This is a genomic window from Rhizobium sp. PEPV16 (assembly GCF_008919455.1).
GTDB lineage: Bacteria > Pseudomonadota > Alphaproteobacteria > Rhizobiales > Rhizobiaceae > Rhizobium > Rhizobium leguminosarum_Q.
Window position 1 is genome coordinate 1 of record NZ_VSZV01000336.1, and the last position, 56,679, is coordinate 56,679.

General features: G+C 62.2%; 53 protein-coding genes and 3 pseudogenes (1 of these 56 only partly in view). 37 read left to right on the forward strand and 19 right to left on the reverse strand.

Annotated elements, in window-relative coordinates; all coding sequences use genetic code 11:
• The 4 genes from FY112_RS24575 to FY112_RS24590 all read left to right on the forward strand — a co-directional run.
• Positions 1–195 (forward strand): LysR substrate-binding domain-containing protein (locus tag FY112_RS24575; protein ID WP_246700735.1); only part of this gene is annotated, 195 nt, incomplete at its 5' end.
• Positions 196–892: 697 nt separating this feature from the next.
• The gene (locus FY112_RS24580) at positions 893–4,435 is read left to right on the forward strand and encodes a DUF5801 repeats-in-toxin domain-containing protein (protein WP_151519474.1); all 3,543 of its coding nucleotides are present in this window, start codon (positions 893–895) and stop codon (positions 4,433–4,435) included.
• A gap of 81 nt (positions 4,436–4,516) precedes the next feature.
• Positions 4,517–6,241, forward strand: a complete 1,725-nt coding sequence (locus FY112_RS24585; RefSeq protein WP_131643996.1) for a type I secretion system permease/ATPase — start codon at positions 4,517–4,519, stop codon at positions 6,239–6,241.
• A 20-nt stretch (positions 6,242–6,261) separates the two neighbouring features.
• Positions 6,262–7,596: an HlyD family type I secretion periplasmic adaptor subunit gene (locus FY112_RS24590; RefSeq protein WP_017962959.1), complete on the forward strand. Its 1,335-nt coding sequence runs from the start codon at positions 6,262–6,264 to the stop codon at positions 7,594–7,596.
• Between the two features lie 114 nt (positions 7,597–7,710).
• On the opposite strand, the gene FY112_RS24595 is transcribed toward FY112_RS24590, so the two are convergent.
• Positions 7,711–9,294: a peptide chain release factor 3 gene (locus FY112_RS24595; RefSeq protein ID WP_017990055.1), complete on the reverse strand. Its 1,584-nt coding sequence runs from the start codon at positions 9,292–9,294 to the stop codon at positions 7,711–7,713.
• A 91-nt stretch (positions 9,295–9,385) separates the two neighbouring features.
• Here FY112_RS24595 and dut point away from each other — a divergent pair, with 91 nt between their 5' ends.
• A complete protein-coding gene (gene dut / locus FY112_RS24600; RefSeq protein ID WP_151519475.1) occupies positions 9,386–9,856 on the forward strand; it encodes a dUTP diphosphatase in 471 nt (156 codons plus the stop codon).
• On the forward strand, positions 9,856–10,755 hold the full coding sequence (locus FY112_RS24605; protein WP_151519476.1) for a GNAT family N-acetyltransferase: 900 nt from the start codon (positions 9,856–9,858) through the stop codon (positions 10,753–10,755). The genes dut and FY112_RS24605 overlap by 1 nt, the downstream gene beginning before the upstream one ends.
• 6 nt (positions 10,756–10,761) lie before the next feature.
• Here FY112_RS24605 and FY112_RS24610 read toward each other — a convergent pair whose 3' ends face one another.
• A complete protein-coding gene (locus FY112_RS24610) occupies positions 10,762–11,226 on the reverse strand; it encodes an Lrp/AsnC family transcriptional regulator (protein ID WP_151519477.1) in 465 nt (154 codons plus the stop codon).
• Between the two features lie 99 nt (positions 11,227–11,325).
• On the opposite strand from FY112_RS24610, the gene FY112_RS24615 reads away from it, so the two are divergent.
• Positions 11,326–12,240: a DMT family transporter gene (locus FY112_RS24615; RefSeq protein WP_181018277.1), complete on the forward strand. Its 915-nt coding sequence runs from the start codon at positions 11,326–11,328 to the stop codon at positions 12,238–12,240.
• An 80-nt stretch (positions 12,241–12,320) separates the two neighbouring features.
• Here the strand turns inward: FY112_RS24615 and FY112_RS24620 are convergent, their stop codons facing one another.
• Complete coding sequence (locus tag FY112_RS24620) at positions 12,321–12,839, reverse strand: DNA starvation/stationary phase protection protein (RefSeq protein WP_094086875.1); 519 nt, start codon at positions 12,837–12,839, stop codon at positions 12,321–12,323.
• A gap of 274 nt (positions 12,840–13,113) precedes the next feature.
• Here FY112_RS24620 and FY112_RS24625 point away from each other — a divergent pair, with 274 nt between their 5' ends.
• The 3 genes from FY112_RS24625 (at position 13,114) to FY112_RS24635 (ending at position 16,210) form a co-directional block, all read left to right on the forward strand.
• A complete protein-coding gene (locus FY112_RS24625; RefSeq protein ID WP_151519479.1) occupies positions 13,114–13,731 on the forward strand; it encodes a LysE family translocator in 618 nt (205 codons plus the stop codon).
• A 144-nt stretch (positions 13,732–13,875) separates the two neighbouring features.
• Positions 13,876–14,838, forward strand: a complete 963-nt coding sequence (gene cysK / locus FY112_RS24630; protein WP_011650142.1) for a cysteine synthase A — start codon at positions 13,876–13,878, stop codon at positions 14,836–14,838.
• A gap of 304 nt (positions 14,839–15,142) precedes the next feature.
• Entirely contained in the window at positions 15,143–16,210 is a 1,068-nt protein-coding gene (locus FY112_RS24635) for a DUF4037 domain-containing protein (protein WP_151519480.1), read from the forward strand.
• Between the two features lie 181 nt (positions 16,211–16,391).
• Here FY112_RS24635 and FY112_RS24640 read toward each other — a convergent pair whose 3' ends face one another.
• The 5 genes from FY112_RS24640 to rsmI form a co-directional block, all read right to left on the reverse strand.
• Entirely contained in the window at positions 16,392–17,909 is a 1,518-nt protein-coding gene (locus FY112_RS24640) for a YifB family Mg chelatase-like AAA ATPase (RefSeq protein ID WP_151519481.1), read from the reverse strand.
• A gap of 174 nt (positions 17,910–18,083) precedes the next feature.
• On the reverse strand, positions 18,084–19,031 hold the full coding sequence (gshB, locus tag FY112_RS24645; protein WP_151519482.1) for a glutathione synthase: 948 nt from the start codon (positions 19,029–19,031) through the stop codon (positions 18,084–18,086).
• Positions 19,032–19,116: 85 nt separating this feature from the next.
• Positions 19,117–19,620, reverse strand: coding sequence for a cupin domain-containing protein (locus tag FY112_RS24650; RefSeq protein ID WP_151519483.1), 504 nt, complete (start codon positions 19,618–19,620; stop codon positions 19,117–19,119).
• A 116-nt stretch (positions 19,621–19,736) separates the two neighbouring features.
• Entirely contained in the window at positions 19,737–20,105 is a 369-nt protein-coding gene (locus FY112_RS24655) for a YraN family protein (RefSeq protein ID WP_151519484.1), read from the reverse strand.
• Positions 20,095–21,012: a 16S rRNA (cytidine(1402)-2'-O)-methyltransferase gene (rsmI, locus tag FY112_RS24660; protein ID WP_151519485.1), complete on the reverse strand. Its 918-nt coding sequence runs from the start codon at positions 21,010–21,012 to the stop codon at positions 20,095–20,097. Before rsmI ends, FY112_RS24655 begins: the two co-directional genes overlap by 11 nt.
• A 259-nt stretch (positions 21,013–21,271) precedes the next feature.
• Here rsmI and dnaN point away from each other — a divergent pair, with 259 nt between their 5' ends.
• The 8 genes from dnaN to FY112_RS36920 all read left to right on the forward strand — a co-directional run bounded on the left by dnaN (position 21,272) and on the right by FY112_RS36920 (position 27,185).
• Entirely contained in the window at positions 21,272–22,390 is a 1,119-nt protein-coding gene (gene dnaN / locus FY112_RS24665) for a DNA polymerase III subunit beta (protein ID WP_003544738.1), read from the forward strand.
• Positions 22,391–22,444: 54 nt separating this feature from the next.
• Positions 22,445–23,356 (forward strand): DUF72 domain-containing protein, encoded by a 912-nt coding sequence (locus tag FY112_RS24670; RefSeq protein WP_151519486.1) that lies wholly within the window; start codon positions 22,445–22,447, stop codon positions 23,354–23,356.
• Between the two features lie 95 nt (positions 23,357–23,451).
• Positions 23,452–24,051 carry a phospholipid N-methyltransferase PmtA gene (pmtA, locus tag FY112_RS24675; RefSeq protein WP_151519487.1) on the forward strand — a complete coding sequence of 200 codons (600 nt, stop codon included), beginning with the start codon at positions 23,452–23,454 and terminating at the stop codon, positions 24,049–24,051.
• A 1-nt stretch (position 24,052) separates the two neighbouring features.
• Positions 24,053–24,634: a histidine phosphatase family protein gene (locus FY112_RS24680; protein WP_151519488.1), complete on the forward strand. Its 582-nt coding sequence runs from the start codon at positions 24,053–24,055 to the stop codon at positions 24,632–24,634.
• Between the two features lie 6 nt (positions 24,635–24,640).
• Positions 24,641–25,348 (forward strand): orotidine-5'-phosphate decarboxylase, encoded by a 708-nt coding sequence (gene pyrF / locus FY112_RS24685; protein ID WP_151519489.1) that lies wholly within the window; start codon positions 24,641–24,643, stop codon positions 25,346–25,348.
• A 17-nt stretch (positions 25,349–25,365) separates the two neighbouring features.
• A complete protein-coding gene (locus tag FY112_RS24690) occupies positions 25,366–25,653 on the forward strand; it encodes a DUF1330 domain-containing protein (protein ID WP_017962917.1) in 288 nt (95 codons plus the stop codon).
• 113 nt (positions 25,654–25,766) lie between these two features.
• Positions 25,767–26,747, forward strand: coding sequence for a complex I NDUFA9 subunit family protein (locus tag FY112_RS24695; protein WP_151519490.1), 981 nt, complete (start codon positions 25,767–25,769; stop codon positions 26,745–26,747).
• 285 nt (positions 26,748–27,032) lie between these two features.
• Positions 27,033–27,185 (forward strand): hypothetical protein, encoded by a 153-nt coding sequence (locus FY112_RS36920; protein ID WP_003544729.1) that lies wholly within the window; start codon positions 27,033–27,035, stop codon positions 27,183–27,185.
• Positions 27,186–27,532: 347 nt separating this feature from the next.
• Here the strand turns inward: FY112_RS36920 and FY112_RS24700 are convergent, their stop codons facing one another.
• Positions 27,533–28,330, reverse strand: coding sequence for an undecaprenyl-diphosphate phosphatase (locus FY112_RS24700; RefSeq protein WP_131621190.1), 798 nt, complete (start codon positions 28,328–28,330; stop codon positions 27,533–27,535).
• A gap of 230 nt (positions 28,331–28,560) precedes the next feature.
• Here FY112_RS24700 and FY112_RS24705 point away from each other — a divergent pair, with 230 nt between their 5' ends.
• From FY112_RS24705 to FY112_RS24745, 9 genes are all read left to right on the forward strand, one after another.
• The gene (locus FY112_RS24705; RefSeq protein ID WP_020052564.1) at positions 28,561–29,253 is read left to right on the forward strand and encodes a glutathione S-transferase family protein; all 693 of its coding nucleotides are present in this window, start codon (positions 28,561–28,563) and stop codon (positions 29,251–29,253) included.
• A 12-nt stretch (positions 29,254–29,265) separates the two neighbouring features.
• Positions 29,266–30,417, forward strand: a complete 1,152-nt coding sequence (gene queG / locus FY112_RS24710) for a tRNA epoxyqueuosine(34) reductase QueG (RefSeq protein ID WP_151519491.1) — start codon at positions 29,266–29,268, stop codon at positions 30,415–30,417.
• Entirely contained in the window at positions 30,417–31,283 is an 867-nt protein-coding gene (locus tag FY112_RS24715; protein WP_151519492.1) for an SDR family oxidoreductase, read from the forward strand. Before queG ends, FY112_RS24715 begins: the two co-directional genes overlap by 1 nt.
• Before the next feature lie 413 nt (positions 31,284–31,696).
• A complete protein-coding gene (locus FY112_RS24720) occupies positions 31,697–32,059 on the forward strand; it encodes a septal ring lytic transglycosylase RlpA family protein (RefSeq protein ID WP_151519493.1) in 363 nt (120 codons plus the stop codon).
• A gap of 144 nt (positions 32,060–32,203) precedes the next feature.
• Positions 32,204–33,493: an RsmB/NOP family class I SAM-dependent RNA methyltransferase gene (locus FY112_RS24725; RefSeq protein ID WP_017962910.1), complete on the forward strand. Its 1,290-nt coding sequence runs from the start codon at positions 32,204–32,206 to the stop codon at positions 33,491–33,493.
• A 181-nt stretch (positions 33,494–33,674) separates the two neighbouring features.
• Complete coding sequence (locus FY112_RS24730; protein WP_131627791.1) at positions 33,675–34,952, forward strand: imelysin family protein; 1,278 nt, start codon at positions 33,675–33,677, stop codon at positions 34,950–34,952.
• Positions 34,953–34,999: 47 nt separating this feature from the next.
• Positions 35,000–36,538: a di-heme oxidoredictase family protein gene (locus FY112_RS24735; protein WP_151519494.1), complete on the forward strand. Its 1,539-nt coding sequence runs from the start codon at positions 35,000–35,002 to the stop codon at positions 36,536–36,538.
• A complete protein-coding gene (locus FY112_RS24740) occupies positions 36,538–37,638 on the forward strand; it encodes an imelysin family protein (protein ID WP_151519495.1) in 1,101 nt (366 codons plus the stop codon). Before FY112_RS24735 ends, FY112_RS24740 begins: the two co-directional genes overlap by 1 nt.
• A 4-nt stretch (positions 37,639–37,642) precedes the next feature.
• Positions 37,643–38,722 carry a DUF1513 domain-containing protein gene (locus FY112_RS24745; RefSeq protein ID WP_151519496.1) on the forward strand — a complete coding sequence of 360 codons (1,080 nt, stop codon included), beginning with the start codon at positions 37,643–37,645 and terminating at the stop codon, positions 38,720–38,722.
• 18 nt (positions 38,723–38,740) lie between these two features.
• Here the strand turns inward: FY112_RS24745 and FY112_RS24750 are convergent, their stop codons facing one another.
• On the reverse strand, positions 38,741–39,817 hold the full coding sequence (locus FY112_RS24750) for a DUF2252 family protein (RefSeq protein WP_151519497.1): 1,077 nt from the start codon (positions 39,815–39,817) through the stop codon (positions 38,741–38,743).
• Between the two features lie 266 nt (positions 39,818–40,083).
• Between FY112_RS24750 and FY112_RS24755 the strand changes: the two genes are divergently transcribed.
• The 3 genes from FY112_RS24755 (at position 40,084) to guaA (ending at position 42,845) form a co-directional block, all read left to right on the forward strand.
• Positions 40,084–40,533, forward strand: a complete 450-nt coding sequence (locus FY112_RS24755; RefSeq protein WP_003544704.1) for a PaaI family thioesterase — start codon at positions 40,084–40,086, stop codon at positions 40,531–40,533.
• Positions 40,530–41,168, forward strand: coding sequence for a 5'-methylthioadenosine/S-adenosylhomocysteine nucleosidase (locus FY112_RS24760; RefSeq protein WP_003544703.1), 639 nt, complete (start codon positions 40,530–40,532; stop codon positions 41,166–41,168). The genes FY112_RS24755 and FY112_RS24760 overlap by 4 nt, the downstream gene beginning before the upstream one ends.
• Before the next feature lie 114 nt (positions 41,169–41,282).
• The gene (guaA, locus tag FY112_RS24765; RefSeq protein ID WP_017962899.1) at positions 41,283–42,845 is read left to right on the forward strand and encodes a glutamine-hydrolyzing GMP synthase; all 1,563 of its coding nucleotides are present in this window, start codon (positions 41,283–41,285) and stop codon (positions 42,843–42,845) included.
• 339 nt (positions 42,846–43,184) lie between these two features.
• Here the strand turns inward: guaA and FY112_RS24775 are convergent, their stop codons facing one another.
• Entirely contained in the window at positions 43,185–43,784 is a 600-nt protein-coding gene (locus FY112_RS24775; RefSeq protein WP_151519498.1) for an NADPH-dependent F420 reductase, read from the reverse strand.
• A 117-nt stretch (positions 43,785–43,901) separates the two neighbouring features.
• Positions 43,902–44,636 (reverse strand): SDR family oxidoreductase, encoded by a 735-nt coding sequence (locus FY112_RS24780; protein WP_131621164.1) that lies wholly within the window; start codon positions 44,634–44,636, stop codon positions 43,902–43,904.
• Positions 44,637–44,863: 227 nt separating this feature from the next.
• Between FY112_RS24780 and FY112_RS24785 the strand changes: the two genes are divergently transcribed.
• Positions 44,864–45,760 (forward strand): LysR family transcriptional regulator, encoded by an 897-nt coding sequence (locus FY112_RS24785; protein ID WP_017962896.1) that lies wholly within the window; start codon positions 44,864–44,866, stop codon positions 45,758–45,760.
• Positions 45,761–45,952: 192 nt separating this feature from the next.
• Here the strand turns inward: FY112_RS24785 and FY112_RS24790 are convergent, their stop codons facing one another.
• Positions 45,953–46,846, reverse strand: coding sequence for a LysR family transcriptional regulator (locus FY112_RS24790; RefSeq protein WP_072639938.1), 894 nt, complete (start codon positions 46,844–46,846; stop codon positions 45,953–45,955).
• Between the two features lie 153 nt (positions 46,847–46,999).
• Here FY112_RS24790 and FY112_RS24795 point away from each other — a divergent pair, with 153 nt between their 5' ends.
• Positions 47,000–47,647, forward strand: a complete 648-nt coding sequence (locus FY112_RS24795) for a hydrolase (protein ID WP_151519499.1) — start codon at positions 47,000–47,002, stop codon at positions 47,645–47,647.
• A gap of 313 nt (positions 47,648–47,960) precedes the next feature.
• Here the strand turns inward: FY112_RS24795 and FY112_RS24800 are convergent, their stop codons facing one another.
• Positions 47,961–48,491, reverse strand: coding sequence for a dihydrofolate reductase family protein (locus FY112_RS24800; protein WP_151519500.1), 531 nt, complete (start codon positions 48,489–48,491; stop codon positions 47,961–47,963).
• Positions 48,492–48,677: 186 nt separating this feature from the next.
• A pseudogene (locus FY112_RS24805) lies at positions 48,678–49,556 on the reverse strand (AraC family transcriptional regulator).
• Positions 49,557–49,842: 286 nt separating this feature from the next.
• Between FY112_RS24805 and FY112_RS24810 the strand changes: the two are divergent.
• Positions 49,843–50,332, forward strand: a pseudogene (locus tag FY112_RS24810) (GNAT family protein).
• 104 nt (positions 50,333–50,436) lie between these two features.
• Here FY112_RS24810 and FY112_RS24815 read toward each other — a convergent pair.
• The 3 genes and pseudogenes from FY112_RS24815 to FY112_RS24825 all read right to left on the reverse strand — a co-directional run bounded on the left by FY112_RS24815 (position 50,437) and on the right by FY112_RS24825 (position 52,985).
• Positions 50,437–50,982, reverse strand: coding sequence for a YbhB/YbcL family Raf kinase inhibitor-like protein (locus FY112_RS24815; protein ID WP_094086900.1), 546 nt, complete (start codon positions 50,980–50,982; stop codon positions 50,437–50,439).
• Positions 50,983–51,020: 38 nt separating this feature from the next.
• Positions 51,021–51,876 (reverse strand): annotated as a pseudogene (locus FY112_RS24820) (helix-turn-helix transcriptional regulator).
• Positions 51,877–52,040: 164 nt separating this feature from the next.
• On the reverse strand, positions 52,041–52,985 hold the full coding sequence (locus FY112_RS24825) for a LysR family transcriptional regulator (protein WP_151519501.1): 945 nt from the start codon (positions 52,983–52,985) through the stop codon (positions 52,041–52,043).
• Between the two features lie 78 nt (positions 52,986–53,063).
• Between FY112_RS24825 and FY112_RS24830 the strand changes: the two genes are divergently transcribed.
• The gene (locus tag FY112_RS24830) at positions 53,064–53,588 is read left to right on the forward strand and encodes a hypothetical protein (RefSeq protein WP_094086902.1); all 525 of its coding nucleotides are present in this window, start codon (positions 53,064–53,066) and stop codon (positions 53,586–53,588) included.
• A gap of 46 nt (positions 53,589–53,634) precedes the next feature.
• On the opposite strand, the gene FY112_RS24835 is transcribed toward FY112_RS24830, so the two are convergent.
• On the reverse strand, positions 53,635–54,531 hold the full coding sequence (locus FY112_RS24835) for a LysR family transcriptional regulator (protein ID WP_151519502.1): 897 nt from the start codon (positions 54,529–54,531) through the stop codon (positions 53,635–53,637).
• 104 nt (positions 54,532–54,635) lie between these two features.
• Between FY112_RS24835 and FY112_RS24840 the strand changes: the two genes are divergently transcribed.
• The 3 genes in view from FY112_RS24840 to FY112_RS24850 are tightly spaced (at most 58 nt apart) and all read left to right on the forward strand, a layout consistent with a single transcriptional unit that may run on beyond the window.
• Entirely contained in the window at positions 54,636–55,010 is a 375-nt protein-coding gene (locus FY112_RS24840) for an Atu4866 domain-containing protein (protein ID WP_151519512.1), read from the forward strand.
• 58 nt (positions 55,011–55,068) lie between these two features.
• Complete coding sequence (locus FY112_RS24845; protein ID WP_181018278.1) at positions 55,069–55,920, forward strand: oxidoreductase; 852 nt, start codon at positions 55,069–55,071, stop codon at positions 55,918–55,920.
• A 56-nt stretch (positions 55,921–55,976) separates the two neighbouring features.
• Positions 55,977–56,679 carry the 5' portion of an SDR family oxidoreductase gene (locus tag FY112_RS24850; RefSeq protein ID WP_151519504.1) on the forward strand. It continues 32 nt past the right edge of the window, so only the first 703 of its 735 coding nucleotides appear in the window; it begins with the start codon at positions 55,977–55,979; the stop codon falls past the right edge of the window.

The window sequence follows — 56,679 nt, forward strand, 5'->3', positions numbered from 1 at the left end:
ATGTCGGGGTTCGGCATTACCTGCCTGCCGACATCCGTCTGCCGCAAGGCGCTGGCCGACGGGTGGCTGGTGCGGGTGCTGCCGGAATGGACGGCGGGCAGCATCGAGACGACCATCCTGATGCCGCACCGGCGCGGCCAGCTGCCGGCGGTGCGCGCCGTCGTCGACTTCCTGGCGGAGCGGCTTGCCGGATAACGCTCCGCCCATAGCGCAGCAGACGGAGAAACGCGACATTTCGAAGGAGACAGGCCGTATTCGGCTATCAACCGCTCCTTCAGCACGTCAAGCTGCAGGGGCCGAGGATCGCCGGCGAGGCGTCTTCCGGCGAGACTGCAAGTCGCGCTCGCTCGTGCTTCCGGCCCGGCTTTAGCCTGTTCTCATCACAACCACCGCCTCAATTTTTTCGACGATCCGAGTCTCCTGCCAGTACTCAGTAAAATGCGAAATGCGATGTATTCGTCCACGAGCAGACAGAAAGCCCGCAATGCAGTTCAATACAGCTTAACATTGTAGCTCGAAGTGACTAAGTGCATAATAGACGAATTTGTAGTATGCATAATATTGATGAATAGTTCGCGCGAGGGGCGCGAGGGGTTAACATCGCCTTCAACAGCCATATCGGAACTTTAACAACTCTTTCTTGCAGATCTCTAAAAAAGAGCTTTGGAGTTGTTTTTATGTAGCCCCAGATACGGACTTTAGTCTTAAAGCGTTTGGTTCTTTAGGCTTAATACCCCTCCAACCGAGATGGACTACCGCTCTCTATCGACGACACGATGGTCGTCGATCGAGAGCCGCAAATTCAGTGCCCAAAGGGGTAGGCCCATGCGGATGCACTTCAGCATCTGAGGCCTGTATCCCGCATAAACGCCCGAACCGAAGGAGAAATTCCATGGCACTCGACATCACCACCCAGGACATCATCATCGACGAGACCACCGGTCTGACCGACGACGATATCAACCCTGCCACACCGCCGCACAACGCCAATACCACGCTGCAATATTTGTTAGGTCTTGACGTTACCGGCGGGCTGACCTCACCGGAGGTCGCCTACCAGAGCAATTTCGTCGTGGCCTCGGCGAGCGCCGGGGAAACCATCACCTCGGTCGTTCTCACCCAGAACGCCTCCGGGACCCCGTTCTCCACCACGGTCGGCGTCAACAGCGGCGTTCGCACCGTTGACGGCAATTATGTCTGGCTGTTCCAGGACCCGACACGTCCAAATGTGGTGATCGGCGTCATCGGCACCTCTAACCCGCTCACCGAGCCCGTTGAAACCGGGCCGCTCGCCTTCTCGCTAGCGCTGATCGGCAGTGGCGCCGCTGCGGACCTGTACACGGTCCAGTACGTGCCGTTGTTCCATACGGATGCGACCAATGCGGACGACCGCATCGATCTGACGAACAAGGTGTTCGCCTCGGTCAGCGGAACCTCGGTGGTCAATTTCAGCCAGCTTGGCGACGCCCCGTCCGGACATAACAACTGGTATATTCTCGACGCCGACGCAGCCAGCCCCCAGAAGATCCTCGTCACGGCTCACGACAATGGCGTGCAGGCGGAAGTCAACGTCAGCACCCAAGGCCTGGGTGTCGCATCGCAAGACGTACGCTTCGGCCGTGAGCTCCAGATCGACCTGATCACCGGCGGCACCCAGAGCGCCGGCAAGGATTTCACCAACACGCCAACCGCGCCCGACTACGGCACCCACCTCGAGAACGTCTCCACCGCCGGCTTCTCGATCTCGCAGTCGACGCCGACCAGCACCGTCGCCGACATCGAGATCCACGCCTATAATAATGACGACAATGTTGAAGGCGCTGACTTCCCCACTGACGACAACGATGCCGAGATCAACATCACCGGCGTGACCTTCAAGCTGAACGGTGTGACAAAAACAGCCGCTGAGCTCGGCATCACGGTCAATCTGGCCGGCACCGGACTGATCCTCGAGAATGTCGGCGAGGGCGTGACGATCGACTTCACGACCGCAGGCGGAACTGGCGGAACATTCGATCGCTTCACCATCAGGAATATCGACACCGAAAAAGACTTTTTCGATGTCAAAGAGGTGCACTATGGCGGCGAGGTAAGCAACGCTTACAATGAAGAGGTTGGCTCCTTCATCAACTTCGACGACGACGGGCCGACGATCGCGGTAACTGGCAGCCCGCCGCAACTGACGGTCGACGAAACCAACCTGACCACCAATGCCAGCGGCGACTTCGCGACCTTCTTCACCGCGAATGCGGGGGCCGACGGCGGCGCCATCACCTATGCGCTCGGCATCAGCCAGGTCACCAATGTCAGCGGCCTCACCGACACCGCAACCGGCCAGTCCGTTCTGCTCTTCGTCGAAGGCGGTAATGTCGTTGGCCGCGCCGGAGCCGGGGGCCCGGTCGTCTTCACCGTCAGCGTCACCGCTGCCGGCCTCGTCAGCCTCGACCAGGCGCGGGCCGTGGTCCATGCCGATGTCAGCGACCCGGACGACAGCATCACTCTGGCCGCCGCCGACCTCGTCACCCTGACCGCGACCATCACCGACGGCGACGGCGATCACGCCGCAGCCACCCACAATATCGGCCAGAACCTCAACTTCGAGGATGACGCGCCGATAATCGGGATAAAAGGCGGCCCGCTTCCACTGATCGTCGACGAGACCGACCTGACGACCAATGTCAGCGCCCTCGGGGCCGCCTTCGTCGCCTTCCCCGGGGCCGATGGCGTTGGCAACGGAATCACCTATGCACTCGGCATCAACCCGAACAACAATGTCAGCGGTCTTACCGATACCGAAACCGGCCAGTCCGTCCTGCTCTTCCTGGAAGGCGGCAGCGTGGTCGGCCGCGCCGGAGCTGGCGGTCCGGTCGTCTTCACCGTCAGCGTCAGCGCTGCCGGCGTCATCACCCTGGACCAGGCAAGGGCGGTCGTCCATGCCGATGCCAACGACCCGGACGACATCACCACCCTGGCGGCCGCCGACATCACCCTGACCGCAACCATCACCGATGGCGACGGCGATCAGGCAACCTCCACCCGCTCTATCGGCCAGAGCCTCTACTTCCAGGATGACGGGCCGACGATCACGGTGCCGTTTGACGGCAACCCGGCCCTCACAGGCATCCAGCACGAAACCCTGGCCAACGTGCTCAACGCCTCGGCCAGCGGCGCCTTCGGCTACAATATTGGCGCGGATGTCCACCCGGCGGCTTTCTACACCGGTGGCGGTTCTGACTTTGTCGACCAAGATGGCGTGACGCCCGGTGTCCAGATCGGACTGACCGGCACGATCACCGGTGGCGGCGGCGGCAATCTCGTCACCTCGAATGTGACGTTGGCGTCAGAGAGCCTCACCTCCGCGACGTTCAACTTCACCTTCACCTATGACAAGGATCCGGCAGCCGGCGTCCAGGCGGGCACGGCGGGCGGCACCCTCGTCTTCGACAAGGCCGCCGACAGCTATACCGTCAACCTGACCGACCCGCTCGAAGGCTTCAGCTTCGACGTGCTCCACACCAACGAGCTCTTGTCCAAGGAGCCCACGGGCAATACCGGCCACCCGCAGATCGTGGTGGAACGGTTGCAGGCGGATGACGCGAACACGCCTCACGATGAAGACTTCTACGTGCAATTCACGGGCAACGCGATCAACAGAGCCAACCCGTTCCGCTTGACGAACAATGGCGAGGGGTCATCCGCCGACTCCACCTTCACCATCGGTGGTCACGAGATGGTCGGCAACAACAATGAAACCTGGGTGTCTGCAACGCAGAGCACCAACGGTGTCGCCGGCGATACGATCCAGAAAGACGAACTGCTGACCCTGCGGTTCTTCAACAGCAATGTCGGCATCGCCAACGAGGCCACGACCCCGACGGCGACCGCCGGCACGATGGCCATCAAGTTCGACGGCATCGGCAACAGCGAGGACCTGATGCTGATCCTCAACTTGATCGACAAGAACGGCGCCGACAATATCGCCGGCACCGCGGACGACAACGCGACGATCACCCGGGCCATGTACGTGTCGAATGCCGACATCTACAAGGCAGGTCAGGTGCCGGCCCCATACAACGGCGAGTTCACGCTCGACAACAATGACGGCCTCGTGATCGTCGAGCAGAACGACTACAACGCCGCCGGCGAAGACTACGTACTGCAGGGGGCGCAGATCATGCAGTCCGGCAACGGAATCACCGGCAACAATACGGCGATCGACCTGGTGAAGGCGACCGGCGCCAATGGCGGCAGCAATGCGACCGGCGGTCTGGTAAACTTCGACGCCACCGATAATGACGTGCTGAAGATCACCGACATCGGTTTCACCTCGACCGTGACCGAGACGCCGAACGCCAACCTCGACTTCGCCTTCCAGGTGGAGGACGCCGATGGCGATCAGACAGCGATGCAGCACATCCTTGTTGACGTCGCCTGACACGTGACCAAACGGGGGCAGCCGAGGCTGCCCCCGGACTTCTTTGCACGCTGTGTAACCTCGTACACCCGAGACATAATGATGAAACCAAAGCAACAGCCCCCTGCCCTGCAGGTGGTGATGAAGGAGGCCAGACGCGCCATTGGGCCGATGATCTGGTTCAGCGGTGGCATCAACGTGCTGATGCTGACCGGGGCGTTTTACATGCTCCAAGTCTACCACCGCGTATTGTCCAGCCACAGCTTGGAGACGTTGGTGATGCTGTCGCTGATGGCGGCAGCGGCACTCGCGACGATGGCGGCTCTGGAGGTGGTGCGCGGGCGTCTTCTGGCAACCGTCGGATCGTGGATGAACGCGCGGTTGGCACCCGTTCTCCTGACCGCATCGGTCGAATATGCCGCCTCAGCGCCCGGCCAGGCCAACGCCCGTCCGCTGCGAGACCTTGATCAAGTCCGGAACTTCTTCACCAGCCCGAGCATCTTCCCGATCCTCGACGCGCCCTGGGCGCCGCTATTTTTCGGCGCCATATTTTTCATGCACCCTTGGCTGGGTTGGTTGGCGCTGTGCGGCGGGATCGTCCTGTTTGCGCTGGCGTTGCTCAATGAATACCTCACACGCAAGCCGTTGGCCGAGGCCGCAAGCGCACAGTCGCGGGCATACGTCCAGGCTGAGGCGGCGATCCGCAACGCCGAGGTCGTCCAGGCGATGGGCATGTTGAAGCCGTTGCTGGTGGGCTGGAAGGCGCAGCAAGACGAGGCAAATGAGGGACAAGTTCTTGCCGCCAACCGGGGCGGCGTGATCGCTGCCATCGCGCGTTGTCACCGGCTGGCCCTGCAAATGGCCATACTGGGCCTTGGGGCTTATCTCGTCCTTCGCAACGAAGCTTCCCCCGGGATCATGATCTCCGCCTCGATCCTGATGGGCCGCGCATTGTCCCCGGTCGAGCAAGCGATCGGCACATGGAAGGCGACGGTCGGAGCACGCGCCGCCTACCGGCGCCTCGCCGCAGTCGCCGGGCAGCATCCGGAGGCCACACCGGTTCTGCCACTACCACGACCGAAAGGCAGGTTTGAGGCCGAGAACCTTGTGCTTGCCCGACAGGGCGGCGAGCCTATCCTGAAAGGGATCAACTTCCACCTCGAGCCGGGTGAAGCAATGGCGCTGATTGGCCCGAGCGCGGCCGGCAAGACCAGCCTGGCGCGAATACTGGCCGGTGCCTGGCGTCCATCTGGAGGGCGCGCGTTGCTTGATGGCATGGACGTTGCCCAATGGGCGGCGGAAGATCGTGGCCATTATGTCGGTTACCTGCCGCAAGACATCGAGCTCTTCGCCGGTACCGTCTCCGAAAACATCTGCCGCTTCGCAAAGCTCAGCCCAGTGGTCTTCGACAAGGTGGTCAAGGCCGCACAGCTGGCGGGAGTTCACGAACTGATCAAAGGACTGCCGAAAGGTTACCTCACAGAGATCGGCGAATCCGGCGCGGTCCTATCAGGCGGACAGCGCCAACGCATCGGGTTGGCGCGAGCACTCTACGGCGACCCGGCCCTCATTATCCTGGACGAGCCCAATTCCAACCTCGACCGCGAGGGTGAGGAGGCATTGATCGCCGCGCTCAGCACGGTCAAGGCGACAGGCACGACTGTCATCCTGATCGCGCACCGACCGAACATCATGGAGACGGTTGACAAGATATTGATCCTCAACCGGGGCCAACAGGACCTCTTCGGTCCACGCGACTATGTCTTCAATGAGCTCGCCGCGCGCGCCCGCAAGGTTAGCCAGATGCCGACCATAGTGGCGAAATAAGCCAGGAAAAGAAAACAGACATGCAGGATATGAAGGTCGTTCCGCTACCCGTTTCGCCGCCCGCCGCACCGGTCCCCCTGCGTCTCACCGGCGTGACGTTCACCGGCTTCGCGATCATGTTCCTGTTCTTCGGCATGGCGGGGGGCTGGGCGACGCTTGCACCATTGGATAGCGCCGCCGTGGCACCGGGCGTGATCAAGGTTGCCGGCGACCGCAAGCTCATCCAGCACCTCGAGGGCGGCATCATCGCAGAGCTGCACGCCGCCAACGGTGATATCGTCAAGGCGGGCAAGGTCCTCATCCAGCTCGACAACACACCGGCAAAGGCGAGGCTTGACCTGATCCAGAACCGGATAGCAACGCGTGAGTCGCTTGCCGCTCGTCTCAGGGCTGAGCGTGACGGCAAGGCCGAGATCGAGTTTGATCCGGCATTGCTTGCAAACCGCGACAAAGCCGCAAAGGACGCGGTGGCCTCACAGCGTGACGTGTTCGCCGCGAAGCACGACAACCTGAAGGACGAGCGGGAAATTCTCAGCCAGCGCCGTCACCAGACCGAGGAAGAGATAACGGGACTGGAGGGGCTTATCGTCACCGAGGACAAGCAGATCGAAGCACTCGAGGGCGAAACCAAAGACCTTGAAAGCCTGATCAAGCGTGGGCTGGTCACGCGCGAGCGGAACCTGATGCTCAGGCGGCAACAGCGGGAGATCGAGGGGGAGCGCGCCACCAACGTTGCGGCCATCGCTCGCGCCAAAAGCGCCATGGCCGAGATCGACATGCAGATCTTGAACCTCGGCACGGTGCGGCTGAACGAGGCTGTCGAAGAGTTGAGCAAGGTCGAGGCGGAGTTGTTCGACCTCAGACAGGAGGAGCGTTCCGCCAAGGACGTGCTTGCCCGTACCAATGTCGTCGCCCCCGTTGACGGCATCGTCATGGACCTGAAGGTCCACACGGCGGGTGGTGTCGTAAAACCCGGCGAGACACTGATGACCGTCGTGCCGCTCGGACAGCAACTCGTGGTCGAGGCCATGGTCAGGCCGGAGGACGTCGAAACGATCGCCCCCGGACAGCTCGCGCGCGTCAGTTTCCCGGCCTTCGCCCGCTACAGCCTCCCGCCGCTCGACGGCGTCGTGGAGGTCGTGTCGGCTGACCGGATGACGGAGGAGCGCAGCGGTGCACCTTATTTCGCCGCGACCGTGGTGATCGACAAGAGCGAACTCGCCAAGCTGGAGGGCCGCAAGCTGATGCCCGGCATGTCGAGCGAAACGATGATCCGGACGGGTGCTCGCACCGTGCTTTCATATCTGGCTGAGCCGATCGCCCAGAACTTCCGCCGAGCGATGCGGGAAAAATAGCCGCAGGCCCCCAACGGCTTTTTCGCTGCCTGACTGGGCTCGATGACGCGCAAATGTCAATGCCGCAGCGACCGCTTACCAGCGAGCCTCACCACAGCATTCGGGGCTTAAGTATCACGCCGCCTTGGCGGCGTGATATTCCTTGATCGCGACCATCTTGATTGCCGGATGGCGCTCTGACTCGTAACGCAGCGAGAAGCCGTCCTGGGCGAGGAAGACCGGGTCACCATCGAGATCGCGGGCGATATCGCCGCGTTTGACGGTGAGGAATTTTTCCAGATCGGCCGGCTGCTCGGCCGAGATCCAGCGGCAGACGGAGAAACGCGACATTTCGAAGGAGACCGGCAGGCCGTATTCGGCCATCAGCCGCTCCTTCAAGACGTCGAGCTGCAGGGCGCCGACGACGCCGACGATCGCCGGCGAGCCGTCTTCCGGCGAAAACAGCTGGACGACGCCTTCTTCGGCCATCTGCTGCAGGGCTTCCTTCAGCTTCTTCGCCTTCATCGCGTCTTCCAGGCGCACGCGGCGCAGGATTTCCGGCGAGAAGTTCGGTACACCCTGGAAGACCAGCGATTCACCCTCGGTCAGTGTATCGCCGATCCGGAGCGTGCCGTGGTTCGGAATGCCGACGACGTCGCCGGCATAGGCGGTGTCGGCGAGCTGGCGCTGCGAGGCGAAGAAGAATTGCGGCGCCGTCAGGCCGAGCTGTTTGCCGGTGCGGGCAAGCCTTGCCTTCATGCCGCGCTCGAGCTTGCCGGAGCAGATGCGGGCAAAGGCGATGCGGTCGCGGTGGTTGGGGTCCATGTTGGCCTGGATCTTGAAGACGAAGGCCGTCATCTTGTCGTCGGTCGCGTGCACGGTCCTGGTGTCGGCGACCTGGTCACGCGGCGGCGGCGCGAAATCGCCGAGCGCGTTGATGAGATCGCGAACGCCGTAATTGCGCAGCGCCGAGCCGAAAAAGACCGGCGTCATATGGCCTTCGAGGAAGGCTTCGCGGTCGAAGGGACGGCAGGCCTCGATCGCCAGCTCCGTCTCCTCGATGAAGACCTGGCGCTCGTTTTCCGGCAGCCTGCCGGCCACGCTTTGCGGGCCGTTGACCGGCGTACCCTCGATTTCGGTGTCCGAACCGCGCACCGTGTTGGCGGCGATATTATACGAGCCGCAAAAGGTCTTGGAGCGGCCGATCGGCCATGTGATCGGCGCGGTATCCAGCGCCAGCTTCTCTTCCACCTCGTCGAGGATCTCGAAGGGATCGCGGCTTTCGCGGTCCATCTTGTTGATGAAGGTGATGATCGGGATATCGCGCATGCGGCAGACTTCGAAAAGCTTCAGCGTCCGCGGCTCGATGCCCTTGGCGGCATCGATGACCATGACGGCGGCGTCGACCGCCGTCAGCGTGCGATAGGTGTCGTCGGCGAAATCCTCGTGGCCAGGTGTGTCGAGGATGTTGAAGACATTATCGTTATATTCGAAGGTCATCACCGAGGTGACGACGGAGATGCCGCGCTCGCGCTCGATCTTCATCCAGTCGGAGCGCGTCTGCATGCGATCCTTCTTCGCCTTGACTTCGCCGGCAAGCTGAATGGCGCCGCCGAACAGCAGCAGCTTTTCGGTGAGCGTCGTCTTACCCGCGTCCGGGTGGGCGATAATAGCGAATGTGCGGCGGCGGGAGACCGCCTCGGCGAGACTTTCGGCCATGCGTGTGAATCCTGTGGAATTGCCGCGTATCTAGCGATTAAAGCCCGGCAATGCAATTGACCTCGGGCCTTCGGGCGCAAAGTAATGGGCCATGACCATTCATCACGATCTCAGCCCGACGCTGAACCTCATCCGCTTGGCCAATGGCGAAGGCCTCGACCTGCCCAGCTATGAAAGCAAGGGGGCGGCCGGCATGGACCTGCGCGCTGCCGTCGACGAGGCAGCACCGCTGACACTTCTGCCCGGCAAGCGGGCGCTGGTGCCGACCGGCTTCATCTTCGAGATCCCCGAAGGTTTCGAGGGACAGGTGCGGCCGCGTTCCGGCCTGGCCTTCAAAAACGGCATCACCTGCCTGAATTCGCCAGGCACTGTCGACAGCGACTATCGCGGCGAGGTGAAGGTGCTGCTGATCAATCTCGGCGACGAGCCCTTCATCATCTCGCGCGGCATGCGCATCGCCCAGATGGTGATCGCACCGGTGACCCAGGCACGGGTGGCCGAGATCACCGCGGCCAGCGAAACGACACGAGGCGCAGGCGGCTTCGGCTCCACCGGCGTCTGATGGCAGAGCGCCTCGATAGTGCTGGCCTGACCTTCCGGCAGGACTATTTCGGCGACCCTGCCGGCTGGGCGGCGCTGGTCTGTCTGCTTAGGGATATTTTCGGCATCGATATCGGGCCGCTACAGCAGCTTGGCGGACCTGATTCCACCAGCATGCCCTTCGGCTGGTTTGATGCCGAAGGTAAGCTTGCGGCCAATATCTCCGCCTTTGCGCTGCCCTTCGTCCTCAATGGCAGGATCGTCCATGCCGCCGGGTTGCAATCGGGCGCAGTGCGGCCGCCATGGCGCGGCCGCGGCCTCTATCGCGACGTGACCGTGAGAGCGCTCGATTGGTGCGATCGGCAGGGTTTTGAAGCCGTCATCCTCTATACCGACAAGCCGTCGCTTTACGAGCCCTATGGTTTCCACACGATACCGCTGCATCGATACGAGGGAGTGGCACCCGCCCCTTCGGCTTCTGCCGCACCCGCCCGTCCGCTTTTGCCGACAAACGCGGATGATCTTGCCCTACTGCAAGCGCTGCTGAAAAGACGAAGTCCGGTTTCGACCTCGCTGGCGGTCACAGTCAATGCGGCGATGTTTCTGATCAACACCCAGCTCGATCCCGATGTCCGGATCAGCTTCCTCGAAGACAAACAGGCGGTGATCGCCTGGAAGATCGATGAGGCGGGCCGCTTCTGCCTTCTCGATGTCGTGGCGGCTGATATGCCGTCGCTTGCCGTGATCATTAGCGGGCTTAAGATCGCCCCCACCTCCGTCGAGGCGCTTTTCCGTCCCGACAAGCTCGGCTGGGAGGGTGTTCCACAATCGTTGGAAAGCGGCACGAGGCTGATGCTGCGCGGGCTCGGCGACGCCACCCCGGATTTTCCGGCGATGCTGTCGCCGATGGCGGAATTCTAGATCCCCCTATTTCCGCCGTGAAAGCGGCGGCAGCCGGCGCTTGACGGGCGAGGCTTTGATCATGGCGGTGTTGGTCTCCGCCCTTTCGGCAACGCGGTCCAAGATGCCGTCGAGGTCCGCCATCGAGCGGATGACCAGGCGGGCGATAAAACAATCATCACCCGTTACCTTGTCGCATTCGATGATTTCGGGAATTTCCTGGATAATGCGCTCGACGATGTGCAACTGCCCGGGCAGCGGACGCACGCGCACGATCGCCTGCAGGGGATAACCGACGGCGGCAGGATCGAGGTCGATGGTGAAGGCCTTGATGACGCCGCGCTCCTCCAGCCGGCGCAGGCGCTCGGCAGCACTCGGCGAAGAGAGGCCGACCTGCTGTGCCAGCTCCTTCAGCGAGATCCGCGCATTGCCGGCCAGCGCCTCCAGAATGGCCTGATCGATGTCGTCGAGCGATTGCACATCATTAGCCACAGCGATCTATTCTCCTAGCATGATTAGGCAATATCAATCATTCTCCTTTTTATCCTTATATAAAATCGTCCATCGCTGCAATATTGTTATGTCACCGAAATGGAGGCAATCATGGGCAGCGACATCAGACGAGGCACGGCGGAAATGACGGCAGCGATGCTGATCTCGGGGACGATCGGCTGGTTCGTCGTCATGTCGGGCCAGCCTGTCAGCGGCGTGGTCTTCTGGCGCTGCCTGTTCGGCGCGCTCACCTTGCTTGTCATCTGCGGCGCTCTCGGGCTGCTGCGGCCCGGCATCATCACGCTGCGCGCCTTCGGCATCGCGATTTTCGGCGGCATCGCCATCGTCTTGAACTGGCTGCTGCTGTTTGCCTCCTATTCGCATGCGACGATTTCGATCGCGACGACTGTCTATAACACCCAGCCCTTCATGCTGCTGGCGCTCGGCGCGCTCTTTCTCGGCGAGAAGATCACCGCGGCCAAGCTGTTCTGGCTGGCGCTCGCCTTCGCCGGCATGGTGGCGATCGTCCAGGCAAAACCCGGTGCGGGCGGCGATGCGTTCGACGGCTACGGCCTCGGTATCCTGATGGCGCTCGGTGCTGCCTTCTTCTATGCGCTTGCAGCCCTTGCCGCGAAATGGCTGAAGGGCACGCCGCCGCATCTGATCGCGCTCATCCAGGTCGCAACCGGCATGCTGATGCTGGCACCGATGACGGACTTTTCCCATCCGCCGGGGGATGTCAGGGGCTGGGCGATCCTCGTTACCGTCGGTGTCGTCCATACCGGGCTGATGTATGTGCTGCTCTACGGCGCGATCCAGAGGCTGCCGACACATCTCACAGGTGCTCTGTCCTTCATCTATCCGATCGCGGCGATCCTCGTCGATCGGCTGGCCTTCGGCCATGCGCTGCAGCCGATGCAGATATTAGGTGCGGCGATCATCCTGCTTGCCGCCGCCGGCATGAATCTCGGCTGGACGCCGCGGTGGCTGCGGCCGCGGGCGCTCGAGAGCTGAGAACCGGGCGGGCGTGGCAAGCACGCCTGGGCATGGCGAGCACGCCTGGGCATGGCGAGCACGCCCGGGATATGCCGATATTATTTCTGCCCGCGCGTCGTTTCAAACAGGAACCAGGTGCGGCGCTCGGCCTCGTCGATCCAGTTCTCGATCAGGCTGGCGCTCGCGACATCATTATGCTCGTCGCAGAGATCATGCACCTCGCGCAGCAGCGAAACGAGCTGAGCATTGTCCTCGCGCAGTTCCGACAACATGTCCTCGGGCGTGACGAAATCCGCGTCATTGTCCGAAATGCGCTGCTGGCGGGCGATCTGGCCGATGGAGCGCAGCGTCGTGCCGCCGATCTTACGGGCACGCTCGGCAATGTCGTCGGTCATGGCGAATATCTGCTCGGCCTGTTCGTCGAGCAGCAGATGATAATCGCGAAAATGCGGGCCGGACATGTGCCAGTGGAAATTCTTGGTCTTGAGATAGAGCGCAAAGACATCGGCAAGCAGTGCGGTGAGTGCTGCCGAAATGTCGGTGATGGCATTGGTCGGCAGATCCGAAGGCGTCTTCAGGGGCGCAAGTCTGGTCTTCTCGGCCTGTGTGGGGGACATCCGTTTTCTCCTTGGGGTGACGAAGCAATATTGGGGACCTGACAGGGCGGCGATGACATTCTGATGAAGACGAGTGGACGATGGGTGCCCGTCTGAGATCTTCCCCGCAAGAGATACGGGAGGCTCGCGGTTCTTCAAGGTCATGGCAGGCGGCGGCCAGGCATTCTTTCCGGTCTGGCGAAGCATTTTCGCCGCTGATGGATCCATCAACGCTGGCGGATTGATGGTTGCAGGCACCGGATATAAAACAGCGGGGAAAAGAAGGGAGCACGCCATGAGCCTTGCCGCCTTGCTGACCTATGCCGGAGCGCTGTTCATCGCCGCGGCCATTCCGGGACCCGGGATCACCGCGATCGTCGCACGCGCGCTCGGCTCGAATTTCCGCGAGACCTTCTTCATGGGTCTCGGCCTGGTGCTCGGCGACATGATCTATCTGACAGCGGTCATTCTCGGCCTTGCCTTCGTGGCGCAAACCTTCACCGAGGTGTTCATAACAATCAAGATCGCCGGCGTCCTCTATCTCGGCTACATCGCCTGGAAACTCTGGACGGCGGGGCTGTTGCCGCAGGATATCGCGGCGCGGAAATCCGCCAATATCGGCCTATCCTTCCTCTCCGGCCTGCTGGTGACGCTCGGCAATCCGAAGACGATGCTCTTCTATGTCGCCCTGGTGCCGACGCTGATCGATATCGGCAATATCGGCCTGCGCGACTATGCGCTCCTGCTCACCACCACCTTCGTCGTGCTGATCGTCGTGCTCGTGCCCTATATGCTGCTTGCCTCGCGAGCCCGCACGATGCTGAAGCAGCCGCGGGCCTTGCAGGCGCTGAACCGGGTTGCTGCCGGCATCCTCGCCGGCACGGCAGCCTTCATCGCCACGCGGGCGGCCTGAAATAAACATTCGGCAAGAAACGGTTTTCAAAGGTTTTTTTCTTCGAGGGCCGCCTCCCCGGGATGAACACGGGCTGGCCTAGACCGGCCTTTGACCCTATTCTCCTCCTCGATTTCAGAGACAGGATTTCAAAGGGAGGCACCCATGTCGCACAAGCCCGGCCGCGGCCGCATCTATTCCTCGATCACCGAGACCATCGGCGACACGCCGCTCGTGCGCTTCGACAAGCTGGCGCGGGAAAAAGGCGTCGTGGCGAACCTGATCGGCAAGCTCGAATTCTTCAACCCGATCGCCTCGGTCAAGGACCGCATCGGCGTCGCGATGATCGAGGGCCTTGAAGCCCAGGGCAAGATCACTCCCGGCAAGACGGTGCTGATCGAGCCGACCTCCGGCAATACAGGCATCGCGCTCGCCTTTGCCGCCGCCGCCAAGGGTTACCGGCTGATCCTCACCATGCCGGAAACAATGTCGGTCGAGCGCCGCAAGATGCTGGCGCTGCTCGGCGCCGAGCTGGTGCTGACCGAGGGACCGAAGGGCATGAAGGGCGCCATCGCCAAGGCCGAGGAACTGGCCTCATCACTTGACGATGCCGTCATTCCGCAGCAGTTCGAAAATCCTGATAATCCCGAGATCCACCGCAAGACGACGGCCGAGGAAATCTGGAACGATACCGACGGCACGGTGGATATCGTCGTCTCCGGCATCGGCACCGGCGGCACGATCACTGGCGTTGGGCAGGTGCTGAAGAGCCGCAAGCCCGAAATCAAGATCATCGCCGTCGAGCCGGCCGATTCGCCGATCCTCTCCGGCGGCAATCCCGGCCCGCACAAGATCCAGGGCATCGGCGCCGGCTTCGCGCCGAAGATCCTCGATACCGGCATCTATGACGAGGTCGTCACCGTGACCAACGACGAGGCCTTCGAACAGGCACGCCTCGTCGCCAGGCTCGAAGGCGTGCCTGTCGGCATCTCCTCGGGTGCGGCCCTGACCGCCGCAATCAAGGTCGGCATCCGTCCCGAGAACGCCGGCAAGAACATCGTCATCATCATCCCCTCCTTCGCCGAGCGCTATCTCTCGACGGCGCTGTTCGAGGGTCTAGGGAGCTGAGGCTGGCTTTGGCCGGGGCTTCCCCGGTCATTCAAGTTCGCAGAATATCGGGGCGCTTCGGCGCCCACCTCAGACTGCTGATGGAGTCGGCCCAGCTCCTCTTTCGTCATGCTCGGGCGTGTCCCGAGCATCTGCAGCCGGTTGATATGTAGCAGATCCTCGGCACAAGGCCGAGGATGACGCCGAGTAGAGAACGTGGCTGCGGATAAACTGTCGAGGCGCCTTCGACGACGGCCATTTTCGGTTGGCCCTCTGAGGCGGCTTTGTTCCAATCGTGATGGCATCAAGACTACGGTGAGACGTCATGCAGGGGATCCAGTTATCACGAGGTTTCTATACCGATATCGTTCGGCCCTGGCTGAATGAGGTTGCGCCAGAGCTCCGCTATTCCGCAGCACTGATCGGCTATGGCTCGGAGCTACTCGGTTTTGACGATGACGTTTCCAAGGACCACAACTGGGGGCCACGCGTCCACATCTTCCTGGGCCGAGACGACTTCGGCAATTGTGCACGGCGACTGGTCGATGAATTTTCCAAAGTTGCGCCGGCTGACTATCTTGGGGAGCCTATTGGCTGGCGCAGCCGACCACATCCGCCGGCAAATGGCGTCGAGGCGGCAGGAGCGTCTGAACACGGACTGGAGTTTCATACGCTCGAAGCGCTATTGGAAGGCCACTTCGCCGTTCGGTCGGTCGAAAACCTCAACGCTCTTCAATGGCTGGGCTTCGCAGAGCAAAAGCTTCTCGCCTTCACATCAGGCGCCGTTTTTCACGATGACGATAGCCGCTTGAGCCAGACCCGTGATCGCCTGAGGTATTTCCCAGACGATGTGTGGCTCTACAAGATTGCGTGTCAGTGGCGGCGCATCGCTGAGGAGCAGGCATTTGTCGGTCGCGCAGGACAAGTTGGAGACGACCTGGGTTCGCGAGTCATCGCCGCGCGGCTGGTGCGGGACGTAATGAGAATGGGGTTCCTGCTCGAGCGACGTTACGCCCCCTATTCAAAATGGCTCGGCAGTGGCTTTGCCAGGCTTCCCATCGCAGAGCCCCTCTCGCCTCACCTGCAGCGGGCCTTATATTCGAGTGAATGGGCGGAACGAGAGGATGCGCTCGCTTCGGCTTACCAGGAACTCGCGCGCAGGCAAAATGCGATTGGCGTCGCCTCTTTCGAGCCAATCGTGGGTCCATATCATGACCGGCCATTTACGACCATCAACGCTGACGATGCGGTAGAGGCCGCGCATTCAGCGATAACCGATGCGTGGATCAAACAGCTGCCGATTGTCGGCTCTTTGGATCAGATCAGCGACCTCACGCCCCTGCTTGAGGACGCCAAGCTCTCTCAAAGGATGATGAGCCAGTTGGACAGCTGACCGCTCCGTCATTCGGAAAGCGTGTCATTCAGTCCTGCTGAACTCATTGGCGCCAACTTCTCTTTCGTCATGCTCGGGCTTGTCCCGAGCATCTGCAACCGATTGATATCCGGCAGATGTCAGGCACAATGCCGAGTAAAGGACGAGCTTTGCCAACAAACTGTCGAGCGCTTCGCGCCTCTTACGCCGCGGCAGTCAGTCTCTCCCCCGCGATCCTGTAGGAGATAGCTTCGGCGAGATGGATGCGGCCGACGGTCGGCTTGCCGTCGAGATCGGCAAGGGTGCGGGCGACCTTCAGCACGCGGTGGTAACCGCGGGCGGAGAATTTCATCTTTTCGGCGGCGTCGCGCAGCAGCTGCAGGCCGCTGGCATCGGGCTCGGCCAGTTTCTCGATCATCGCGGTCGAGCAGCGGGCATTGGTGCCGATGCCCTTTGCGCCGGTGCTTTCGAAGCGCTCCTGCTGGATTTCGCGGGCGCGGGCGACGCGGCGGGCGACGTCGGCGCTGGTTTCGGCGGCCATCGGCCGGATGAGATCGGCGGCGGAGACGGCCGGCACGTCGATGCGGATGTCGATGCGGTCCATCAGCGGGCCGGAGATGCGGGCTTGGTAATCGCTCATGCAGCGCGGGCCGCGGGCGCAGGTGTGGCCCGGCTCACCCGCCATGCCGCAGCGGCAAGGGTTCATCGCCGCGATCAGCTGGAATTTCGCCGGATAGGAGACGCGGTGATTGGCGCGCGCAATGACGCATTCGCCGCCTTCGAGCGGCTGGCGCAGCGCATCGAGCGCCTGCGGCGTGAATTCGGGAAACTCGTCGAGAAACAGCACGCCGTGATGGGCAAGCGAGGCTTCGCCCGGACGGGCGCGCAGGCCGCCGCCGACAAGGGCTGCCATGGTGGCGGAATGATGCGGGGTACGGAAGGGCCGGCGATCGGAAAGCTTGCCGCCGGAGAGTTGGCCGGCAATCGAATGAACCATCGACACCTCGAGTAGTTCGGCGGCCGAAAGCGGCGGCAGGATCGACGGGAGCCTAGCCGCCAGCATCGACTTGCCGGAGCCGGGAGGACCGACCATCAAAAGGTTATGGCCGCCGGCCGCGGCCACCTCGAGCGCGCGCTTGGCGCTTTCCTGGCCCTTGATCTCGGCAAGATCCGGCAGGTTTGCGGCATTGGCGCGGATCGACGCTTCCGGCCGGGATAGGACCTGCGTGCCACGGAAATGATTGGCAAGGGCGATCAGGCTGCGGGGGGCGAGAATATCGACATCGGCGCCGGCCCAGGCGGCTTCGGCGCCGCTTTCGGCCGGGCAGATCAGCCCCTTGCCGAGTGCATTGGCGCCGATCGCGGCCGGCAGCGCGCCTGATATGGCGGCGATCGTGCCGCCGACGACGACAAAATCCGACAGGGCATCGGCGGGAATGGCGCCGAGGGCGACCATCAGGGCAAGGGCGATCGGCAGGTCGAAATGCGAGCCTTCCTTCGGCAGGTCGGCCGGCGCCAGATTGACCGTCACGCGCTTGGCCGGCAGCGCCAGGCCGGAGGCGTGGAGGGCCGCCTGCACGCGCTCGCGGCTTTCGGCAACCGCCTTGTCGGGCAGACCGACGATCTGCATGCCGACCTTGCCGGGAGCGACCATGACCTGGACCTCGACCGGCACACCTTCGATACCCTGAAATGCCACCGTACTGACACGCGCGACCATATGCCCATCCCTTGTCCCGCAAACTCTACCATACCGCCCGCCGAACCTTGAAGGCTAGCGGTTGCAATCTGGCATGGAAGCCGGAATAAAACAAGAACAATCAAAGAACATAGTCAGGCATCCGCTGTGACCTTGGTTGTGCTCGGTCGCGGGACCAAACGGTCATGGGCAGGCTCAGCCGCGCTTGCGCTCGATCGCGTCCCAAAGCAGGGCTGCGATATCGGCGCCGCCGAACTTCTTGACCTCGCGGATGCCGGTGGGCGAGGTGACGTTGATCTCGGTCATATAATCGCCGATCACATCGATGCCGACGAGCAGAAAGCCGCGTTCCCTCAGCGCCGGGCCGATGCGGGCGCAGATTTCCTGTTCGCGCGGCGTCAGTTCGGTCGCCTCGGCGCGGCCGCCGACATGCATGTTGGAGCGGCTGTCGTGCTCGGCGGGAACCCGGTTGATGGCCCCGGCGAATTCGCCGTCGACCAGGATGATGCGTTTATCGCCCTTGCGCACGTCAGGCAGATATTGCTGGGCGATGAAGGGCTCGCGGAAGAGCTGGCCGAACATTTCCAGCAGCGATGAGAGGTTGCGGTCGTCGCGGGTCGAATGGAAGACGCCGGCGCCGCCATTGCCGTAGAGCGGCTTCAGGATGATATCGCCCATCTCGTCGCGGAAGCGGCGGATCTCGGCGGCATCCTTGGTGATCAGCGTCTTCGGCATCAGGTCGGAGAATTCGGTGACGAAGATTTTTTCCGGCGAATTGCGCACCCAGGCCGGATCGTTGACGACGAGCGTCTTCGGGTGGATGCGCTCGAGCAGATGCGTCGAGGTGATATAGGCCATGTCGAAGGGCGGGTCCTGGCGCAGCAGCACGACATCCATTGTCGCGAGATCGACGCGCTCGGGCGCGCCAAGCTCATAGTGATCGCCCTTGACGTCGCGCAGTACCATCGGCTCGACGCTGGCATAAAGCTTGCCGTCGCGAAAGCTCAGGCGCTCGGGGGTATAATGGAACAGCTTGTAGCCGCGCACTTGGGCTTCCAGGCTCATGGCGAAGGTGGAATCACCTGCGATATTGATGCCGGCGACATGGTCCATCTGGACCGCTACATTGGTGATCTTGGCCATTTCCATCCCTCGCTGAATGCCGGACAGATGTAGGTCGGCCAGATATCAAACGCAACGGTCAATCAAGGGCTTCCGGTCGCAGTTTTCAGGCAGCGATGCCCTGGTTGCCGTTGTTGCGCAGCATGTTGCGGAGGCGGTAGGCGATGGCCAAGGGCTTCGGGAAGGGCTTGCGCAGGAAGGCGACCTTGCGGACGTAATTGTCGACCCGCCAGCTCGCCCAGGTTCCTCCGGCGAAAAAGGCGACGTCGCCGGCGCAGAGCGTTCGTTCGGTGCCGTCCTCGGCAGTGATATGGACCTCGCCTTCGAGGATCATCACCGTCTCGTCCCAGCCGAAATACCAGCGGAATTCGCCCGCCGTGCAATCCCAGATCGCCGTCAGCGAGGCCTCGTCATGGCCGCGCGAATGTTCGGCGGTGCGGGCCTGCGGATTGCCGCTGACGATCCAGTCCGGATTGATCGGCGTGGATTTCAGCGGCAGCAGATCGCTCGCATGCGCGACGAAGGACTTTCCGGCCGGCTTCGCCACGGCATACGGCACCGAGCGCGCGGCCATGGCGACCGCACTTGCAAGCATCAGCTTCCAGGCCATGAAACAACCCCCAATTGTTATCCCTGCCGAGACGGGATAGCAGAGAGTCGTAAGGACCTGGTTCAAGCGGGGACTAAAAGTTTAACGATCCGGAAATCCGATGGGTCGAAAGGGGCTCAGAAAGCGTCAATAAAATGCCGCGGCAGCCGGCCCGGCATGATCGCGACGATATCATAACGCTGGGAAAGGTGGGCCTGATCCCTCTGGCGGGCGAGCCAGAGATCGCTTGCTGCCCGTATGCGCTTCTGCGCGGCGACAGAGACGGCATCGACCGCCGCGGCCTCGCCATGGCGGGCCTTGACCTCGACGAAGACGGCGAGATCGCCCTTGCGGGCGATGATGTCGATCTCGCCAAGCTTGGTGCGGTGGCGCAGCGCCAGGATGCGATAGCCCTTCAGCATCAGGAAGGCGGCCGCGACATATTCCGACATGCGGCCCCGGCGCAGCGCCTTCCTCCTGATGGTGGTGAGATCACTATCGCCCATCGGCGTTCTTGATCTCCAGCAGGCGCTGATAGAGCAGCTTGCGCGGCAGGCCGGTGAGGCGGGCGGCCTCGGTCGCGGCGCCTGCCGTCGGCATTGACTTCGACAGGTCGGCCAGCATGGCTTCGACATCGGCCTCATCCGTCTCGACCGGCTCCGGCGGGCCGATCACGAGGACGATCTCGCCCTTGACGTTTTCCACCTGCTGATAATGCGCTGCGAGGTCGGCAAGCGTGCCGCGGCGGAACTCCTCAAAGGTCTTGGTCAGCTCGCGGCAGACGGAGGCGGGCCGAGCGCCGCCGAGCACATCGGCGGCGGCCAGAAGCGTTGCGCCGATGCGATGCGGCGATTCAAAGAAGATCAGCGTCGCGGGGGCCGCGGCAAGTTCACCGAGACGGTCGCGACGGGCCTTGTCCTTGGCGGGCAGGAAACCGGCGAAAAGAAAGGCATCGTTCGGCAGGCCGGAGCCGACAAGGGCGGCCAGCGGTGCGGAGGCGCCGGGAATGGGGATGACGCGGTAACCTGCCGCTATCGCCTGTTGCGCCAGCCGATAGCCGGGATCGGAGACCAGCGGCGTGCCGGCATCGGAAACCAGCGCCACCGAGCGCCCGGCTTCGAGCGCCTGCAGCAGCCTTGGGCCAGCCTCGTCGGCATTATGCTCATGATAGGCAAAGGGGCGGTTCTGGATGCCGTAGCGGTCGAGCAGCACGCGGGTGACGCGCGTATCCTCGCAGGCAAGCACATCGGCGCCGGCCAGCGTTTCCAGCGCCCGCAGCGTGATGTCGCCGAGATTGCCGATGGGGGTGGCGACGAGATAGAGCGCCGGCTCCAGCGGCCGCGCCGGCACCGTTGCATTGTGCAGGCGGAAGCTTCGCCGGCTGGCGGCGTCCGTTGTGGTTTCCTCATTCATGCCATTTGCTTTCGTCCCGCCGGCTCGTCGCCGGCATCGAACCCTTATGGGCGAGCCGCACCGCTTCGGCAAGGGTTCGGATTTCTGTGAGCATTCCTCTGGAAAACCGCAAATGCAGGGGTGCGGGCGTCCATGCCTCTTGCAAAGCAATGCTGAAGTCTGCCATTTTGCCCGTCCACTCCCCCGGCCTCAAGCCGGGACAGCATTCTTCGGGTGCTCGACGCGCCCGGACAGTCACGGTCGAAAGCGGTAGCATCCCATGCGTATTACTATTGAGCGGTCAAACCTGTTGAAATCGCTGAACCACGTCCACCGCGTGGTCGAACGCCGCAACACGATCCCGATCCTGTCCAACGTATTGCTCAAAGCCGACGGCCAGAAGCTCGATATGAAGGCGACCGACCTCGACCTCGAAATCACCGAGGCGACACCTGCTAGCGTCGAGCAGCCCGGCGCCACCACCGTTCCCGCGCATCTTCTCTACGACATCGTGCGCAAGCTTTCCGACGGCTCGGAAGTGCTGCTTGCCACCAGCCCGGATGGCGGCGCGATGACCGTGCAGTCCGGCCGCTCGAAATTCTCACTGCAGTGCCTGCCGGAATCGGACTTCCCTGATCTCACAGCCGGCACCTTCACGCACTCCTTCAAGCTGAAGGCGGCCGATCTGAAGATGTTGATCGACCGCACCCAGTTCGCGATTTCGACGGAAGAGACGCGTTATTATCTCAACGGCATCTTCTTCCACACGATCGAGAGCAACGGCCAGCTGAAGCTGAGGGCGGTTGCGACCGACGGCCACCGGCTGGCGCGCGCCGATGTCGACGCGCCCTCCGGCTCCGAGGGCATGCCCGGCATCATCATTCCGCGCAAGACGGTCGGCGAGCTGCAGAAGCTGGTCGACAATCCCGAGGTGATGGTGACCGTCGAGGTCTCGGACGCCAAGATCCGCCTGACCATCGGCTCGATCGTCATGACCTCGAAACTGATCGACGGCACCTTCCCGGATTATCAGCGCGTCATCCCCACCGGCAACGACAAGGAAATGCGGGTCGACTGCACGAGTTTCGCACAGGCCGTCGACCGCGTCTCGACCATCTCTTCCGAGCGCGGACGCGCCGTCAAGCTGGCGCTTTCCGAGGGGCAGCTGATGCTGACCGTCAACAATCCCGATTCCGGCAGCGCGACGGAAGAAGTTGCCGTCGGCTACGACACGGATGCGATGGAAATCGGCTTCAACGCCAAATACTTGCTCGACATCACCGCCCAGCTTTCCGGCGAGGAAGCGATCTTCCTGCTTGCCGATGCCGGCTCGCCGACGCTGATCCGCGACACGGCGGGCGACGATGCCCTCTACGTGCTGATGCCGATGCGCGTCTGAGCGGAACGAAGGCCGCCCATTGCCGTTTTTCCTCCTGTCAAAATGGAGGATCCCATGACCAAAAAGACGGGAGCGGTGCGCATCGGCATATCCGGCTGGACCTATGCGCCTTGGCGCGGCCAATTCTACCCAAAGGACCTGCCGCAGAAGCAGGAACTTTCTTATGCCGCCCGGCACTTCCGGTCGATCGAGATCAACGGCACTTTCTACGGTTTGCAGCGGCCCGAAAGCTTCGGCCGCTGGCGCGACGAGACGCCGGATGATTTCGTCTTCGCGGTCAAGGGACCGCGCTTCATCACCCATATGCTGCGGCTGCAGGATATCCAGACGGCGCTCGCCAATTTCCTCGCCTCCGGCCTGCTGCGGCTCGGCCCCAAGCTCGGGCCGATCCTCTGGCAATTCCCGCCGAACATGGTCTTCGACCCATCGCTTTTTGAAAGCTTTTTGTCGCTGCTGCCGCACACCCGCGACGCGGCAATAGCACTGGCGAAACGGCACGACTGGCATATCAAGGGACCGGCCTGGCTTACATGCGACGGGCATCAGCCGATCCGGCATGCGCTGGAGATCCGCCATGAGAGCTTCCGCTCACCCGCCTTCATCGAGATGCTGAGGCGCCACAAGGTCGCTCTCGTCTGCGCCGATACGGTGAAATGGCCGCTGCTGATGGATATCACCGCCGATTTCATCTATTGCCGCCTGCATGGCTCGGAAAAGCTCTATGTCAGCGGCTACGAGGACGAAGCGCTCGACATATGGGCGCAACGTATCCGCGCCTGGGCAAGCGGCGGGGAACCTGAGAATGCGCCGAGAGTGCTGGCGCCTGTACCCGCGCGAACCAAGGGCCGCGACGTCTATCTCTATTTCGACAATACCGACGTGAAGCTGCGCGCCCCTATCGACGCCGATCATTTGAGCGAAAGGCTTGCCGATCTCATGCCCCATCCGGCGTCGCAAGCCGCATGAGCTGTTGATGCCGATGTTCTTGTTGCGAAAAACCTTGTCCCTTAAGCGACAAACGGCATATTAAGGCATTCGATCAACATGCGGATGGGTGGAGAATGCGCTTACGGGTCAAGGTGAAAGAGCGGTTCGGGAAGAGGTTCGACGACGAGATCCGCTTCTTCAGGGGTATGATGCAGGGACCGAAGACGGTGGGCTCGATCGTGCCGACGTCCTCGATCACGGCCAAGCGAATGGCAAGCGTCGTCGACCTCAATTCGGGGCTGCCGGTGCTCGAACTGGGGCCCGGCACGGGCGCCATCACCAAAGCCATCCTCGGCCGCGGGGTCCGCCCGGAAAGTCTTGTCGCTATCGAATATTCGACGGATTTCCACGAACATCTGAAGCGAAGCTATCCCGGCGTGCACTTCATCAACGGCGACGCCTTCGATCTGCAGAAGACGCTTGGCGACTTCAGCGACCAGATGTTCGATTCCGTCGTCTCGGGCATTCCGCTTTTGAACTTCCCGATGGCGATGCGGATCTCGCTGCTCGAAAGCCTGCTTGACCGGATGCCGGCCGGCCGGCCGATGGTGCAGATTTCCTACGGCGCGATCTCGCCGATCGCCGCCAATCCCGACCGCTACCACATCCAGCATTTCGACTTCGTCATGCGCAACATTCCGCCGGCGCAGCTCTGGCTCTATCGGCGCGGCTGAGATGTTCGGGATCTACATCACCCATCCGCAGGTCAGGATCGACGCCAACGTGCCCGTGCCGAAATGGGGGCTTTCCGATGTCGGCGCGGCGCGCGCCCGCAAAGCGGCCGAAAGCGGCTGGGCGAGGCAGTTGCAGCGCATCGTCTCCAGCGACGAGACGAAGGCGATCGAGACGGCCGAAATCCTGGCGAAAGCTTCCGGCGTGACCGTCGAGATCGTGCACGGCATGCACGAGAACGACCGCTCGGCCACCGGCTTCCTGCCGCCGCCGCAATTCGAAGAAGCAGCAAACTGGTTCTTTGCCCATCCGGAGCAGAGCTTCAAGGGTTGGGAGCGCGCCATCGATGCGCAGGCCCGCATCGTCGAGGCTGTGAACGCCGTTCTCGCCACGCATGATGCGACGGCGCCGATCGCCTTTGTCGGCCATGGCGGCGTCGGCACGCTGCTCAAATGCCATTTGGCGGGCAGGCCGATCTCCCGCGACCGAGACCAGCCGGGCGGCGGCGGCAATCTCTATGCTTTCGGTCTTGCGGATCGCCGCTTATCATGCGACTGGACACCCATCGAAGACTGGCAGGGGTGACCTCAGATGGACGCACGCGAGCGGTTGATCGTCGGCCTGGATGTTCCAACGATCGGCGAGGCGGAAAGACTGGTTTCCACGCTCGGCGACGACATTCTCTTCTACAAGATCGGCTATCAGCTGGTCTTTGCCGGCGGCCTGGAATTCGCCCGCGATCTTGCCGCCAGCGGCAAGAAGATCTTCCTCGACATGAAGCTGCTCGACATCGATAATACCGTGGCCTCGGGCGTCGAGAACATCGCCAAGATGGGCATGTCGATGCTGACGCTGCATGCCTATCCGAAGGCGATGAAGGCGGCGGTCGAGGCCGCGGCCGGCTCCGGCCTCTGCCTGCTCGGCGTGACCGTGCTGACCTCGATGGATGCCGACGACCTTGCCGATGCCGGCTACCAACACGACCCGCACAGCCTGGTGCTGCGCCGCGCCGAACAGGCGCGCGCAGCCGGCATGGGCGGTATCGTCTGCTCGGCGGAGGAAGCAGCCGCGGTGCGCGAAATCGTCGGCTCCGACATGGCGATCGTCACCCCCGGCATTCGCCCTGATGGTAGCGACAAGGGCGACCAGAAACGGGTGATGACGCCTTTCGACGCACTGAAGGCGGGAGCGACGCATCTCGTCGTCGGCCGGCCTGTCGTCAAGGCGCCGGATCCTCGAGATGCCGCCCGCGCGATCCTCAGCGAGATGGTGAGCGCACTCTGGCCGGCAAATCGCTAAATTAAAGGGAGAAGACCATGGCCAAAGGATACTGGATCGCCCGCGTCGACGTTCGCGATGCCGAGCGCTACAAGGATTATGTGACGGCGGCGAAGCCGGCCTTCGAAAAATATGGGGCGAATTTCCTGGCGCGCGGCGGCGCTTTCACCGAACTCGAGGGCAAGGCGCGCGCCCGCAACGTGGTGATCGAATTCCCGTCGATGCAACATGCGGTCGACTGCTATAATTCGCCGGAATACCAGATCGCCGCGAAAATCCGCCAGGAAGCGGCCGATGCGGAAATGGTCGTCGTCGAAGGCGTCTGAGCAACTTCGCGTTCGCAAAAAACTGACGGCGTGATGGGCCTTCCCGTCGCGCCGGGATTCGGCTAAGACGAGAGCCAATTCAGCATCCCGCCAAGCCTTTCGAGGAGCCTGCCATGACCCTTGCCAACCTGCCGCCGCTCGTCACCGTGTTCGGAGGGTCCGGCTTCGTGGGCAGGCACGTGGTTCGGGCGCTGGCCAAGCGCGGCTATAACATCCGCGTCGCCGTGCGCCGTCCCGATCTCGCCGGCTTCCTGCAGCCGCTCGGCAATGTCGGCCAGATCTCCTTCGTGCAGGCGAACCTGCGCTATCGCAGCTCGATCGACCGCGCCGTCGACGGTGCGAGCCACGTCGTCAACTGCGTCGGCATTCTGCATGAGACCGGCCGCAACACTTTCGACGCCGTACAGGAATTCGGCGGCCGTGCGATCGCCGAGGCGGCGCGCGGCGCAGGTGCGACACTGACGCATATTTCGGCGATCGGCGCCGACGCGAAGTCCGATTCCGACTATGGCCGCACCAAGGGTCGCGCCGAAACGGCCATCCTCTCGGTCAAGCCCGATGCAGTGATCTTCCGTCCGTCGATCGTCTTCGGACCGGAGGACAGTTTCTTCAACAAGTTTGCCGAGATGGCGCGCATGTCGCCGATCCTGCCGCTCATCGGCGGCGGCAAGACGAAATTCCAGCCTGTCTATGTCGAGGATGTCGCCGAGGCCGTCGCCCGCGCCGTCGACGGCAAGGTCGCCGGCGGCAAGGTCTATGAGCTTGGCGGGCCTGAGGTGCTGAGCTTCCGCGAATGTCTCGAGACGATGCTGAAGGTGACGTGCCGCAAGAACCCGTTGGTATCCCTGCCCTTCGGCGTCGCTTCGATGATCGGCAGCATCGCCTCGCTGATCCCCTTTATCACGCCACCGATCACGCCGGACCAGGTGCGCATGCTGAAGCGCGACAATGTCGTCTCCCCGGAAGCCGAGGCGGAAGGCCGCACGCTGAAGGGCCTCGGCATTGCGCCCACGATGGTGGCATCGGTGCTCGGCTCCTATCTGGTGCACTATCGTCCGCACGGCCAATACACCGGCACCGGCAAGGCCGCCTGACCATCTTTTCCAGACAATGAGACTTGGCCGTCTGCGGATGCCGCGGGCGGCCTTTTGGTGTTGCCGTGTCCTGCAAAGCCCGGCGCAAGTTTGAAGTGTTCTGGTGCTCGGCATATTCAGCAGCGTTGCATAAAAGACGCATCGGAAATTTTGTGGAATTAACGCCAAATTTAGCAGGAACGTTTATTGCTATTTGCCATTCCACTGACTACCAAACCCGCGCGTCTTCCAACGGACTCAACGCCTGCGGTCGCGCGCGGCAATCACTGTGAAAGGCAATTCTCAATGGGCAAGTCAATCGCGCTCCTGTTTGCGTGTGCGGCGCTGGTTATCCTTGCAGGCTCTTTCGTTGCGCCCGGTTCGGTCGCGGCGGTAAAGGGCGATTGCTCGCCGGCCTACGGCGTCGATCCTTGCTCTACGGCTTCGATCATCCATTGACGAAAAGCCCGGCCCTGCGCCGGCATCCTGCTCCCAGCAAGCAGTCATCGGAACGCCTGAAACAGGGCGCTTCGAGATCGCCGCTCAGTCTCGCCTGCTTCAAAACGGCGGCGGGAGCGTATCCCCTCAATGACTAGAGCGGTTCAGCTTTTAACGGAAGCGCAGAACCGCTCTATCCTTTTGTTTTTAAGCAATTCCGGACGGAAAACCGCTTCGCACTTTTCCTGGAATTGCTCTAACTGAAAAAATCGGCGCTTTGCCGGTAATCGGGTGCCTGTTTGTGCGGTCCGACGGGGCATTTGCATTCGCGCCGGGAGTTGCGCGAATGCAAATGTGGGACGAATGCCTCAGGCAATCAAGCCGGTCGCGGCCATGCCGAGCAGCAAAACACCGAGAATGATGCGGTAGATGGCAAACAGCGTAAACCGGTTGCTTCTGATATAGGCCAGCAGCCATTTGACGGCGATGAAGGCGACGACCGTGGAGACGACGAAGGCAATGCCGAGCGCCGTCCAGTCTTCACCTGCCGCTCCGCCATCCCTGAACGTCTTCAGCAATTCATAGCCGCTGGCGGCGTACATTGTGGGAATGCCGACGAGAAAGGCGAATTCGGTCGCCGCAGCACGGTTGCCCGTGCCTGCCAGCATGGCAACGAAGATCGTGGCGCCGGAGCGCGAGGTTCCCGGGAAGACGCCGGCAACGATCTGGGCGATACCGACCAGGATGGCGACAAGCCAGGTGATCTCTTTATGGGGCGGTCTGCGGGCGGCGGCCCACTCGGCAAAGATCATCCAGATACCGCCGATGATGAGCGCCCAGGCAATCGGTGTTGCAGTCTCCGGCAGTTCAAAGCCGAGCCGCTTGACGACCAGTCCGAGAATGGCGGTGATGAGAAAGGCGACGATCAGCTTGGCGGCATAATCGCGATTGACCGGGTCGCGCCAGCCGAGCACCAGATCCACCAGACGACGCCAGTAGATGATAGTGACGGCGAGAATGGCACCCGCCTGGATGACGATGTTGAACATGTCCGACCGGTGGCCGAGCCATTGCTCCGCAATGATGAGATGGCCGGTGCTCGAGATCGGCAGAAACTCGGTGATCCCCTCTATGATACCGAGAATGATAGCACTTATATAATCCATACATTGTCTCCGGTTTAAAGTTCGGCCGGGCCTGAACGCTTGGGTCGATCAGGCCGCCGTTTCAAATCATTCGTTAGACCGTGTTTTGCCATCGTCAGACGGCGTAAAATCCGATTCGCTTGTATTGGCGGGGCCAAGCTCCTATAGCTTCAACCAATGAGTCATGACTAGGGCGCTATAATCGAGTTGCCACACAGTCCTGTAACAGCAATCACAACGCCCGAGTATCGATGCCCACGCTTTATCATCATCCCATGTCATCCGCATCTCGCTTCGTCCGGCTGATCCTGGCGGAATACGGCTATCAGGCGGATCTGATCGAAGAGCAGACATGGGAGAAACGCCGGGATTTCCTGGCGCTCAATCCGGCCGGCACGCTGCCTGTTTATGTCGACGACAGCATGCGCGCGCTCTGCGGCGCGAGCGTCATATCCGAATATCTGGACGAGACGCATGGCGTCTTGAAGCGCGACCGGCGGCTGCTCGCCGAAGACCCTTTCCAGCGCGCGGAAATCCGCCGGCTGACCGAATGGTTCATGCAGAAGATGGAAAACGACGTGACCAAGCCGCTCGCCCGCGAGCGTGTCTATAAGTTGCAGATGAGCGCCGATCAGGGCGGCGGAGCACCGGATTCGAAGGTTTTGCGCACGGCTCGCGCAAATATCCGCCAGCATATGCGCTATCTGACCTGGCTTGCCGGCTCGCGTCAGTGGCTGGCCGGCGAGCGGATGAGCTATGCTGACCTTGCCGCTGCGGCCTCGATCTCGATCCTCGATTATCTCGGCGAGATCGAGTGGGCGGATTCGCCCGTCGTCAAGGACTGGTACCAGCGGCTGAAGTCGCGTCCGTCCTTCCGGCCGATGCTGACCGAGCGCGTGCGCGGCCTGACACCGGTTTCACATTATGCCGATCTTGATTTCTGACGAGGGCTCTTCATGCCCGAACCTGACGACAAAGACCGCCGCCGCCGCGACAATTTGACCGAGTTCGTCCGGGCGGAATCTGCCGCCAAGGGCTTCGATCTCTGCCGCATCACGCGCCCGGATGCGATCCCGCAAGCGAAAGAACGTCTGGGCCAGTTCATCGATGCCGGGCGCCACGGGACGATGGACTGGATGGCGGAGACGCGCGACCGGCGCGGCGATCCGCGCACGCTGTGGAGCGAAGTGCGCTCCGTCGTCGTCTTCGGCCTCAATTACGCGCCGGAAGAAGATCCCCGCGGCATTCTCGACAAGCCGGACAAGGCAGCGATTTCGGTCTATGCCCGCAACCGCGATTATCACGACGTCATCAAGGGCCGACTGAAGGAGATCGCCACGCGCTTTGCGGCGCGGGCGGGCGCCGACGTCAAAGTCTTCGTCGATACAGCGCCTGTCATGGAAAAGCCGCTGGCGGCGGCGGCCGGGCTCGGCTGGCAAGGCAAACACACCAATCTCGTCAGCCGCACGCATGGTTCCTGGCTGTTCCTCGGCACGATGTTCACCACCGCCGATCTCGTGATCGATGAAGCGGAAACCGATCATTGCGGCTCCTGCCGCGCCTGTCTCGACATCTGTCCGACGGCCGCCTTCCCGGCGCCTTACCAGATCGACGCGCGGCGCTGCATCTCCTATCTCACCATCGAGCACAAGGGACCGATCGAGGCCGATTTGCGCGCTCTGATCGGCAACCGCATCTATGGCTGCGACGACTGTCTTGCCGCCTGTCCCTGGAACAAGTTCGCAAGCTCCGCCTCCGAGATGAAGCTCAAGGCGCGGGAAGATCTGAAGGAGCCGTCGATCGCCTTTCTGCTGACACTCGACGATGCCGCCTTCCGTGCCTTTTTCAGCGGCTCGCCGGTGAAGCGGATCGGCCGCGACCGCTTTATCCGCAACGTGCTGATCGCCGCCGGCAATTCCGGCGACAAGGCGTTTATCGGGCAATGTCGCGGGCTTTCGGAGGATCCCTCGCCTGTGGTGCGCGGCATGGCGGTATGGGCGCTTTCGCGGCTGATGGAGGCTGGCGAATTTGCGGCCTTTGCCGCACAACGGGCGGATGAGAGAGATGACGACGTATTGAGCGAATGGCGATTGGCGGGAGTGAGCTGATGCATGTGATGATCTTTGGCTGCGGTTATTCCGGCACGGCAATCGCCAAGGCCTTTACCGGCGACGGCGTGCGGGTTTCCGGCACCACGCGCTCACCTGACAAAGTGGAAGCGCTCCGCGAAAACGGCATCGAAGCGTTCCTTTTCGACGGAGAGAGCATGGAGGACGGGCTCCGCCAGGCGCTGGCAAGCGTCACGCATCTCGTGCAGTCGATCTCACCTGGACAGGCCGACCCGCTGCTGCGGCTGCTCGGTAAAGACGGCGCACGCCTGCTGCCGAAGCTCGAATGGATCGGTTATCTCTCCACCGTCGGCGTCTATGGCGATCACCAGGGCGCCTGGGTGAGCGAGGAAACGCCCTGCCTGCCCGTTTCCGGACGGTCGACCGAGCGGCTCGAGGCGGAAGAGGGCTGGCTGGCAATGGGCCGGGAGCGCGGCGTGCCGGCGGCGGTGCTTCGCCTTTCAGGTATCTATGGGCCGGGACGCAACGCCTTCTGCAATCTGGACAAGGGCACGGCGCGACGGCTGATCAAGAAGGACCAGGTGTTCAACCGCATCCGCGTCGAGGATATTGGTGCTGCGACACGTTTCCTGTCGGAGCACCACCTCGGCGGCATCTATAATGTCACCGATGACCGGCCCGGCCCGCCGCAGGATGTGATCGTCGAGGCCGCCCGCCTGATGGGCGTCGAACCGCCGCCGGAGCAGGCGTTCGAAACCGCCGAACTGACGCCGATGGCGCGCACTTTCTACGGGGAGAATAAAAGGGTTTCGAATGCGAAACTGAAGGCCGCCGGCTTCGCATTCTCCTTCCCGAACTATCCTATGTCGCTTGCGCAATTGTGGCGGGATGGATGCTGGCGGTAGTAGTAGAACCCAGTCCTGTTTGCGACGGATGTGCTCGCCCAAAATGAGTAGGAAATTCCTACTTTCCCGCTTTGGCCGGACAATTTTCGCCGCATCTTATGGTTAACGGCCTTTGAATTTGCCCAAATGTGGCAGTAAATATGGCGAAATCGGAAAAATATTTTCGCGATTTTCGTGAACGCCATGGCGTTAACTATCCCTTCGGAAAATTCGTTCGGATTTTAACTGATTTTATTAGCTTTTTTCTACGTTTGGGCGCGGCGCGCATTCCTGAAATCTCGTCATCACACTCACGAATGTTACCGATTGTAATATTCCGTGAACAGCAGCGGCACTTTTTCGCCACTTTTTCACAGATTTAAGCCCCGCCGCCTGCAAGGGCGTTGAGTTCAATAGTTGAGGGATACTCTGTTTTGAAGAACATACGTCGTTCTATTATCGCCGCTGTAACTATTGCAGCCTGTTCTTCCATGCTTCCGGCGGAAGGTTTTGCTGGCAATGGTTGTGGCGGTGCTTCATGGTACGCACTTCGCTCCAAAACTGCTTCCGGGGAACGTATGAACCCTGCCATCTTGACTGCCGCACATCGTTCACTTGCTTTCGGCACCAAGGTGAAGGTCACCAACCGCAACAATGGCCGCACCGTCGTCGTTCGTATCAACGATCGTGGTCCGTTCATCCGTGGTCGTGTGATCGACCTGTCGCGCGCCGCCGCCCAGAATATCGGCATGGTGAGCTCCGGCACTGCGAAGGTTTGCTACCAGGTCATCGGCTGAGGCCAGCACTGACTGCGCCGGAAGCGGCGCTTGCTCTTGCCGTCAATCGCGGTTACCACCCGGTTGAGACTTGTGAACAATTGACTGCGTGACACTCGCGTTTGCGCTAATCGTTCACACGCCACGGCAACAGGAGACATGTGAATGCGTCTGGGCGGCCGCCTCGAAGGGGCGATTTCTGTGCTCGCGGACATCGATGCCCGCAAGCGGCCCGTCGCCGACGCGCTGAAGGACTGGGGCCTCGCGCACCGCTTCGCCGGCTCCGGCGATCGTGCTGCGATCGGCAACATCGTCTATGACGCACTGCGCATGCGGCTTTCCCATGCCTGGCTGATGGATGACGACAGTGCTGCGGCCGTTGCCCACGCCGTCATGTTTCGCCAATGGGGTTTTACATCAGACAGTCTTGCCGCTGAGTTGGCGGACGACAAGTTTGCGCCGGCGCCGCTTTCGGCCGACGCCGTTGCGGCCTTTCAAAGCCGCTCGCTCGACGATGCGCCGCCGCATATTCGCGGCGATATTCCCGAATGGGTCCAACCCTCCTTCGAACAGGCCTTCGGCGCCGGCTGGCTCGCCGAGGCACAGGCGCTCGCCGCCCGCCCGACGCTCGATCTGCGCGCCAACCTGCTCAAAGCCTCCCGCGACAAGGTCGTCAAGGCGCTCGAAAGAGCCAACGCGCATGCAGCAAAGATCGCCCGCTACGGCATCCGGATTGCCGCTGGCGAAGGCGCCTCGCGTCTTCCCAACGTGACAGCCGAGCTTTCGTTCCAGAAGGGCTGGTTCGAAGTTCAGGACGAGGGATCGCAGATCGTTGCCGACCTGGTGCTCGCCCATGATGGCGAACAGGTTCTCGATTATTGCGCCGGCGGCGGCGGCAAGACGCTCGCCATGGCGGCCGCCATGCAGAACAAGGGACAGGTTCACGCCTATGACGCCGACCGCAAACGGCTGGCGCCGATCATCGAGCGGCTGAAGCGGGCGGGCACGCGCAATGTCCAGGTGCATGACGACGCCAGAGCGCTCTCCGCCCTTGCCGGACGCTGCGATAAGGTGCTGGTCGACGCGCCCTGCACCGGCACCGGCACGTGGCGCCGCCGCCCCGATACGAAGTGGCGGCTGACGGCGAAAAACCTCGACGAGCGCACCGCCCAGCAGCAGGACGCGCTGGCGCAGGCGAGCGGCTTCGTCAAATCAGGCGGCGATCTGATCTATGTGACCTGCTCGGTCCTGCCCCAGGAAAACGAGGAGCAGGCGCGCCGCTTCACGGCTGATAATCCTGACTTTCAGCTCGTCAGCGCCCTGCCTGCCTGGGAAGCCCTGTTCGGCAACGATGCCCCGCGTCCGCATTCGTCCGACGGCCTGACGGTAACGCTGACGCCCGCCTCCACCGATACCGATGGCTTCTTCTTCTGCCGCATGCAGCGCAAGGGCTGACGCGGCTTACAGAGGCCTGCGCAGCTGCCGGTTTTTCAAGCAAATGCCGGTCAAAAATGACCGGTTAGCCGCGCCTGTCTATTCTTAAAATCATTCCAAACTAGAGAATTTGACACCAGTTTGCTTTTGCGCGAAGAGACGAAGCCCGATTAGACGGAAAATCCCGTCAGAGGAGAGGATCATGAAGCTCAACCGCAAATTCCGCGCAGCCGTGCTGGCGATCGCCCCCGCAGCCCTGCTCGCCCTTCCCGCGCATGCCGAGACCGACGCTGCTAGCGTGGTGAAACACTATGCCGATGTGGCGCATGCGAAATACGAGGACTCGCTGACGACGGCCAAGGCGCTCGATGCTGCGATCGACGCCTTCCTGAAGGCGCCGACCGACGCGACGCTCAAGGCGGCCAGGGACGCCTGGATCAAGGCGCGCGTCCCCTACCAGCAGACGGAAGTCTATCGCTTCGGCAATCCGATTGTCGACGACTGGGAAGGCAGGGTCAACGCCTGGCCGCTCGATGAAGGCCTGATCGACTATGTCGACGCTTCCTACGGCACCGAGAGCGACGAAAATTCTCTCTATGTGGCAAATGTCATCGCCAACAAGACGATCAAGATCGACGGCAAGGATGTCGACGCCTCCAAGCTGACGCCGGAATTCCTCTCCGGCACGCTGGCCGAGGCCGGCGGCATCGAAGCCAATGTCGCGACCGGCTATCATGCCATCGAATTCCTGCTCTGGGGTCAGGATCTGAACGGCACGGGCCCTGGCGCCGGCGACCGCCCAGCAACCGATTACGACCTCAAGAACTGCACGCACGGCAATTGCGACCGCCGCGCCGAGTATCTGAAGTCCGCCTCCACCCTGCTCGTTTCCGACCTGCAGGAAATGACTGACAACTGGAAGCCGGATGGTGCTGCGACGAAGAATGTCGAAGCTGATCCGAAAGCCGGCCTCGTCGCGATCCTGACGGGCATGGGTTCGCTCTCCTACGGCGAGCTTGCCGGCGAGCGCATGAAGCTCGGCCTCTTGCTGCACGATCCGGAAGAAGAGCATGATTGCTTCTCGGACAATACCTACAACTCGCATCTCAACGACGCGATCGGCATCGCTGCCGCCTATACCGGCAACTATACCCGCGTCGACGGCACCAAGCTCAGCGGCCCGTCGCTGCACGATCTGGTGGCCGCCAAGGACAAGGCGCTCGATGCCGAAGTGGAAGCCAAGCTCAACAAGACGCTCGATGCGATGAATGCCATGGCAAAGCGCGGCGAGACGGTCGAAAAGTACGATCAGATGATCGGCGAAGGCAACAAGGACGGCAACGCCGTCGTCCAGGCCGCCATCGACGGGCTGATCGACCAGACGAAATCGGTGCAGCGCGTTATTGCCGCACTTGATCTCGGCACGGTTCAGCTTGAAGGTTCCGACAGCTTGGATAATCCTAACGCCGTCTTCCAATAAGCAAAAAGGCGGGCCGCTTCGAAAGCCGGAGCGGCCCGGACCCTGAAATGTCGCATGCCCCGGCCCGCCGTTTTTTTGCCAGCGCAACGCTCTGCGCAACGCTTGCCGGTTTTTCCGTCAGCATCGCCGCCGGTTTCGATCTGCCGAGCAAACGCACCGACCTCTCCGAGGCCGATCTGAAACGCGTCGCCGATGTGACGCGGCCGACAGCGGATTTTTCCAAGGCCGAACAATACGAAGCCATGCAGGCGGGTGCGACAACCTCTATCGATCCCGTCACCGAAGACAGCTTCTCGCATATTTCGGCCAATATCCCCTTCGAGGAAGAGCAGAATTTCAAGCTCGGCAATGCGCTCTTCCGCAAGCTCTGGGTGTCCGCTCCTTCCTCCACACAGGCTTCCGATGGTCTTGGGCCGCTGTTCAACGCCCGCTCCTGCATGAGCTGCCATGTCAATGACGGCCGCGGCAGACCGCCGGAGGGAGGTCCGAGCGCCACCTCGATGTTCCTGCGGCTTTCCCGTACCGCCACGACGCCGGAGGAAGAGAAGGCGGTCGCGCGTGCCGATGTCGTCAATTTTCCCGATCCGGTCTACGGCCATCAGCTGCAGGACCTCGCCGTTCCCGGCCTTGGCGCCGAAGGGAAGATGGCGATCAGCTACCGCGACGAGAGGGTGACGCTCGGCGACGGCGAGACCGTCTCGCTGCGCCGGCCGAGTTATGCGGTGACGAACCTTGGCTATGGGCCGCTCGATCCCGCGACGACGATTTCGCCGCGTGTCGCCTCGGCGATGATCGGCCTCGGACTGATCGAGGCCATTCCCGAGGCCGATATCCTTGCCCATGCCGATCCTGACGATGCTGACGACGACGGCATCTCCGGCAAGGCGGCGGTCGTGCGCGACCACCGCAGCGGCAAGATCGCGCTTGGCCGCTTCGGCTGGAAGGCGCAGAACGCCACGGTGCGCGACCAGAGTGCGGATGCCTTCGCCAATGATATCGGCATCTCGACGCCCGATCACCCGAATGCGCAGGGCGATTGCACCAAGGCGGAAGAAAAATGCCTTGATATGCCGACCGGCGTGCAGAAACGGCTGGGCGCAGAAGAAGCGCCGGGTCCCATTCTCGACCTCGTCACCTTCTATTCCGGAAATCTTGCCGTTCCGGCACGGCGCAAGGCGAGTTTCCCCGAGACGCTGCAGGGCAAGCGCATCTTCTACGAAAGCGGCTGCATTTCCTGCCATGTACCGAAATTCGTCACCCGGCGGGATACGCAAGAAAAAGCGCAGTCCTTCCAGCTGATCTGGCCCTATTCCGACTTTCTTCTGCACGACATGGGCGACGGGCTTGCCGACGGGCAGCAGGTCGGCCTTGCAAGCGGACGTGAATGGCGCACGCCGCCGCTATGGGGTATAGGACTGACCCGGACTGTCAGCGGACACAGCTTTTTCCTGCATGACGGCCGTGCGCGTGATCTCACCGAAGCGATCCTCTGGCATGGCGGCGAAGCTGAAAAGGCCCGCAACATTTTCTCCTCCCTGCCGAAAGACGATAGGGCGGCCCTGATTACATTCCTGGAGTCACTTTGATGCGCCTTTGGCACCCCCTGCTCTGCCTTACTCTGATCGGCCTCGCCACATCCGCGGCCGCCCAGACCGTAGCTCCCCCGGCAGGGCTGAACGAGGATGCCGTTCCCGCCGTCATGCAGCGCGCCGTCGACGAGGTGATCCGTCCCGGCTATCGCAACATGCAGCAATCGGCCGCCCGGCTGACGACGGCGATGAAGGATCTTTGCGCCGACGGTACGCAGCAGACGCTCGACAAGGCGAAATCCGCCTTCGACGATACGATCCGCTACTGGTCGATCATCGAGATCGTGCAGACCGGGCCTGTTATCCAGGACAATCTCTTCGAGCACATCCTGTTTTATCCCGACCGCAAGGGCGTCGGCCTCAAGCAGGTGCAGGCGCTGATCGCCAAGGCCGATCCAAAGGATGCGACGGTCGATGCGATCGCCGGCAAGAGCGTTGCGCTGCAGGGCCTGACGGCGCTGGAATACGTGCTCTACGGCAATGGCTCCAACGATCTCATCGGGCAGAAAGGCAGCTTCCGCTGCCTTTACGGCGAGGCGGTCGCCGGCAATATCCAGCGTGAAGCCGGCGAAGTCGTCGCCGCCTGGGAAAAACCCGACGGCGTGCAGGCGAGCTGGAAACATCCAGGCCCGCAGAGCAATGATTTCATGGACAACAAGGAAGCGGTGACCGCGCTGCTCGGCATTCTCGTCCATGGCGCCGAGAATGTCCGCGACCAGCGGCTGGAGCAATTCTACAAGGGCAAGGACACCGCGCCACGGCCGCGCATGGCGATCTACTGGCGCTCCAAGAACACCTGGAAATCGATGGCCGCCAATCTGGAGGGCCTGCGCACGCTCTGGCAGAAGGCCGGCATGGCCGAGCTTCTGCCACCGGATAAACAGCCGATCGCCGCCTCGATCGACGAGGATTTCAAATCACTGCTCGACAGCGTGCCGAAGCTCAATCCCGATATCGACGTCGCCACAAGCGATGCGGAGAAGGCCAAGCTCGATACGCTGCTTGCCGAAAGCCGCGACCTGATCACCCGGATCAGCGACGAATATGGCGCAGCCATCGGCCTTTCGGCCGGCTTTTCCTTTTCGGACGGAGATTGAGACGATGATGCAAAGTGCCGCGATCAACCGACGCAGCTTCGTCAAGGCGGCGGGGCTCGGCTTCCTTGCCACCTTGACGCCAAGGTCGCTGATGGCGCTGGAGCGGACTGATGCGGTCTATGCCTCGGGCATACGGGCAGCCGACGGCTCCTTTGCCATTGCGACCGTGACCGAGCGCGGCGAGATCGTCGATCAGGTGGCGCTTCCCGCCCGCGCCCACGGCATGGCCTTCAGCGCCAGCACCGGCAAGACTGTCGCCTTCGCGCGCCGGCCCGGCACCTATGCGATGATCTTCGATCCCTGGAACAAAAGCGAGCCGATCGTCATCAGCTCCAGGGAAGACCGGCATTTCTACGGCCACGGCGCCTTCTCTCCCGACGGCCGTTTGCTCTATGCCAGCGAGAACGACTTCGACGGCAATCGCGGCATGATCGGCCTCTACGACGCCACGAACCGCTTCACCCGCATCGGCGAATTCGAAACCTACGGCATCGGTCCGCACGACATGACCGTTTCCGACGACGGACGCCTGCTCATCGTCGCCAATGGCGGCATCGAGACGCATCCGGATTTCGGCCGCACCAAGCTCAATCTCGGAGAGATGCAGCCGTCGCTGGCGCTGATCGATGCGGCAACCGGTGCGCTGGTCGAAAAACATGTGCTGCCGGCGGAATGGGCAGAACTCTCCACCCGCCATGTTGATCTCGATGGCGCCGGCCGCATCTGGTTTGCCTGCCAGTATGAAGGCCACCGCAAGGATTTGCCGCCGCTCGTCGGCCATTTCGCCAGGGACGAGGATCTTACCTTCATCGACCTGCCGGAGGAGACGACGCGCAGGCTTGCCAATTACGTCGGGGCGATCGCCGTCAATCGCAGCGAAGGTCTCGTCGGCATCACCTCGCCGAAGGGCGGCGCCTCGGTGACCATCGACGCTAGGACGGGCAAAATGCTGGCCGAGACTTCCGTACCGGATGCGGCGGGCATCGCGCCGGCTAGAAGCGGCTTTGCCGTCTCCTCCTATGACGGCGATTTCCTGTCGACCCGCAGCGACGTCGCCTGGGATCAGCACATCGTGCGGATCTAAATCAGGGAAGGTAGGGCTTTAACCGGAACGCGCATAGGCTTTCTGCTCGGCGCTGACGCTCGATGCCGCGGCCCTTGCCGCCTCGTGCAGCCATTCGTTTCCCCGCGCCGCCAAATCCTTCAGGATCGCCGCAACCGCTGCCGCATCGTCGCAATGGCAATTGGCGATCTCAAAGCCCATCAGTTCTAGCATCGTCGGCGAAAGCAGGATCTCGGGATGCCGGTCGATTTCGATCTTGCAGCTGTTCGGCGAGAGCCGGCGTACGAGGATGCGGCCGGAGACCCGATAGTGAGGATCGGCTGAGCGCGCCCGCCCATTGGCGATCTCGCTTGCATGGATCGCCACGTCCTGCGGGTTGTGGCGAAGCGACCAGGCGGACGGCACCAGCGCCTTTGCCTCGCGCAGCACCGGTCCACCCTGCCATTCGGCATAGGCTACGAAACGCGGCCGGCCGAGGCTGCCGGTGCCGCCGCTGCGGGGCTTCGCCACGAAGGATCCTGACCCCAACGGCAGCGCCTCTGCGAGCGCTTTGACATAAGCTGATGGTGCCGGCTTCTTGCCGGGCTGCAGCATTTCGTATTTCTCCCAGAATTCCCGGCGTTCGGAATTCGGCAGCAGCAGCGCCTTGCGCAGCCATTTGTGGTCGCGCTCGAGGATGACGGGCAGCGGATTTTCAAGGCCTCTGCGATAACCGGTCAAGATCAATTCGCCGATCATGCGAACCGAGGGACCGTCACCGCCGCGGGCCAAAACGGCGCTAGTCGCAAGGCGAACGAGATCAAATGCATAGGGCATCACCGCCGCGTCGTCGAAATCATTGACGCCCCAGACGAGCCGGCCCTCGATATCGCGCCAGGTGCCGAAATTCTCCAGATGCGTGTCGCCGATCGCCAGTACCTCAGGCGCGCCCGTCAGTTCCGGGCAGATATCGCGGATGATCTCGCACCAGCGCCAATAGGTGGCGCGCAGGAAGACGAAATCGTCGCTCCGCATCTTCTCGTGCTTCTCCCGGAGATCGTCCTTGACGAGATCGTCGCCGAGTTCACCTGCCAGCCAGGTCTCGAAATTCCGCACCGATTGCGATATCGTCGTCATGCTGGCGCTCCATCATTTCGCGACCCAATGCGGAGAATACGCGCACCGCGCGAAGCTGCAATCGTCTTCGCATCGAATCGCCATATCGAGCGGTACTGGCCAGCGGTACTGGCCAGCTGTGCCGGCTTGCACGGCGACGGAAAGGTGAAGGGTTGCCTCGGCGACACGGTCCCGGGTTTCCATCGCCGCCCGGACCGATTTCAGCAATGTCCAGCTTGTCGAATGCGGCGCGCCATGCCACTTTCGCGGCTGCAAGAGGGGCAGACATGAGCGAGACTGACAGGGGCGATTTCCGCGCGCGAATCCGCCGCAATTTTGCGCGCCAGGCGGCGATGGAAACGATCGGCGCAGAGCTGACGCGCGTCGAGCACGGCGTCGTCGAGATCGAGCTGCCCTTCGACGTCAAGCTGACACAGCAGCACGGCATCCTGCATGCGGGCATCATTTCCGCAGCGCTCGATTCGGCCTGCGGCTTTGCCGCCTACAGCGTCATCGACCCGGAAGCCTCGATCCTGACGATCGAGTTCAAGGTCAATCTCATGTCGCCGGGGCGTGGCGATCGTTTCCTGTTTCGCGGGGAAATCACCAAACCCGGCTCCACCATCATCGTCGCCGACGGACGAGGCTACGCGATCAGCGACGGGCCGGCGAAACTCATCGCCTCCATGACCGGAACGATGATGGTGATCCGCGGTAGAGAGGGCATTACGGGATGAAGTTCGAACTGAAATCGGTCGCGGGGAAATCCATCCTTTTCGTCATGGCGGCGGAGGCCGAATACGGTCCCTTCCTGCGTTCGCGCATCGAACCTCTGATGACCGGCGTCGGCCCGGTCGAGGCAGCCATCGCGCTGAGCAAGACATTGGCGCGGCTGGATGCGGTCGACGACCTGCCCGATCTCGTCGTCTCCCTCGGCTCGGCCGGCTCCGCGAAACTGGAGCAGACCGAAATCTATCAGGTGACCTCGGTTTCCTACCGCGACATGGACGCCTCGCCGCTCGGCTTCGAAAAGGGCAAGACACCCTTTCTCGACCTGCCGGCCACGCTCGAGCTGCCGCTGCGCATTCCCGGCATTGCCGAAGCAAGCCTTTCCACCGGCGGCAACATCATCTCGGGGGCCGCCTATACAGGCATCGACGCCGACATGGTCGATATGGAGACCTATGCGGTGCTGCGGGCCTGCCAGGGCTACAAGCTGCCGCTGATCGGCCTTCGCGGCATTTCCGACGGCGCCGTCGAATTGCAGCATATTTCCGGCTGGACCGAATATCTGCACATCGTCGACCGCAAGCTCTCCTATGGCGTCGACAGTCTGTTCACGGCGCTGGAGGATGGGGTTTTCTGGTTCTGAGCCCGACGGCGCCCGCGCCTTGTCAGACGCGCGGGGGACAATCGGAACAATAAAAACCTGATGCCGCCGATTTCCCGGATTGCAAGGCGAGGCGCTTTTCATTAAAGCCTCGCCATGACCCAGACAGCACATCCCGACTCCGTTCTCATCGTCGATTTCGGCAGCCAGGTGACCCAGCTCATCGCACGACGCGTGCGCGAGGCCGGCGTCTATTGCGAGATCGTTCCCTTCCAATCGGCCGAAGAGGGCTTCCACCGCCTGCAGCCGAAGGCCGTGATCCTGTCCGGCAGCCCGGCTTCCACGGTGGACGAGGGATCGCCGCGAGCGCCCCAGATCATCTTCGACAGCGGCCTGCCGGTGTTCGGCATCTGCTACGGCCAGCAGACGATGTGCATGCAGCTCGGCGGCAAGGTCGAGAGCGGCCATCACCGCGAATTCGGCCGCGCCTTCCTCGAGGTCGACAGGGACTGCCAGCTGTTCGAGGGCCTCTGGTCCTCCGGCTCGCGCCATCAGGTCTGGATGAGCCATGGCGACCGCGTCACCGCGCTGCCGGATGGTTTCGAGGTGGTCGCCACCTCCTCCAACGCGCCCTATGCCTTCATCGCCGACGAGAAGCGCAAATATTACGGCGTGCAGTTCCACCCCGAGGTCGTGCATACGCCCGACGGCGCCAAGCTGATCGGCAATTTCATTCATAACATTGCCGGCATCAAGGGCGACTGGTCGATGTCGGCCTACCGCCAGAAGGCGGTCGAGCAGATCCGCGCGCAAGTGGGCGACAAACGTGTCATCTGCGCGCTTTCGGGCGGCGTCGACAGTTCCGTCGCAGCGCTCCTGATCCACGAGGCCGTCGGCGACCAGCTGACCTGCATCCTCGTCGACCACGGGCTGATGCGCAAGGATGAGGCCGCCGGCGTCGTCGCCATGTTCCGCGAGCACTACAATCTGCACCTGCTGCACGTCGATGCCGCCGATCGCTTCATCGGCGAACTCGAGGGCGTCAGCGATCCGGAAACCAAGCGCAAGATCATCGGCCGGCTGTTCATCGAGACCTTCGAGGAAGAGGCAAAGAAGCTTGGCGGCGCCGACTTCCTCGGCCAGGGCACGCTCTATCCCGACGTGATCGAGAGCGTTTCCTTCACCGGCGGCCCTTCGGTGACGATCAAATCGCACCACAATGTCGGCGGTCTGCCGGAGCGCATGAAGATGCAGCTCGTCGAGCCGCTGCGCGAACTCTTCAAGGACGAGGTGCGCGCGCTCGGCCGCGAGCTCGGCCTGCCCGACAGCTTCATCGGCCGTCACCCCTTCCCAGGCCCCGGCCTTGCGATCCGCTGCCCCGGCGGCATCACCCGCGAAAAGCTGGAGATCCTGCGCGAGGCCGATGCGATCTATCTCGATGAAATCCGCAAGGCCGGCCTCTACGACGCCATCTGGCAGGCCTTCGCCGTGCTGCTCCCCGTCCAGACCGTCGGCGTCATGGGCGATGGGCGCACTTACGAATTCGTCTGCGCGCTGCGCGCCGTCACCTCCGTCGACGGCATGACGGCGGACTTCTACCACTACGACATGGAATTCCTCGGCCGCGCCGCGACCCGCATCATCAACGAGGTGCGCGGCATCAACCGCGTGGTCTACGATGTTACCTCGAAGCCGCCGGGCACGATCGAGTGGGAGTGACGGGGAGTAGTATCGGACAGCAGAGGACACTCGAGCGAGTCCTAGATCATCGATAGCAGCCGATAGATTCTATGCGACCCCTGTCGGGCGTCTCCGCGCTCTTCGAACGGCTCCCATCCGCCGTGGCCCACCCCAACCTTCGCGACTTTGTGACCTTCAAATGTTCGGTCGCGCGCTGCTCGAAGACGTTAGAGCGGTTCAGCTTTTCACAGAAGCGCAGAACCGCTCTAACCTTTTGTTTTCACGCAATTCCGGACGGAGAACCGCTTCGCACTTTTCCTGGAATTGCTCTAGCGCGCGCGACCAGTTCTCGGCGTTGATCACACGGCCGTAGATCGATTACTGCTCCTTCTTGAACAAATCCTGGAAGATGAGCTGGCCCCAAGTGCGGCCGCGTGCGTGCACCAGCGCGCCACCCTCGTTGAGCCTTCCCAGCTTGACGGGTGCGAAGCCGAGTTGTTGGGCCAAGTCCGCCACGGGAGCGATCGCGTCCTCGTCGTCGCTCGACAGAAAGACGACCCGGTGGCCGCCCTCGACGATCGGATCGGTAGCCAGGGTGGCAGCAATCAGGTGATTGAACCCTTTCACGAACTTGGCGCCGGTGAACGATTTCGCGACGAAGGCGGAGGACGGGAGGCCGTCCAGCTCTTCAGGGACGGGAAATGCGTTCGTCGCGTCGATGACTGTCTTGCCTTCCCAGCTCGGCATGGCCTTCGCAACCTCGCGATGCTCGCCGAACGGGACCGCAAGGATGATCGTGTCGGCCTCGAGTGCATCCCGCAGCGACTTGGCGACGACCGTGGGGCCAATCGCCCGAGCCTGCGGCGCCAACGCCTCGGGCGGCCGGCGGCTCGCGACGGTCACCTCGATGTTTTTACGGGCGAAGGCGTGGGCGAGGGCCTGGCCTATCTTGCCGAATCCTACAATTGCGTAGCTCATAGTGCTTCTCCGATATTGTGTTGATATTGATTCCCCGCCTTCAACGGCGCTGGGTTATCTGCCGAGCCCCACAGAGCTCCGAATAAGAGAACGGAGCACCTGGCCGGGTGCAGCGCGTCACAGTTGCGCAAGGCCGCCGTCAACCGCGACCTCGCTGGCGGTCATGAAGCTGCTGTCCGACGACGCGAGAAAGGCAGCTGCCGCCCCAATCTCCGAAGGGTCGGCCATGCGCTGAAGCGGCGTCATCGCCCCGTAGGCCTTCTGGCCTTCCTCGCCGAGCGCCTCCTTCGCAAGTTCGGTCGCCGTCGCTCCGGGCGACAGCACGTTTACCCGGATGCCGGTGCCTTTCAGGTCCTCAGCCCACGTCCGCGCGAGGTTGCGTACTGCCGCCTTGCTTGCGCTGTAGGCCGTAAATCCCGGTGCGCCCGTGGTGCCGGCGCTCGATCCGGTCAGGATGATCGAACCGCCCTGACCCATCAGCGGCAGCGCCTTCTGGACCGTGAAGATCGTACCCTTGACATTGGTGTCGAAGGTCTCATCGATGTGCTCGGCGGTGATCTGGCCGAGCGGAAGCGGGCTTCCCGCCCCGGCATTGGCAAAGACGATGTCGAGCGTTCCGCGCTCTGCCTTCACCGCGTCGTACAGGCGATCAAGGTCGGCCTCATCCGAGACCGAGCCCTTCACCGCCCGAGCATTGGGCCCGAGGTCCGCCACAGCGGCGTCAAGCGCCTCCTGCCGGCGGCCGAAGATGAAGACGAAGGCGCCCTCGTCGATGAAGCGCTTGGCTGCGGCGCGGCCGATGCCCGTAGCGCCGCCGGTGATCACGGCGGTCTTTCCATTCAGTCTGTTCATGTCATGCATCCTTCGTTTCGCCGTCACACGTTTTCGGCTGTAGGGGAGGTCCCCCGAGAGCCCCGATATGGGTTCGCCGAAGTCGGGCGGTGAGTCCGCAATTACGCACATCGCTGGTGCAAAAACTATCCATCCAGATGATTAAGTGCCGCAACACTCGCGCACAGCGCGGCTCAGTGTGCTAGAACGGGCTTCGGAAGCCGCGCCGTGCGGCGCGGGAATGCACCATGATCGACTGGGACGACGTTCGCTACTTTCTTGCCGCCGCGCGCGGAGGCTCATTGCGGGCTGCCGCCAAGCGCCTCGGGGTGAACCACGCGACGGTGCTGCGACGCATCGCTCAGCTCGAGGAACGCCTCGGGGCGCAGATGTTCGAAAAGCTGCCTTCGGGCTACCGCCTGACGGCTGCGGGCGACGAGGTCCTCGAGCTCGCGGACCAGATGGAAGCGTCGTCGCACCAGCTGGAGACGCGCGTCTTCGGGCGCGACCAGAGCGTGCGCGGGCTTCTGCGGGTGACGTTGGCTCCGCCCCTCGCGACACACCTGCTGATGCCGGATTTCGCCGATTTCGCGCGTCTGCATCCTGATATCGAGATGGAAATCGTGTCGTCCGGCGAGCTGGCAAATCTGACCAACCGAGAGGCCGACGTGGCGATCCGCGTCGTTTACGACCGCAAAACCCTGCCGCTCAATCTTCACGGCCTGAAGGGACCGGAGCTGTTCGGCGGCGTCTACATGTCTCGCGATCGACTGGCCGCGTGGCGCGCGGGCGCGCCGGATCCCATCCGGTGGATCGTCATCAGCATGCATGGAATTCCGGATTGGGCCACCGAGGGCGAGGTTCGCACTACAGGGGTTCCGTTCAGGACCACGGACGGCGAGGCGCAGATCGTAGCGGTACGGCAAGGGCTCGGGATGACGACGCTGCCGTGCTTCGTCGGGGATGCCGACCCCCTGCTGGTGAGGGTGCCGGGCACCGACCTGCACATGCATGGAACGCTCTGGCTTCTCACGCAGGGGGAGACACGCAAGACGAAGCGCGTCCGGCTCTTCACGGAGTTCGTATCCGGCAGGCTCTCCGCTTACGCTCCGCTTCTCGCCGGGCTGTCCATATCGCGCGACTGACGCTCGGCAGGTCGCCGGCGACGCTTGCCGTCATCCGGTCGGAAGCCGAGCTGCGATTGCGCGAATGTTGCGCCGTTTGCGCTTTAGATCAGGATGATTTAGGCCCGATCGGCCTAAAATCATCCTGATCTAAATCAAAGAAGTAGAGCATGATGTCGCCCGAAAACCGCTCACACTTTTCGGCATCATGCTCTAGCGACCGACACCTGCAAAGGGCGGAGCCGGTTCGCAATACTCAATCAGCAATTCGGTGAGGACCCGTATCTTCCGTGCGGGATGCTGACCTGGCGGGCGGATGACATATGCACCTGCCGGGGGTGGTGGATAATGCGTCATGACCGGCACAAGCGCGCCGGAGGCTATAAATTCATGGGTAAGGCAATCGGGCAGGTAAGCGATCCCTAATCCTGCTGCCGCGGCGGCGACAAGAGCAGTGCCGTTGTCGGCCTTAAAACGCCCCTGCGGACGAACCGTGATGATCTTGTCGCCATCCATGAGTTGCCAGGCTTCGGTGCCCTGCATCAGGGCCTCATGAGCGACGAGTTCCTCCGGCGTCTCGGGCGACCCATGCGCCTTGATGTAGTCCGGGCTCGCGACGAACTTCCCATAGATCGGTCCGACGCGTCTTGCGATCAAGTTGGAGTCCTGAAGATAGCCAACCCGGATCGCACAATCATAACCCTCTGTGATGAGATCGACGAAGCGATCACTGTAGCAGGTGTGGATGTGGAGTTGGGGGTGGCGGCGCGCCATTTCCGCGAGGATGGGAGCGAAGTGAGTCTGGCCGAAAGAAAGCGGCACGGCAACTCGCAAGCGGCCGCGAAGGTCACCGGCGGGTAGGATCGTTTCCTTGGCCACGTCGATCTCGGCACAGACTCTCGCTGCATAATCTCGGAACGTGGCCCCTGCTTCCGTGAGAGCGGCGCCTCGGGTAGTCCGTGCAAGAAGCTGGACACCAAGTTCCGCTTCAAGCCGGGAGAGCCGCCGACTGACGATCGACTTGGAGACGCCGAGCCGGAGCGCGGCCGGCGAAACTCCCCCGGCATCAGCCACTTCCACGAAGGTCTGCAGTTCTTCGATGTCCATTTAGCGTTCCCCTTTTCGCGACACAGCTTGCCATAAAATGGTGCTACCGCATCTCGAGTAGGAACGGCAATACTGCTTCCAGGCAACGGCGCCCCTGGCGCATGTCTCCGGCAAAACCAATGCCGCTCATGGGCGGCAGCAAAGGAAGTTATAATGACCTTTCGTAATGGCCTTGCTTCGCTTCTTCGTCCCGAAGATTCGGTACTCGTTCTGATCGACCACCAGCCTTACCAGCTCGCGAACCTGAACAGCCACGATCCGCATGCAGTGGTCAACAACTCGACGGCCCTGGCGAAGGCCGCGAGGGCTTTCGGTGTTCCCACCATCCTGACGAGCGTGATCGCCGATCGGGGCGGTCTGATCTTCCCGCAAATCACCGATGTATTTCCGGGCCAGGAGGTGATCGACCGGACGTTCATCAATACCTGGGAAGACAGGAAGGTCGTGGACGCGGTCAAGGCGACCGGCCGCAAGCAGCTGATCATCGCCGGCCTGTGGACCGAAATCTGCGTCGCGATGCCGGTGATCCAGGCGCTCGGCGAAGGCTGGGATGTGACTGTTATCACCGACGCGTCGGGGGGCACGTCGGTCGAGGCCCACGAGGTCGCCATCCAGCGCATGATCGCGGCTGGCGCGAACATGATGACCTGGCTGGCGCTGGCGTCCGAATGGCAGCGCGACTGGGCCCGGACCGAGCACGCGGCAGAGTTGACTGAGGTACTCAAGCAGCATGCCGCTGGCAGCGGTATCGCGTACCTCTGGGAGCAGCAGCTGCTCAACACGCCTGTGCCTAGAACATGATGCCGAAAAGTGTCAGCGGTTTTCGGACGACATCATGCTCTAACTTTCTAATTTAGAACAGGATTCAGGTTTTAGGCCGATCTGGCCTAAAATCATCCAGTTCTAGCAACGCAGGCTGATCTGCACCCGGATCAGGCGCCCGTCCGCTATCGCGCGCACCACCTTTGCGACGGGCGCCCCTATGAATTCGTAGGCTGCGCGCCGTCACCTCCGTCGACGGCACGACGGCGCCGCCAAAGCGGCTGTTTCCGTCGCTTTGGCCCCAACCCAAGACCAGACTTTCACAGCGATTTCCATCTGGCGAGTCCCGAGATCAAGCCGGAACGTAGGTCAACCTGATCACATTCTCGCCAATCCGGTCATGAGCCATCAGGCGGAGCGGCGGCCGGGGTCCGGCGAAATATGGCTTGCCGTGACCGAGCACGACGGGGTGCAGGTAGATTCGATACTCATCGATCAGGCCAAGTTCGGTGAGGCTTTGCGCCAAATTGGGGCCGGCAACTTCGATCTCCCCGTCGCGCTCCGCCTTCAGCTTGCGGATCGCGGCCTCAAGATCTTCCCCAACAAGGCTGGCGTTGGGACCGACCGACTTCAACGAGCGCGAGACGACCCATTTCGGCTGGTTCCGCCACGCTGCCGCGAAGGCCTGTCGCTCTGCGTCCCATTCAGGAAGTTCGTCGTCCCAGTAACGCATGACCTCATACATCTGGCGACCGTACACACTGCCCGCCTGCCGCTGAGCCTCCTCAATGAAGTGGCGGAAGAGTGTGGGGCTTGGCCCAAACGCCATATGATCGACGTAGCCGTCCAAGGACTGGTTCATTCCGAACACAAGCTTAGCCATACTCACTTCCTTTCCTTAAACGGCATATCCGCGCAGGCCTGATTGCATTATGCAATCAGTTTTAAGTTAGCTCAACTGATTTTATTTCGCAATTGGTTTTGAAGCGCGCATAAATCCGCGACCTGGGGTGGACAACGGCCTGTCCGCTTCCAGCGATCAGAATGGACAAGCCGTCATCACAGGGCGCTATTTCAGCGGCAGAAACAGTTCCGCCACCGCCTCATGCTCCGGCACCTCCGGGAAGAAGCCCAACCGCTGGCAATAGATCGGGAAATCGCGTGCTTCTTCGCCGCTGGCCGGAAGCCAGTCGCGATAAAGGTAGAGCGGCAGGCTCCAGATTGTCGGTGTTGCCGACGACGCGCAGCACCGCGCAGCGCCCACCAGGGATCTCGCCGACCTTGATCTCCTCGCCATTCGCCTGGATCGGTTGGTCGGTCCCGACACAAAGGTCCACGCTATAATCGGCAGGCGACTGAGGACGCCCTCGGAACGCCAGACGTTGAAGGTCGGACTTATCCCGGGGTGCAGGCCAGCGGCCTTGCGCCAGGCGATGAACCGCTGGATGGTGGCACCGAGCGTCGCCGGGTCGCCCCGATGCTCCATGATCGCCACCGGCGTGGTGAGCACGTTGCGAATTGTCACGTCGTCAGCGGTAAAAGTCTTCTGCATGAGCTTGCTCCTTGCATTGTCGAGAGGCCCGAAGGCGGCAAGCCACGGCTCCCAGTCGGGAGACTTCCGAAACGACGAAGGCGATTGCCCGAACCGTTGCCGAAAGGCGCGGGCGAAGGCATCCGGCGCATCGTAACCGGCATCCATCGCTATATCGGTGACGCGTTCTTCGTCCCTGTAGGCCAGCCGGTATGAAGCACGCTTCATGCGGGCAAGCTGGATATAGCGATGCACGGACAATCCGAAGGTCGCCGTAAACTGCCGGTGGAAATGAAACTTCGAGAAGGCTGCAACACCGCTCAGAACGTCAAGATCGAGATCGTCATCGAGGTGCCGGTCGATATAGTCCAGCACTCGCTGCATCCGCTGATGATAGTTCCGAAGCCCTGCGGTCATTCGTCTTGGTCTCCGTGGCAGCTCAAACTAGATTCCTCCGGCAACCAGCGCTCGACCGATCTTGCGGTTTGGCATGGATCAGCCGGCGTGCCGCCCGATTGGAGCATCTTGCGATCCTCGCCCGGCACGGTTATTCGCATTTCCTTTTTATAGGAGAATGCCTTTGTTTGCCGTCGCAACGATCCAGAACTCACCGGCTGCTGCGGTAGGGATAAAGGAGCTCGGCATCGTGACCGAGAGCTGATCCTCGCTCTATCGCGCGGCCTTTAGCGTCCAATGCTCGCGCATGTCTAATGTCGAGAAGACTATGATTATCGAACTAACGTTTCATGATTTTGAAGCGCTGCTGAAGGGCATCGCGCCACGTCATCTGCGCCTGTCCAAGACAGCGCCATTGCGCCTCCTGAAGTACTGGCGATGTTGAACCGCCTCGCGGCTGACATCGGCGCAGAATTTTCGCCCTCGGCCTGGATGAACGTGGAGGATGACGAGATCGTCGGCCTTTGCTCTGTCATCACGGTTCCCCAGGATGGAAAGATCCACATCGGCTACGGGGTTGCGCCTTCGCGCCAGGCCGCGGATGCACCACGCGGGCCATAGGGCAATTGCTGGAGTGGGCGCGGAACGACCCTCGCGTCGCCCTGGTCTCTGCGGAGACCGGGGTCTACAACATCGCGTCCCAGCGTGTTCTTGAACGCAATGGCTTCATCCGCACTGGCGAGCGTATCGATGCCGAAGACGGTCCGTTGATCTGCTGGGAAGCAATGACCGTCTAGGTTTGCAGACCAGGGAAGCCCCAGACAGGAACAGCCGGCCAAGGTTCAGTCACCTCGGCCGGCCGTTGTCATGGAGGGATGACGACTGCGATCCGAAGCCGGCTTCAGCGGCCGTAGGTGACCTCGACGGAGGCCTTGGCAAGCGTGTTGGCCCTGACATAGAAGCCAACCATGGCGGCAGGTGCGGTCTCGGGAAGCGGGAGCTTGTCCACCGAGAGCGCGTAGACGGTGAACTGGTAGTGGTGCGGCTGATCGCCGGCCGGCGGGCATGCGCCGCCATATCCGGACATGCCAAAATCCGTGTGACCTTCGACGGCGCCTGCGGGAAGCTTTTTGTCACCGCTTGCGCCAGTGGCGATCTCCGAGGCATTTGCGGGAATGTTGAAGACCGACCAATGCCACCAGCCCGAGCCTGTGGGGGCATCCGGATCGTAAGCCATGATGGCGAAGCTCTTGGTCGCCTCAGGCGCACCCGACCAGGTCAGTTCCGGCGAGATGTTCTTGCCGGCGCAGCCGAAGCTGTTGAAGACCTGCGCGTCGGCCATGGACTTGCCGGCGGCCAGATCCTTCGAGCTGAGCCTCATTTCGGCCTGTGCGGCCGTCGCGCCGAAGACGGACGCTGCGAGAAGTACTGCTGTGATGAAACGCATGCTGTTTTCCTGCGGTTGATAATGCAGGAAAACTATCGTCACCGCGCAAGCGCATCTGCCCCGCTATGCTCAACTTCTGCCCCGATCCGCTCAAAACGCTCGGAGCCACTACGGACATGGCGCGGATTGACGCCGAACCGCTCCTTGAACCGCGCCGCGAATTGAGAAGGGGAGTCGTAACCGACCTCAAGCGCAATCTGCGCCATCGGTAGGGTTGTGGTTTGAATGAGGCCCAAGGCGCGATTCATTCTTGTATCGCTCAGGATCTCACTGAAGCCGGTATTCTCGGCGGCGAGCTTCCGCCTCAGCGTCGCTTCGCTCATGTTGAACGAGCGCGCCGCATGGCCCAGCGTCCAATCAAAGGCCGTATCGCTTTCAATCATCTGCCGCAGCCGGTCCTCGAGCCGAGGACTTTGGCATTGGCCCAGCACCGCTCCGCCGAGCGCAAACCAGGTGATGAGTTCGATCAAACGCGCCTTGGCAATGGCGCGGGGAAGCCTCGTCAAGATTGCCGGGCTGACAGCAATAGTCAAATAATGCCGCTGCTTCCTCCGGCAGGTCCGAGGTGCCTGCCGGGACAGGCCTTGATGGAACGGCGATCGATCCCATCCTGATATAGGCTTCCTCGAACAGCTGTCGCGGAACGGGAAGCGCCAGGGTCTGATACTTCTGCGGCGCCTTGGGAATGTTCTCCATCGTCAACGGTCGATAGTCGGGCAGCAAGCCATAGGCGCCGGCTTCGAGGCGCAAAGCCTTGTCATAGGCCATGACGATCTTCGTTCCCGATTGCACCTGTATCAACAAGGGGCTCGTATTGACGAGACGATAAAAACAGGCCCGCCCACCCTGACGGATCAAGGCCCTGGCCGGAACGGGAAAGACGTCGTCGAGCATATATTCTCCGGCAACAGGATGGATGATCGTGGGCTCCGGCTGCCCGGCCGTGAGACTGAAGCCATGATCGGTAGAACCGGCATGAAGACGCCCGCCTCGCCCCACCAATCCCTTGAGGATCGGGAATATCAAAACCGCGTGTGATGGGCAATCTTGAGCGTCATTTAGTCATCGATGTGAATTCGGGTTTTCTCGCCAGCGTCCGCCCGGCCTTTCACGTGATCGATAAAGGCCCGCAGCTTCGGCATCACTTGATGAGGGCTGGGATAGTAGAGGAACACACCCGGCGCCATCGGGGCGAACGCCTCCAGGACGCGAACGAGCTTTCCCGCCTTCACGGGTCCGGCGGCGATTGGCTCCGGCACTTGCGCAAGTCCCATATCTTCAACGGCCGCTCCCAGCATGGTGGGAAAGTCGTGGGCGATCAGCGGCCCGGAGACAACAGCCTCGATCGGCTTTTTGCCGCTGACAAACGACCACGGCGCGATTGAGCCGTTCGAGCGGCGAATGCGGATGCAGGCATGTTGACGCAGATCGTCGATACGCTCGGGCCGCCCTCTCCGGTGCAGATATTCGGGGCTGCCGACGACCACCAGCGGGAACGGCGGCGTCAGCCGGACCGCGACCATATCGGCTGCGATGAACTGGCCGAGCCGGATACCGGCGTCAAATCCTTCGGCGGCGATGTCGACCAGTTCCTCATTTACGGCGACCTCCACCTCGATCTCGGGAAAGGCCTGGCAGAAGGATGCGATCAGTGGCTCCAGCAGGATCGGCACCACTGCCGGCGGCACCGTGAGACGCAATAGTCCAGCCGGTCTCTGCCCGAGCTCACGCGCAAGCGCGCTTGCGGCGACCAGTTCCTCGAAAGCGGGCTTTGCGCGCATATGGAACCGCTCACCGGCCTCCGTCAGGCCGACACTGCGCGTCGTGCGGATGAAGAGCACTGCGCCGACACGCTCCTCAAGAGCGCGTACGGCCTGGCTGATTGCCGATGGGGTCACCCCGAGTTCCGCGGCTGCTCTGCGAAAACTACGGTGATGGGCAACGCTCAGAAACGCCTCAACGCCGTCGAGCGCGCCCTGCCTGACTGTGAAGTTCTGCTTCATACCGCATCGATATTATCGCCAATAGTCGATCGCCGGAAGCGGCCGTACATCTGGATCCCACAAATCAGGAGTGTGCCGATGTCGACTGAATCCATCTTCCAAACCCATCTCGTCCTAGGCTATGTCGCGTGGCTGCTTTGCTTCGGCGCCTATATTCTGCCCTGGCTCACGTCGATGGACAGGGTCAGGGCGCACCGCGCCATTGTCGCTCTGCACAGCTTCCGCTTCTTCGGGCTCGTCTTCCTTCTCCCAGGCGTCGTCGGCCCCAACCTGCCCGCCAGCTTCGCCACCTTCGCTGCCTATGGCGATCTCGCGGCCGGGCTGCTTGCCATGTTGGCGCTCCTCACGGTCAGGATACGCCAGCTCTTCTGGCTGTTCGTCGTCGGCTTCAATCTCGTGGGAATGGGCGACCTCATCCTCGACTATTATCACGCCATCCAGGCCGGCCTTCCCGCGCGGGCGGGGGAATTGGGCGCCGCATACGCGATCCCGATCATCTACGTGCCTTTGCTGATGATCACCCACGTCTTCGCATTCTATTTGCTGCTGCGTCCTCAGCCCAAGGCAACCCAGGCCCTCACTGGCGAGGCGGCAGTATCTTAACCTCCGCCATCTCAGGCGTCGCACCTTGCGATCGAGGATCGCAACTCTAGCGTCCGTCAAATCTGCGGACATAATCGACCAATGCGCGCAGCTTCAGCGGCTGCCTCTGGCGCCTGGGATAGTAGAGATAGAAGCCCGGGAAGGGCGGACAGAAATCCTCCAGCAGCGGCACGAGTTCCCCGCGGTCGATATAGGACTGGAAGGTCTCCACCATGCCGAAGGTGATGCCTGCCCCGGCGCAGGCCATGCGGATCATCATGCCCATGTCGTTGGTCGTAACAGTGGGATCGACGGAGACGTCGAAGTCGCGATCATTCTCGGTGAATTCCCAGCGATAGGGCGCCGTATCCGGGCGTGGCCGCCATCCGATGCAGGCGTGGTTCTGCAGGTCGCGGGGATGGCGGGGATGGCCGCGGCGCTCGAGGTACCTGCGGGATGCGGCCGCGCATTGTCGCTGCTCTTCGGAGACTGAAATCGCAATCATGTCCTGTTCGATCACTTCGCCCAGCCGGACACCCGCGTCGAACCCGGCCTCGACGATATCGAATTCGTCATCGGTGATGGTGATATCGAGTTTGATATCAGGGCAGGCTTCCATGAAGCCGGCCAGCAAGGTGCCGGAGAGGAAGTTCTCGGCGATCGAGGAAACGGTGATCCGCAGCAGGCCGCTCGGGCGCGCCTGCATTTCCCTTACCGTCTGCATCGCATCCTTGACCTGGCGGACCGATGGACGAACCGCGTCGAAGAACACCTCGCCGGCTTCGGTCAGGCTGACGCTGCGCGTCGTGCGCTGGACCAGGGCGACGCCGACCCGATCCTCCAGGCGCTGCAGGGCCTGGCTGACGGCGGAGCGGGTGACGCCGAGCCGCTCGCCGGCGAGCCGGAAGTTGCGCGCCTCCGCCACCGCAAGAAAAACTGAAATGCCTTCGAGTTCGTCGACCATTGGTTAGCGTTTCTAACCAAGGCATCCTGGATTGGCAACTTAATCACTCAGGTTCTCCGTATTATCTTTCAGTCGAGGTCAACGAAGGCTCGAAAGGCAAGGCAATGCGAAGGATTTTCAAAAGCCCCGTCCTGCAGTTTCTCGCGGTGGTCACCCTGGCGGGCGCGGTGACCAGTTCGTCCGCCGCCGATACCGTGAACCACCGAGAAACTCAGCAGCAACAAACAACCGAGAACACTATGCAGCAACATCCCTATGTCGGCATGTGGGTGACGGATGATGGCCGCGTCCGCCATGAGCTTCTGCCCAATGGCCGCTACGACGAAGCCCGCGGCAGCCGGGAAAGCGCCTACCGGGGACGCTACGAAGTCACCGGAAGCCACATCGAATATTGGGATGACACGGGCTTCACAGCCGACGGCGATTTCGTCGACGGCAATAGCCTCCATCACGGCGGAATGGTGCTTCGTCGCAGATGACGCGCCGCCTGAAAGGCAACACCACACAGAAGAAGGCCGCATTTGCCGGCCGGAAAGGATGACGATCATGTCTTCCCCAACCCCCATCTGGTTTATCACCGGCGCATCGTCCGGCCTCGGCCGGGCACTCACCGAAGCCGTTCTGGCCCGTGGCTGGCGCGCCGCCATGACGGCGCGCAGACCCGAGACCCTGGCAGATCTCACGGCAGAGCACGGGGACCGCGCGCTTGCCCTTGCACTCGATGTGACGGACAGCAACTCCATCGCCAGCGCGGTTCGTGACGCCGAAACGCATTTCGGTGCGATCGACGTCCTCGTCAACAATGCCGGCTACGGCTACCTCTCGGCGATCGAAGAGGGTGACGACGCCGAGATACGCGCCCAGGTCGAGACCAATGTCTTCGGATTGATCGATGTCACCAAGCAGGTTCTGCCGGGCATGCGCCGACGCCGACAAGGGCATATCTTCAACGTCTCCTCGCTTGGCGGGCTCGTCGCTTTTGCCGCAACCGGCTACTACCACGCCACCAAGTTCGCGGTCGAAGCCTTGTCGGAATCGCTTTCCCATGAGGTCAAACCGCTCGGCATCGATGTGACGATCCTCGAACCCGGCGCCTTCCGCACGGATTGGGCCGGCCGGTCGATGGTCGAATCCAGCACGGTCATCGAAGACTACGCCGAAACGTCAGGCAAGCGGCGCCAGGCCACCCGCTCGATCTCCGGCAACCAGCCGGGCGATCCCGCGCGCGCGGCAACCGCTATCATATCGGCGTTCGAAGCGGACGTGCCGCCGCTGCGCCTGCTGCTCGGTGCACCCGCCCTGAAGATCGCCCGCGAACGGCTCGATGCGCTGCGCGCAAACTTCGACGCCTGGGCGGAAACGACACTCAGCGCCGATTTTCCCGCCTGACCGCCAAAAACCCTCAGCCGCATCGCCAGTCGAGCGGCGTACACATGGAGCTTGAAATGTCTGATATCAAAGGAAAAGTCATTGCCATCACCGGCGCCAGCAGCGGCATCGGAGAGGCTGCGGCAAAGGTGCTGGCTGCCGCAGGCGCCCATGTCGTGATCGGTGCCCGCCGCACCGAGCGCCTGGAGGAACTCGCCGGCGAAATCGCCGCAAAGGGCGGGACGGTGCGCCTGCGACAGCTTGATGTCACCGACCGTTCCCAGGTGGAAGCCTTTGCAGGCTTTGCCAGGTCCGAATTCGGACGGCTCGACGTTATCGTCAACAATGCCGGCGTCATGCCGCTCTCCCCGCTCGAGGCTCTCAAGGTCGACGAATGGGGCCGGATGGTCGACGTCAACATCAAGGGCGTTCTCTACGGCATCGCGGCGGTGCTCCCGATCATGAAGGCGCAGGGATCCGGGCAGATCATCAACCTGTCTTCGATCGGCGGCCACAGCGTCTCGCCGACGGCCGCCGTCTATTGCGCGACGAAATTTGCGGTGCGTGCGATCTCGGACGGATTGCGGCAGGAGACCGATCGTATCCGCGTGACCGTCATCTCTCCAGGCACGACGACATCGGAACTGGCCGACACGATCACCGATCCAACCGCGCGCGATGCCATGAAGGCCTTCAGGGCGATCACTATCAGCCCCGAGGCCATCGCCAATTCGATCCTCTACGCCGTCAGCCAGCCTGATGACGTCGATGTCAGCGAGA

Coding starts and splice junctions, on each gene's coding strand:
- FY112_RS24580 (WP_151519474.1), top strand. CDS start 893: ATGGCACTCGACATCACCACCCAGGACATCATCATCGACGAGACCACC.
- FY112_RS24585 (WP_131643996.1), top strand. CDS start 4,517: ATGAAACCAAAGCAACAGCCCCCTGCCCTGCAGGTGGTGATGAAGGAG.
- FY112_RS24590 (WP_017962959.1), top strand. CDS start 6,262: ATGCAGGATATGAAGGTCGTTCCGCTACCCGTTTCGCCGCCCGCCGCA.
- FY112_RS24595 (WP_017990055.1), bottom strand. CDS start 9,294: ATGGCCGAAAGTCTCGCCGAGGCGGTCTCCCGCCGCCGCACATTCGCT.
- dut (WP_151519475.1), top strand. CDS start 9,386: ATGACCATTCATCACGATCTCAGCCCGACGCTGAACCTCATCCGCTTG.
- FY112_RS24605 (WP_151519476.1), top strand. CDS start 9,856: ATGGCAGAGCGCCTCGATAGTGCTGGCCTGACCTTCCGGCAGGACTAT.
- FY112_RS24615 (WP_181018277.1), top strand. CDS start 11,326: ATGGAGGCAATCATGGGCAGCGACATCAGACGAGGCACGGCGGAAATG.
- FY112_RS24620 (WP_094086875.1), bottom strand. CDS start 12,839: ATGTCCCCCACACAGGCCGAGAAGACCAGACTTGCGCCCCTGAAGACG.
- FY112_RS24625 (WP_151519479.1), top strand. CDS start 13,114: ATGAGCCTTGCCGCCTTGCTGACCTATGCCGGAGCGCTGTTCATCGCC.
- cysK (WP_011650142.1), top strand. CDS start 13,876: ATGTCGCACAAGCCCGGCCGCGGCCGCATCTATTCCTCGATCACCGAG.
- FY112_RS24635 (WP_151519480.1), top strand. CDS start 15,143: ATGCAGGGGATCCAGTTATCACGAGGTTTCTATACCGATATCGTTCGG.
- FY112_RS24640 (WP_151519481.1), bottom strand. CDS start 17,909: ATGGTCGCGCGTGTCAGTACGGTGGCATTTCAGGGTATCGAAGGTGTG.
- gshB (WP_151519482.1), bottom strand. CDS start 19,031: ATGGCCAAGATCACCAATGTAGCGGTCCAGATGGACCATGTCGCCGGC.
- FY112_RS24650 (WP_151519483.1), bottom strand. CDS start 19,620: ATGGCCTGGAAGCTGATGCTTGCAAGTGCGGTCGCCATGGCCGCGCGC.
- FY112_RS24655 (WP_151519484.1), bottom strand. CDS start 20,105: ATGGGCGATAGTGATCTCACCACCATCAGGAGGAAGGCGCTGCGCCGG.
- rsmI (WP_151519485.1), bottom strand. CDS start 21,012: ATGAATGAGGAAACCACAACGGACGCCGCCAGCCGGCGAAGCTTCCGC.
- dnaN (WP_003544738.1), top strand. CDS start 21,272: ATGCGTATTACTATTGAGCGGTCAAACCTGTTGAAATCGCTGAACCAC.
- FY112_RS24670 (WP_151519486.1), top strand. CDS start 22,445: ATGACCAAAAAGACGGGAGCGGTGCGCATCGGCATATCCGGCTGGACC.
- pmtA (WP_151519487.1), top strand. CDS start 23,452: ATGCGCTTACGGGTCAAGGTGAAAGAGCGGTTCGGGAAGAGGTTCGAC.
- FY112_RS24680 (WP_151519488.1), top strand. CDS start 24,053: ATGTTCGGGATCTACATCACCCATCCGCAGGTCAGGATCGACGCCAAC.
- pyrF (WP_151519489.1), top strand. CDS start 24,641: ATGGACGCACGCGAGCGGTTGATCGTCGGCCTGGATGTTCCAACGATC.
- FY112_RS24690 (WP_017962917.1), top strand. CDS start 25,366: ATGGCCAAAGGATACTGGATCGCCCGCGTCGACGTTCGCGATGCCGAG.
- FY112_RS24695 (WP_151519490.1), top strand. CDS start 25,767: ATGACCCTTGCCAACCTGCCGCCGCTCGTCACCGTGTTCGGAGGGTCC.
- FY112_RS36920 (WP_003544729.1), top strand. CDS start 27,033: ATGGGCAAGTCAATCGCGCTCCTGTTTGCGTGTGCGGCGCTGGTTATC.
- FY112_RS24700 (WP_131621190.1), bottom strand. CDS start 28,330: ATGGATTATATAAGTGCTATCATTCTCGGTATCATAGAGGGGATCACC.
- FY112_RS24705 (WP_020052564.1), top strand. CDS start 28,561: ATGCCCACGCTTTATCATCATCCCATGTCATCCGCATCTCGCTTCGTC.
- queG (WP_151519491.1), top strand. CDS start 29,266: ATGCCCGAACCTGACGACAAAGACCGCCGCCGCCGCGACAATTTGACC.
- FY112_RS24715 (WP_151519492.1), top strand. CDS start 30,417: ATGCATGTGATGATCTTTGGCTGCGGTTATTCCGGCACGGCAATCGCC.
- FY112_RS24725 (WP_017962910.1), top strand. CDS start 32,204: ATGCGTCTGGGCGGCCGCCTCGAAGGGGCGATTTCTGTGCTCGCGGAC.
- FY112_RS24730 (WP_131627791.1), top strand. CDS start 33,675: ATGAAGCTCAACCGCAAATTCCGCGCAGCCGTGCTGGCGATCGCCCCC.
- FY112_RS24735 (WP_151519494.1), top strand. CDS start 35,000: ATGTCGCATGCCCCGGCCCGCCGTTTTTTTGCCAGCGCAACGCTCTGC.
- FY112_RS24740 (WP_151519495.1), top strand. CDS start 36,538: ATGCGCCTTTGGCACCCCCTGCTCTGCCTTACTCTGATCGGCCTCGCC.
- FY112_RS24745 (WP_151519496.1), top strand. CDS start 37,643: ATGATGCAAAGTGCCGCGATCAACCGACGCAGCTTCGTCAAGGCGGCG.
- FY112_RS24750 (WP_151519497.1), bottom strand. CDS start 39,817: ATGACGACGATATCGCAATCGGTGCGGAATTTCGAGACCTGGCTGGCA.
- FY112_RS24755 (WP_003544704.1), top strand. CDS start 40,084: ATGAGCGAGACTGACAGGGGCGATTTCCGCGCGCGAATCCGCCGCAAT.
- FY112_RS24760 (WP_003544703.1), top strand. CDS start 40,530: ATGAAGTTCGAACTGAAATCGGTCGCGGGGAAATCCATCCTTTTCGTC.
- guaA (WP_017962899.1), top strand. CDS start 41,283: ATGACCCAGACAGCACATCCCGACTCCGTTCTCATCGTCGATTTCGGC.
- FY112_RS24775 (WP_151519498.1), bottom strand. CDS start 43,784: ATGAGCTACGCAATTGTAGGATTCGGCAAGATAGGCCAGGCCCTCGCC.
- FY112_RS24780 (WP_131621164.1), bottom strand. CDS start 44,636: ATGAACAGACTGAATGGAAAGACCGCCGTGATCACCGGCGGCGCTACG.
- FY112_RS24785 (WP_017962896.1), top strand. CDS start 44,864: ATGATCGACTGGGACGACGTTCGCTACTTTCTTGCCGCCGCGCGCGGA.
- FY112_RS24790 (WP_072639938.1), bottom strand. CDS start 46,846: ATGGACATCGAAGAACTGCAGACCTTCGTGGAAGTGGCTGATGCCGGG.
- FY112_RS24795 (WP_151519499.1), top strand. CDS start 47,000: ATGACCTTTCGTAATGGCCTTGCTTCGCTTCTTCGTCCCGAAGATTCG.
- FY112_RS24800 (WP_151519500.1), bottom strand. CDS start 48,491: ATGGCTAAGCTTGTGTTCGGAATGAACCAGTCCTTGGACGGCTACGTC.
- FY112_RS24815 (WP_094086900.1), bottom strand. CDS start 50,982: ATGCGTTTCATCACAGCAGTACTTCTCGCAGCGTCCGTCTTCGGCGCG.
- FY112_RS24825 (WP_151519501.1), bottom strand. CDS start 52,985: ATGAAGCAGAACTTCACAGTCAGGCAGGGCGCGCTCGACGGCGTTGAG.
- FY112_RS24830 (WP_094086902.1), top strand. CDS start 53,064: ATGTCGACTGAATCCATCTTCCAAACCCATCTCGTCCTAGGCTATGTC.
- FY112_RS24835 (WP_151519502.1), bottom strand. CDS start 54,531: ATGGTCGACGAACTCGAAGGCATTTCAGTTTTTCTTGCGGTGGCGGAG.
- FY112_RS24840 (WP_151519512.1), top strand. CDS start 54,636: ATGCGAAGGATTTTCAAAAGCCCCGTCCTGCAGTTTCTCGCGGTGGTC.
- FY112_RS24845 (WP_181018278.1), top strand. CDS start 55,069: ATGACGATCATGTCTTCCCCAACCCCCATCTGGTTTATCACCGGCGCA.